The 57671-nt window shown below is 45.0% G+C and carries 49 protein-coding genes and 1 pseudogene (2 of these 50 running past the window's edge); 38 read left to right on the forward strand and 12 right to left on the reverse strand.

The annotated features are described in order from the left end of the window. Window positions 1–163, reverse strand: the 5' portion of a protein-coding gene (locus tag WFJ73_RS00515; RefSeq protein ID WP_336770984.1) for a hypothetical protein. 26 nt of this gene lie to the left of the window's left edge; the window shows 163 of its 189 coding nt (coding positions 1–163); it begins with the start codon at window positions 161–163; the stop codon falls past the left edge of the window. Between the two features lie 252 nt (window positions 164–415). Between WFJ73_RS00515 and WFJ73_RS00520 the strand changes: the two genes are divergently transcribed. Further along, window positions 416–1315 (forward strand): putative RNA methyltransferase, encoded by a 900-nt coding sequence (locus WFJ73_RS00520; RefSeq protein ID WP_336770985.1) that lies wholly within the window; start codon window positions 416–418, stop codon window positions 1313–1315. Window positions 1316–1763: 448 nt separating this feature from the next. On the opposite strand, the gene WFJ73_RS00525 is transcribed toward WFJ73_RS00520, so the two are convergent. Then, window positions 1764–2618, reverse strand: coding sequence for a LysR family transcriptional regulator (locus tag WFJ73_RS00525; protein WP_336770986.1), 855 nt, complete (start codon window positions 2616–2618; stop codon window positions 1764–1766). Window positions 2619–2798: 180 nt separating this feature from the next. Between WFJ73_RS00525 and WFJ73_RS00530 the strand changes: the two genes are divergently transcribed. Beyond that, window positions 2799–3428, forward strand: coding sequence for an NADPH-dependent F420 reductase (locus WFJ73_RS00530; protein ID WP_336770988.1), 630 nt, complete (start codon window positions 2799–2801; stop codon window positions 3426–3428). Between the two features lie 568 nt (window positions 3429–3996). Here WFJ73_RS00530 and WFJ73_RS00535 read toward each other — a convergent pair. Further along, window positions 3997–4497 (reverse strand): annotated as a pseudogene (locus WFJ73_RS00535) (transposase); the annotation flags it as partial. 592 nt (window positions 4498–5089) lie between these two features. On the opposite strand from WFJ73_RS00535, the gene WFJ73_RS00540 reads away from it, so the two are divergent. The 3 genes from WFJ73_RS00540 (at window position 5090) to WFJ73_RS00550 (ending at window position 6710) form a co-directional block, all read left to right on the forward strand. Further along, the gene (locus WFJ73_RS00540; protein WP_336770990.1) at window positions 5090–5341 is read left to right on the forward strand and encodes a MafI family immunity protein; all 252 of its coding nucleotides are present in this window, start codon (window positions 5090–5092) and stop codon (window positions 5339–5341) included. A 187-nt stretch (window positions 5342–5528) separates the two neighbouring features. Beyond that, window positions 5529–5948: an ester cyclase gene (locus WFJ73_RS00545; RefSeq protein WP_336770991.1), complete on the forward strand. Its 420-nt coding sequence runs from the start codon at window positions 5529–5531 to the stop codon at window positions 5946–5948. Between the two features lie 237 nt (window positions 5949–6185). After that, window positions 6186–6710, forward strand: a complete 525-nt coding sequence (locus WFJ73_RS00550; protein ID WP_336770993.1) for a phosphotransferase-like protein — start codon at window positions 6186–6188, stop codon at window positions 6708–6710. A gap of 72 nt (window positions 6711–6782) precedes the next feature. Here WFJ73_RS00550 and WFJ73_RS00555 read toward each other — a convergent pair whose 3' ends face one another. Then, window positions 6783–7205, reverse strand: a complete 423-nt coding sequence (locus WFJ73_RS00555; RefSeq protein WP_336770995.1) for a DUF4275 family protein — start codon at window positions 7203–7205, stop codon at window positions 6783–6785. A gap of 147 nt (window positions 7206–7352) precedes the next feature. Between WFJ73_RS00555 and WFJ73_RS00560 the strand changes: the two genes are divergently transcribed. From WFJ73_RS00560 to WFJ73_RS00595, 8 genes are all read left to right on the forward strand, one after another. Next, window positions 7353–7691: a hypothetical protein gene (locus WFJ73_RS00560; RefSeq protein WP_336770996.1), complete on the forward strand. Its 339-nt coding sequence runs from the start codon at window positions 7353–7355 to the stop codon at window positions 7689–7691. 297 nt (window positions 7692–7988) lie between these two features. After that, window positions 7989–8264, forward strand: coding sequence for a DUF6985 domain-containing protein (locus tag WFJ73_RS00565; RefSeq protein ID WP_442955919.1), 276 nt, complete (start codon window positions 7989–7991; stop codon window positions 8262–8264). Window positions 8265–8623: 359 nt separating this feature from the next. After that, window positions 8624–8761 (forward strand): hypothetical protein, encoded by a 138-nt coding sequence (locus tag WFJ73_RS00570; RefSeq protein WP_336770999.1) that lies wholly within the window; start codon window positions 8624–8626, stop codon window positions 8759–8761. Between the two features lie 581 nt (window positions 8762–9342). Beyond that, window positions 9343–11076 carry an extracellular solute-binding protein gene (locus WFJ73_RS00575; RefSeq protein WP_336771002.1) on the forward strand — a complete coding sequence of 578 codons (1734 nt, stop codon included), beginning with the start codon at window positions 9343–9345 and terminating at the stop codon, window positions 11074–11076. Window positions 11077–11185: 109 nt separating this feature from the next. Then, window positions 11186–12046, forward strand: coding sequence for an ABC transporter permease (locus tag WFJ73_RS00580; RefSeq protein WP_336772098.1), 861 nt, complete (start codon window positions 11186–11188; stop codon window positions 12044–12046). Window positions 12047–12057: 11 nt separating this feature from the next. Beyond that, window positions 12058–12936, forward strand: a complete 879-nt coding sequence (locus WFJ73_RS00585; RefSeq protein WP_336771006.1) for a carbohydrate ABC transporter permease — start codon at window positions 12058–12060, stop codon at window positions 12934–12936. Between the two features lie 95 nt (window positions 12937–13031). Then, window positions 13032–14741: a sensor histidine kinase gene (locus tag WFJ73_RS00590; RefSeq protein WP_336771008.1), complete on the forward strand. Its 1710-nt coding sequence runs from the start codon at window positions 13032–13034 to the stop codon at window positions 14739–14741. Between the two features lie 2 nt (window positions 14742–14743). Further along, window positions 14744–16441 carry a response regulator gene (locus WFJ73_RS00595; RefSeq protein WP_336771010.1) on the forward strand — a complete coding sequence of 566 codons (1698 nt, stop codon included), beginning with the start codon at window positions 14744–14746 and terminating at the stop codon, window positions 16439–16441. A 75-nt stretch (window positions 16442–16516) separates the two neighbouring features. Here the strand turns inward: WFJ73_RS00595 and WFJ73_RS00600 are convergent, their stop codons facing one another. Continuing rightward, window positions 16517–17305 carry an SDR family NAD(P)-dependent oxidoreductase gene (locus WFJ73_RS00600; RefSeq protein WP_336771012.1) on the reverse strand — a complete coding sequence of 263 codons (789 nt, stop codon included), beginning with the start codon at window positions 17303–17305 and terminating at the stop codon, window positions 16517–16519. A gap of 189 nt (window positions 17306–17494) precedes the next feature. Between WFJ73_RS00600 and WFJ73_RS00605 the strand changes: the two genes are divergently transcribed. The 4 genes from WFJ73_RS00605 to WFJ73_RS00620 all read left to right on the forward strand — a co-directional run bounded on the left by WFJ73_RS00605 (window position 17495) and on the right by WFJ73_RS00620 (window position 20685). After that, a complete protein-coding gene (locus WFJ73_RS00605; RefSeq protein WP_336771014.1) occupies window positions 17495–17920 on the forward strand; it encodes a hypothetical protein in 426 nt (141 codons plus the stop codon). 224 nt (window positions 17921–18144) lie between these two features. Then, window positions 18145–18396 carry a hypothetical protein gene (locus tag WFJ73_RS00610; protein ID WP_336771016.1) on the forward strand — a complete coding sequence of 84 codons (252 nt, stop codon included), beginning with the start codon at window positions 18145–18147 and terminating at the stop codon, window positions 18394–18396. A gap of 376 nt (window positions 18397–18772) precedes the next feature. Continuing rightward, entirely contained in the window at window positions 18773–19591 is an 819-nt protein-coding gene (locus WFJ73_RS00615) for an AraC family transcriptional regulator (protein WP_336771018.1), read from the forward strand. A gap of 104 nt (window positions 19592–19695) precedes the next feature. Further along, complete coding sequence (locus WFJ73_RS00620) at window positions 19696–20685, forward strand: aldo/keto reductase (RefSeq protein WP_336771019.1); 990 nt, start codon at window positions 19696–19698, stop codon at window positions 20683–20685. Window positions 20686–21064: 379 nt separating this feature from the next. On the opposite strand, the gene WFJ73_RS00625 is transcribed toward WFJ73_RS00620, so the two are convergent. After that, window positions 21065–22396, reverse strand: coding sequence for an LLM class flavin-dependent oxidoreductase (locus WFJ73_RS00625; RefSeq protein WP_336771021.1), 1332 nt, complete (start codon window positions 22394–22396; stop codon window positions 21065–21067). A gap of 233 nt (window positions 22397–22629) precedes the next feature. Between WFJ73_RS00625 and WFJ73_RS00630 the strand changes: the two genes are divergently transcribed. The 5 genes from WFJ73_RS00630 (at window position 22630) to WFJ73_RS00650 (ending at window position 26471) form a co-directional block, all read left to right on the forward strand. Next, the gene (locus WFJ73_RS00630) at window positions 22630–23415 is read left to right on the forward strand and encodes a methionine ABC transporter ATP-binding protein (protein ID WP_336771023.1); all 786 of its coding nucleotides are present in this window, start codon (window positions 22630–22632) and stop codon (window positions 23413–23415) included. After that, complete coding sequence (locus WFJ73_RS00635; protein WP_336771025.1) at window positions 23412–24080, forward strand: methionine ABC transporter permease; 669 nt, start codon at window positions 23412–23414, stop codon at window positions 24078–24080. Before WFJ73_RS00630 ends, WFJ73_RS00635 begins: the two co-directional genes overlap by 4 nt. Window positions 24081–24155: 75 nt before the next feature. Next, a complete protein-coding gene (locus WFJ73_RS00640) occupies window positions 24156–25046 on the forward strand; it encodes a MetQ/NlpA family ABC transporter substrate-binding protein (RefSeq protein ID WP_336771026.1) in 891 nt (296 codons plus the stop codon). Window positions 25047–25403: 357 nt separating this feature from the next. Beyond that, window positions 25404–25949 carry an OsmC family protein gene (locus WFJ73_RS00645; RefSeq protein ID WP_336771027.1) on the forward strand — a complete coding sequence of 182 codons (546 nt, stop codon included), beginning with the start codon at window positions 25404–25406 and terminating at the stop codon, window positions 25947–25949. A gap of 33 nt (window positions 25950–25982) precedes the next feature. Then, window positions 25983–26471 carry an LLM class flavin-dependent oxidoreductase gene (locus tag WFJ73_RS00650; protein ID WP_336771029.1) on the forward strand — a complete coding sequence of 163 codons (489 nt, stop codon included), beginning with the start codon at window positions 25983–25985 and terminating at the stop codon, window positions 26469–26471. A 205-nt stretch (window positions 26472–26676) separates the two neighbouring features. On the opposite strand, the gene WFJ73_RS00655 is transcribed toward WFJ73_RS00650, so the two are convergent. Continuing rightward, the gene (locus WFJ73_RS00655) at window positions 26677–27537 is read right to left on the reverse strand and encodes a helix-turn-helix transcriptional regulator (RefSeq protein ID WP_336771031.1); all 861 of its coding nucleotides are present in this window, start codon (window positions 27535–27537) and stop codon (window positions 26677–26679) included. Window positions 27538–27653: 116 nt separating this feature from the next. Between WFJ73_RS00655 and WFJ73_RS00660 the strand changes: the two genes are divergently transcribed. Next, the gene (locus tag WFJ73_RS00660; protein WP_336771032.1) at window positions 27654–29633 is read left to right on the forward strand and encodes a beta-galactosidase; all 1980 of its coding nucleotides are present in this window, start codon (window positions 27654–27656) and stop codon (window positions 29631–29633) included. Window positions 29634–29745: 112 nt separating this feature from the next. Here WFJ73_RS00660 and WFJ73_RS00665 read toward each other — a convergent pair whose 3' ends face one another. After that, entirely contained in the window at window positions 29746–30456 is a 711-nt protein-coding gene (locus WFJ73_RS00665; protein ID WP_442955909.1) for a response regulator, read from the reverse strand. Continuing rightward, window positions 30453–32069, reverse strand: a complete 1617-nt coding sequence (locus WFJ73_RS00670) for a sensor histidine kinase (RefSeq protein ID WP_336771033.1) — start codon at window positions 32067–32069, stop codon at window positions 30453–30455. The genes WFJ73_RS00665 and WFJ73_RS00670 overlap by 4 nt, the downstream gene beginning before the upstream one ends. Before the next feature lie 213 nt (window positions 32070–32282). On the opposite strand from WFJ73_RS00670, the gene WFJ73_RS00675 reads away from it, so the two are divergent. The 6 genes from WFJ73_RS00675 to WFJ73_RS00700 all read left to right on the forward strand — a co-directional run bounded on the left by WFJ73_RS00675 (window position 32283) and on the right by WFJ73_RS00700 (window position 37816). Further along, a complete protein-coding gene (locus WFJ73_RS00675) occupies window positions 32283–33308 on the forward strand; it encodes a tripartite tricarboxylate transporter substrate binding protein (protein ID WP_442955910.1) in 1026 nt (341 codons plus the stop codon). Between the two features lie 67 nt (window positions 33309–33375). Continuing rightward, a complete protein-coding gene (locus WFJ73_RS00680) occupies window positions 33376–33837 on the forward strand; it encodes a tripartite tricarboxylate transporter TctB family protein (RefSeq protein ID WP_336771034.1) in 462 nt (153 codons plus the stop codon). An 11-nt stretch (window positions 33838–33848) separates the two neighbouring features. Next, window positions 33849–35375: a tripartite tricarboxylate transporter permease gene (locus WFJ73_RS00685; RefSeq protein WP_336771035.1), complete on the forward strand. Its 1527-nt coding sequence runs from the start codon at window positions 33849–33851 to the stop codon at window positions 35373–35375. Between the two features lie 60 nt (window positions 35376–35435). Then, on the forward strand, window positions 35436–36086 hold the full coding sequence (locus tag WFJ73_RS00690) for a TerC family protein (RefSeq protein WP_442955920.1): 651 nt from the start codon (window positions 35436–35438) through the stop codon (window positions 36084–36086). A 21-nt stretch (window positions 36087–36107) separates the two neighbouring features. Continuing rightward, entirely contained in the window at window positions 36108–36353 is a 246-nt protein-coding gene (locus WFJ73_RS00695; protein WP_336771036.1) for an HPr family phosphocarrier protein, read from the forward strand. A 38-nt stretch (window positions 36354–36391) separates the two neighbouring features. Beyond that, on the forward strand, window positions 36392–37816 hold the full coding sequence (locus WFJ73_RS00700; RefSeq protein ID WP_336771038.1) for an NAD-dependent malic enzyme: 1425 nt from the start codon (window positions 36392–36394) through the stop codon (window positions 37814–37816). 111 nt (window positions 37817–37927) lie between these two features. On the opposite strand, the gene WFJ73_RS00705 is transcribed toward WFJ73_RS00700, so the two are convergent. Together WFJ73_RS00705 and WFJ73_RS00710 are read right to left on the reverse strand one after the other, a co-directional pair. Next, a complete protein-coding gene (locus tag WFJ73_RS00705) occupies window positions 37928–38383 on the reverse strand; it encodes a hypothetical protein (RefSeq protein WP_336771039.1) in 456 nt (151 codons plus the stop codon). A gap of 108 nt (window positions 38384–38491) precedes the next feature. Further along, a complete protein-coding gene (locus WFJ73_RS00710; protein ID WP_336771041.1) occupies window positions 38492–40222 on the reverse strand; it encodes a GMC family oxidoreductase in 1731 nt (576 codons plus the stop codon). 183 nt (window positions 40223–40405) lie between these two features. Here WFJ73_RS00710 and WFJ73_RS00715 point away from each other — a divergent pair, with 183 nt between their 5' ends. From WFJ73_RS00715 to WFJ73_RS00735, 5 genes are all read left to right on the forward strand, one after another. Beyond that, the gene (locus tag WFJ73_RS00715; protein ID WP_336771042.1) at window positions 40406–40888 is read left to right on the forward strand and encodes a DUF2975 domain-containing protein; all 483 of its coding nucleotides are present in this window, start codon (window positions 40406–40408) and stop codon (window positions 40886–40888) included. A gap of 125 nt (window positions 40889–41013) precedes the next feature. Continuing rightward, window positions 41014–41547, forward strand: a complete 534-nt coding sequence (locus WFJ73_RS00720) for a hypothetical protein (protein WP_336771043.1) — start codon at window positions 41014–41016, stop codon at window positions 41545–41547. A gap of 163 nt (window positions 41548–41710) precedes the next feature. Then, window positions 41711–42589, forward strand: a complete 879-nt coding sequence (rarD, locus tag WFJ73_RS00725) for an EamA family transporter RarD (protein ID WP_336771045.1) — start codon at window positions 41711–41713, stop codon at window positions 42587–42589. 267 nt (window positions 42590–42856) lie between these two features. Beyond that, on the forward strand, window positions 42857–43903 hold the full coding sequence (locus WFJ73_RS00730) for a LacI family DNA-binding transcriptional regulator (protein WP_336771046.1): 1047 nt from the start codon (window positions 42857–42859) through the stop codon (window positions 43901–43903). A gap of 263 nt (window positions 43904–44166) precedes the next feature. Beyond that, window positions 44167–46596 carry a hypothetical protein gene (locus WFJ73_RS00735; RefSeq protein WP_336771047.1) on the forward strand — a complete coding sequence of 810 codons (2430 nt, stop codon included), beginning with the start codon at window positions 44167–44169 and terminating at the stop codon, window positions 46594–46596. Window positions 46597–46657: 61 nt separating this feature from the next. On the opposite strand, the gene WFJ73_RS00740 is transcribed toward WFJ73_RS00735, so the two are convergent. Then, window positions 46658–47557, reverse strand: a complete 900-nt coding sequence (locus tag WFJ73_RS00740; protein ID WP_336771048.1) for an AraC family transcriptional regulator — start codon at window positions 47555–47557, stop codon at window positions 46658–46660. Between the two features lie 452 nt (window positions 47558–48009). Here WFJ73_RS00740 and WFJ73_RS00745 point away from each other — a divergent pair, with 452 nt between their 5' ends. The 4 genes from WFJ73_RS00745 to WFJ73_RS00760 form a co-directional block, all read left to right on the forward strand. Continuing rightward, window positions 48010–54657 carry a DUF5695 domain-containing protein gene (locus WFJ73_RS00745; protein WP_336771049.1) on the forward strand — a complete coding sequence of 2216 codons (6648 nt, stop codon included), beginning with the start codon at window positions 48010–48012 and terminating at the stop codon, window positions 54655–54657. A 74-nt stretch (window positions 54658–54731) separates the two neighbouring features. Continuing rightward, the gene (locus WFJ73_RS00750) at window positions 54732–55742 is read left to right on the forward strand and encodes an S-layer homology domain-containing protein (protein ID WP_336771050.1); all 1011 of its coding nucleotides are present in this window, start codon (window positions 54732–54734) and stop codon (window positions 55740–55742) included. 412 nt (window positions 55743–56154) lie between these two features. Continuing rightward, entirely contained in the window at window positions 56155–57576 is a 1422-nt protein-coding gene (locus tag WFJ73_RS00755; RefSeq protein ID WP_336771051.1) for an ABC transporter substrate-binding protein, read from the forward strand. A 72-nt stretch (window positions 57577–57648) separates the two neighbouring features. Beyond that, window positions 57649–57671: the start of a carbohydrate ABC transporter permease gene (locus tag WFJ73_RS00760; protein ID WP_336771052.1), read on the forward strand. 901 nt of this gene lie beyond the right edge of the window; 23 of the gene's 924 nt are visible here — the first part of the coding sequence; its start codon is at window positions 57649–57651; its stop codon lies off the right edge, out of view.

Consider the following 57671-nt stretch of genomic DNA (forward strand, 5'->3'; position numbering starts at 1 on the left):
CTTCTGGGTTAGATTCAATCATTTTCCAAGTAGAACTCGCCCATGAGTCGCCTTCAGGCAGCTTTTTGTTACCGATGTGGGTGGGTAGCGCCATAAAAAAAAGCCGATGTTTTTTCACTAACGGATAACGATAGTTCAGCCAATCAGGAGCAGTTTGCCACAACGGCAGCTGCTCCTTTTTTAATAAGCTAAGAGCAGATTAGAGCAAGTCTTTTTCATACAAGCGAAACATGTTAGACTAAAAGGGTTCTAAATGTAATTCATGAAGGAGAGTTTGACAATGATCATCCAATTCATTCGTTATAGGTAATGTAAGGTGCAGATCACATAACCCGGCAATTTTGACAAAATGGCTAGGGTTTATTTGACTGTGCCTTTTTTCATTCACCTATTATGAATAAGAGGGTGCTTCTTTGTGTACCAAAAAAGTAAAAAGTTAATTAATGCTGCGATATTTGAAAAGCATCAAGAAATATTTAGATGTCCGTTGTGTAAAAAATCAATGCAAGTCATTCGTTTACAGAATTTAGTATGTAGCAATCAACACTGTTTTGATATAGCAAAGCAAGGATATGTAAACTTATTATCCCGAGGTATTAGTACGAAGTATGATAAAAAAATTTTTGAGTACAGAAGATTAATCAGCAAAGATGGTTTATTTGATCCCTTGTATGGCGCGGTAAGTCGGATTATAATGAATCACCATTCAAGCAATGAACCGGTAAGGATATTAGATGCAGGTTGTGGAGAAGGGTCACACTTAGATAACATACAAACCGAAATTAATCGAATAAAACCTATGGATCTATTGGCTATAGGAATTGATATTTCAAAAGAGGGAATTAGGTTTGCAGCAACAGGAAATCCAAGTTCTATCTGGTGTGTCGCGGATATTGCAAACTGCCCATTTTCAAGTCAAAAGTTCAAATTCATTTTGAACATCCTTTCGCCTGCCAATTATTCAGAATTTCAGAGATTATTAAGTGATCATGGTTTAGTGATTAAAGTCGTTCCTGATCAGGACTATCTAAAAGAATTAAGAGAAATCCTTTATTTGGGGTCTGATAAGCAGACTTATTCAAATTCACTTACAATCAACCACTTCAATAAACAATTCAATTTAATTGATGCTGGAAGCGTCCGATATCAAGTGAACTTGAGTGAACAATTAATCGAACCGTTGCTGGGTATGACACCATTATCATGGGGGACTTCTGAAGAGCGCATAGAAAAAATTCTTCAGTTGAATCTGAAACAAGTCACTATGGACTTTAAAGTTCTCATCGGATCAGTGAAAAATAAGCCACATGATTAAATCGTTAAGCTCTAACGGGGAACGATAGTTGAATATTTAAACTGATTAAGCTGCCGGCACATGATCGGCAGCTTTGTTACGTTAACGGGCAGGTTAGTTTAAGATTAATCGCGCTGAACCGTATCTTGCATGCTGGTAAAGCGGAGATTCAAGATACGAGTAGAATCTGCGGCATTAAAATATAAGATTAGATCATATATCCAGTCTCCTCACATGTGGAGTGCTGTGTGTTGTTAATTAACAAATAAAATTTGATGTAGCGAATTACCATTCGATTTGCAGCCGTTTTTCAAATGAAAGCTGCATGACAAATAAAAAATTGGATTATCCACTTTTCCTTTTGCAAACAAGTGAGGCAGCCTTCCGGAGAATCAGTTAGTGAATCGAACGGATCTTCTGCGACAGAAGGTTAATGGACTCTTTCAGACTTATTTCTGCCAGTGTTAAATTATGCTTTTCTGAGATAGGGTCTTAAAAACTTCCCGATATCCTCAGACTGAGATAGAAGGGAAATTGTTCGTCTAGCTCGGGCATCGTTAAGGGGAATGCTAACTAAAGAATGATTTACTATATGTTCAGATACTATTTTCGGTACGAAAGTGATGCCTGCACCTGCCGCTACATAACCAAGGATGAAATCATTGAAGCAGACCTCGGTTTCTATCTGAGGATGAAGACCCTCTTCTAGCATTAATGATGTTAATAGCCTACGTATGCTGCAATCTGGCGGGTTCAATATTAGCGGTTCATTTGCTATATCGTGTAAAGTGACAGATGGATACTTGGACAAACGATGTGTTGGATAAACGACTGCATAATAAGGCTCAATGAATAGATCTGCATTCCAGATTGAAGAATGGACGGCATCTTTCTGAAGAACGGCACCGTCGAGTTCACCGCATTTCAGCATTTGATACAATTCCATAGACGTGTTGCGAATCGTAACTTTGACCTCTATATTTTTGTTTTTCAATTCGAAAATGACTTCCGGTAAATAATTTGCTGCCAAACTAGGCAGCGTGCCTAAATTGATCATTTGAATATTGTTCACATTTACCATATCGGTCTTGATTGAACTTATTTCAGTGAACACTGGAACAATTCTGTTGTAGAACGTTTTACCTACTTCCGTTAATTCTACGCCTGTGGAAGAACGTTTAAACAATGTAACTCCAAAGTAAGCTTCAATGGAGCGAATCTGTTTGCTCAGTGCGGGATGTGAGATTTGAAGCTTTTGACTAGCTTTCGCGATACTCTTTTGATTGACCGTTTCTAAAAATCCTTCTATAAACTCTATATTCATTCTTATCACCCTTGAGAAAAGTAATTTTTGTATTTCATCGTATCAGAAATAATGGAGTGCGAATAGAAGATTCGACAAGTGGCTGAAACTTTTGGTTTCAATATTAAAAGATAATTGAAATTCCCATCCTTTTTAAAAAGCATTAAGATGTCCTTAAAACTGATGAAGAGGATGATTAGCATGACAGTAAGTGTAATAGGGACAGGACGCATGGGCAAAGGTTTAGTCAAAACTTTAAGCCCGATTATATCGGGGCTTAACTGGGGTTCACGTTCTATTGACCATGTACAGCAGTTGATAAATGAAAGAGAGCTTAAGGGAGTAAAAGGAGTCAGTCTGGATGATGCACTTCGGGCAGATATTATTATTCATGCCTTTTGGTTTCGTGATCTGATTCCATTTGTTCAAAAACATGCCGAGCAGTTGTCGGGAAAGATCTTAGTGGATATAGTGAACCCATTTACCGAAGATTTTAGCGATTTTACTACGGAGTGGGGTACATCAGCTGCTGAGGAAATACAAAAGATTATTCCTTCAACAAAAGTGGTAGGCGCGTTCAAAAACACATTCGCTAAAGTATTTGAGAATCCGGAAAATCAAGGGTTGACGAGTGATGTCTATGTGACGTCCGACCATGATGAAGCAAAACACTCGGTCATTGAACTATTACAAGGCGTTCCATTTCGTATAATGGACGCGGGCAAATTGATGAACAACAGGACGATCGAGAGGATGACACTGTTTGAACGCGAGATAGCAATTAGATATGGACATTATCCATACGTTTCTTTCCGTCTTTTTGGTCAGTAAATATTGGGATTTTAGGGATGCATGATGAAAAATGGCTCGTCAAGTAGTGAGTGGGAACCGTATCACAAATAGTGATAAAGCGGAGAATTGAGTTTAATGGTAAGCCTAACTGAACTTCGACGCCTCGCTTAGTTAATAAGAAAAATGACCGGGATAGCTAGTGCTCATCCGGTCACTTTTTTTATCTGATGATCACGCTGAACGCGTTATTAAACATCTATATAACTAGCTTAAAGTTTTTTTGCCTTGATGACAAAAGTTAAAGGAAGCATCTTTGCATTTTTTGCAAAATCGCCGCTGTTAGGGTTCTATAAGCAATCGTATTATCTGAACCCCCCCCTTAATGGAAAATGAGCTATCCATTCATCCAGCTAGGAGGGGAGTTTCTTTGTGTTCAATGCAATTAGAGCTGTAGACTGGCTGGGCGTTAAGCTATTCCAGCTAATAGCTTGTCAATATTTAATTATTAATGGCATATTCACGGGGTGGTATACTGAAAAAAGGATATAGCAAATAACCGTCCCTTCAGGCACAGGAAGATATTTCATATGTTTCTATAGCCTGCTACTTAATCTAAACGGAACGATTCTTTCATGGCAAAGATCCATTGGATGAGTTTATTTACACAAGCGATTACGGCTACCCTGAACAGCTTTCCCTCAGCACGTTTTTTATCGTAGAAAGCTCTTAATTTTTTGTTTCGGTTACTACGAATGCCACATCGCACTGCTTGAAATAGAGCTGAGCGAAGCCTCCTTGAGCCGTGTTTCGTGATTCTATTCTGGGTTGATACAAATTTGCCTGAAGAGAAAACACATGGATCGACACCAGCGAAAGCTACCAACTTCTTAGCGTGTTCGAACCGATCGATCTCTCCGATCTCTGCTAAGATTGTTGCAGCAATCTTAGTACCAATGCCGGGTATTGATTGGATTAATTCATATTCGAGCAATTCTTCAGCCAGGGCATCGACCGATTTTACGAGGTCAGCTAGATGCTCCTGGTACTGAAGAAGCAATTTAATGAGCAACTGAATGGAAACTAAATGGCTTGGGAAAACCGTTTCTTTGCACGCTAACAGCGCATTAGACGATATTCAATTTTTCTTGAAATAAAGGATTTGGCTTTACCGCATTCATTACTCTAACGGGGAACGTTGCCGGCGCATTACGTCCGGTTGCTTTTTTCTTCAGAAAACTATGGTCATCAGTGGAAAAATTTCAGACACATGTTGATGATGATTCTTGGCATAGACATCTCGATTTCTGGGGCTTAGGAAATGACAGTTTAAAAATAAGAAGGGCACACATTAAAGCGCATATCTTACTATATGTATTCATGACGAAGATGCGGGAGCAGATGCAGTCTACATACACACACCAAACCCTAATGCAGACGGTTTTCCAGCGAACTTTGATTTTCTCGTTAAGGGCATGAGGTCAACAAAATGGAGGTGAACTTTTTGAAGAAGTTTCGTGGTAAAAAAAGATACTAAATTGGATTGTAAGCTTCCAAATACATTTTCTGAAATTATAGATACAGTTCAATTCAATATCGGATATTATGAATCTGAAATTGAACGTGTTTATTACATACAATCAAAAAACTTTAAATTTCATTAAAACCGTTGTTGTGTACAACAAAATAGGTAGGTGTCCTAAATGAGCATGGTAATTCAAATATCAAACATTTTAGAACAGATAACTATACCCGACAAAGACAGAGATGAGATATTGGAATATCTTGATCACAATGAGTGGGGAATAGCCCTTGAGCATCTTTGTGCAACCATAATTGAAGAAGACATTTTAATCACAGAGTCTTTGTTTGATTTGATTAAGAAAATTGGTGAGGAAATGAAACTCGATACAATGACTTGGTGGGAAGATTCCCGAAATCGAGTAATTGAGTAACATGATTTGCATAGACTTTGAAGATTAAGCTAACGGGAGACGATAGCTCAAGACAATACGAAGGCAGCTGGCATGATGGTCAGTTGCCGTTTTATTAAAGTAACGGGCAGTTATGTGCGTGTAACGCCTGACTAACTGACTGTGTTACAATAATAAGATATTATTTTTTTAACAAGGAGAACTCATTATGTCAGTAGAAGAAGTAGTGCGAATTTTTTTTGAGAAGGTTCGTTCTGGCAAAGAACCGGATGCTGCACACCAGTTAATGGCTGAACGAGTTTTGGCGCATCAGATTACTTCGGAAAATGAGGTGACCGTTGAAAGGTCACCAGCCAATTATGCAGATCATATTCGCGATATGATAGAGATTTACGGAGCATTCAGCTTGACTATAAAAGAGTTTTTAGTGCAAGATGATCGAGTTTATGTACGTTGGAAACAATCTGGAATCCACATTGGAAAAGTAGACGGATATACTCCGACTAACAAACCCGTCGTAGAGATCGCAAGTGCAGTCTATCGTGTAGAAAATGAGAAAATCGTAGAATATTGGATACAGATTGACCGCGAAGGAATTCGTATTCAACTGGAGCGCAACAAGGAATAACAGTTGAATCATTCAACTAACGGCAGACGTTAGTTCAGAACAACAAAATGGCAGCTGATCTAGATGATCAGTTGCCATTTTTATTTGAAGTAAAGGGCAGTATAGCATGATTATAAAAGTTCTCTACAACACCAAATTTTGGGTGCAGATGTTATACTAAAAATCAGATCAGGGAGCCGTCGCCGTGGTGATGAATATAGTTTTTTTGAAGACCATGAATAAGGGAGGAATAATGAGATGAACAAAGGTAAAATCGTATTTTTAAATGGTGTAACCAGCGCTGGAAAAACTTCTATTGTAGATGCTATTCAGTTAAAATCAGATGAATTTTTTTATGTTGTTGCAAATGACCTTTTTGAAAATACAATTGGCGATAATTATCTTCGTGAAGACTACTGGAAATATTTAAGTGATGCAATAATTATGATGTATCATACCGCTAAACTATTTTCTGATCATGGGAAGAATGTGCTTATCGATGGCATTTTGGTAGAAAGACCTGAGTTAAAACCGCATTATGAAAAAGTTAAGGACATATTTGCGGGGTATCCTTTCTATATAGTTGAAGTTTTTTGTCCTTTGGAAGTTTGTCGCCAAAGAAATATTGAACGCGGAGATAGAACCGAAGATCAATCTGAGTGGCAAAATGAAATAATGGCCAAAGATATACAGTACAACTGCTCTGTCAATACTCACATAAATTCTTCAGAAGAATGTGCAGATTCAATTCTCAGAAGTTTGTTTGGCAGTTCCGAGAATTAAAACACATTACGGGAGACATTAGCTCAATGAAAACTCAGTTGCTCGTAATGATCTGCTGCTGAGTTACTCACGCTAAATGATGCGGCGACTAAAGTAGGGACCATGCCAGTCTTTTTCATGCGTCAAAACATATGTCCAACTAAAATCCACCGATACGATATAAATATCGGATTCATCATGTAAATCTTGAATGGTCAAATTATCTGCGTTCTCAAGTTTTAAAGCATAATTCGAATGCTGATAAAATAGAAAACAAGGTCCTTTAGTTTGTTGGATGAATGCAGTCGTAGCCTCATCCCTTTCGAGGTGATCTTTCCTTTTATAGCTGAATAGATGCCATAGATAACCACCCTCATCATTAAGAAAGATATTCTCCTTATCTTGTTCACTAAGATGTGAAGCGAAATGCGTTTCCCATTGGGAGCGTAAATAACCGCCCCAGATAGGGATCTCCAACACACTCATTTTTTTCATAAGCCGTTCAGATATTTTCATTAGTTCTGATCCTCCAAAAATTAGCTCTCACGGAATTATATCATGAGCGGCACTGATGCTTTAGAAGTTAAACTACGAAGGTGAACGTTAGTTCAAAGTTAAACGTGGCAGTTCATGTAGGCTATTAAAATATAAGGTGGTTGGAACATGGACACACCAGATGCATTTAAAGATGAGCTTAATCGAATGAAGGAAGAATTCGAAACTGAACTTGAAAATCTTTCTGCAGGTGAAATAGAACTTGAAGAAGAACTAATGAGATTATTAGCCTGGAGGAATGCATATTTTGATTCTATTTCAATTCTCACAGAAAAAGATGATCCTTTAAACAACGGTGCTATTCAAAAATTATCAACTCGTAGAAATGATCTTGAAATAAAGATTGAAGAAAAAGTTATAACTTTGGATAATCTGAAAAGAGAAAATGAAGATAATTACAGAGTATACTCTCAACTACTTGAATCGACTAAGCGTTTGATGGAATAATTACTTACTGAACACATATGCCATTGTACTAACTGGGAACGATAGCTCAATTAGAACAGTGCAGCAGCCGGTCATTTTTGACCGGCTGCTGACGTTTCTCAACTCTAGGCAGGATTGTTGAATAACATCGCGAATACTTCGTGTGAAATTGTTTTGTTACGTTCTTAAAAATATTGAAAAAGCTTGAGGTGCAATTTATGGAGTATTCAATCCCAAATCTAACTCTCGGGGAATTTGGTTATGAAGGAAATATTCCTATATCCTCTTGGAGTGAACGAGCAGTTACTTTAGAGATTGGTGGCGACATGGTTTACACTTGAACATGTAAATGGTTATAACTTCACGATTGAGAAGCAAGAACGTATTAAAGAGATAATTCTGGAAGCTATATTTAAGGAATACCCAATCTTAAGGGAAAGTTATGGTTTTGATGTAGAAGAGGCCAATGAAATAATGCCTGAAATAAATACGACTTATGATTTAGAGAAATTTATTGAATTAACAGGAGTTCATATTTTGAATGTTAATTATGATGAGATTGCATATATTGGATATGAATTTAGATGTTCTTGAGATGAAGAACATGGACTTGGTGTTTTAACTCATAAAGATAGAATCGTGGAAGTCGGAGGGGCAGATACATCAATTTTGACTTGGAAAGCTGAAGTTGATTTTGAAAACGCTTCGGGGCATTAGGCATATTTCATTAAGCTAAACGGGAGACGATAGTTCAAATTAACACGACTGCAGCCGGCACGTCATCGGTTGCTTTTTTTGTTGCAGTAAAAGGGCAGGATAGGTACGCCTGGGCAGAGGTAAGGGGGATTCCCCCTTACCTCTTTGTGTTTATTCGATAGGAGAAAAGGCAAATGAACAAAATTCAATACGCTTTGTTTGAAAATCCTTAACCCGGAAGAACGCTTATTGTAGGTATGACTCCTTCAGGATCGCATTATGTACAGGTGTATTGGATTATGGGAAGAAGTGCGAACAGTAGAAATCGAGTATTTGAAAGAGAAGGTTTTAGTATAAGAAACAAAGCCATTAAAGAAATACAGATCTTTTTATGAATCATTAATAATTAGAGAGTTTGAACCAGATGCTCCCCACTAATAACTCTATGCCCTGCAATGTGCAGGAAGCTGTTAAGCAACTTATGTATTTGCTAGAACCATACACCAAGCACCTTGTATCACACCAACCTTAAGATAAATGCCTCAACCTAAACAGACAATGATCTTTGGCATATGGTAGTACAACGACATAATAATCCCGATTTAGAACCTTGATAAATCAAGGTTTTTTTTTATTTGTGCGTGTATTTCTTGACGTTTGTTTATAGACGTGAAAATCCCTTTATACGGGGATAACGACTAGAAAAGCACCCTATTAAGGGTTGTGACGAGTACACGCGTCAATCACATTATTTGTTCTATTTACCTGTGTATGAATGTGGAACTTGAAAAGGGCATGCGTGCCTTAGACGAAATGGTAAAAAAATGATAATGATCTAAAAAAGTGAAAGCATAGGGAAATGGCATGGAGTAAAGAGATGATAATGAAGTAACAAATTGAAGATATACGCTTAGTAAAAAATAACATAGAATTTTAAATGTGTTTAGTATTCACATTATATGAGAGGGGTTTTAAGGTGAAGAAAAATCAATCATCTTCAAAAGCAATACTTCTTCTGATATCGCTGATGCTTACAACGGGCTTTATTTCAGCATGCAGCTCCAATTCACCCGAGAAACAAACGAATACTGGAGCTCAAAGTCCAGCAAACAACAGTAGTACGGGCAACAATGAAACGAAGGAAGCGGTTTCCGGAGATGCTGATCCGTTCGGCAAGTATGAAACGCCGCTTACGATTCGCTTTACTCGTGATGTTGACAATGACACCCAAGATAATATCATTCCTAAAACTCCCGGGGAAACGATTGAAAACAACAGATGGTTGAAAGCGTTCTCTGAGAAGCTGGGCATTAATGTTAAGTATGACTGGACAGTTAGCTCCGGCGATGCTTATACCCAAAAAATGAATGTTACGCTAACATCCGGTGACTTGCCAGATATGCTTCGAGTAACGCCAGCGCAAATGAAGCAGCTAGCCGAAGCGGATTTAATCGAGGATTTAACGCCATATTGGGAGCAGTACGCATCGGATGATCTAAAGGAACTTTACGCTGAACAAGGACCGGCTGTGCTTAATTCTGCTGCAGTTAACGGAAAGATTGTGGGGCTTGGTAAGGCTGACGTTTACGGTGATGGTGTTTATTTATGGATCCGCAAGGATTGGTTAGACAAATTACAGCTTCCTGAGCCAACCTCCCTGCAGGATGTGCTGAAAATATCCGAAGCGTTTACAACACAGGATCCAGACGGGAACAAGTTAAATGATACGTATGGCTTAGCATTAACAAAAGATTTATACGGCGGCGCAATGGGCTTGGAAGGATTTTTTGCAGGCTACCATGCGTATCCGAATATGTGGATTGATGACGGCTCAGGAAATTTAGTTTGGGGCAGCACGCTACCTGAAGTAAAGGAATCATTGAAAGCGCTTTCCGATATGTATAAGGCAGGTCAGCTTGATAAAGAGTTCGGGGTTAAAGACGGTGGCAAAGTAGCCGAAAGTATTGCAGCCGGTAAAATCGGCATTGATTTTGGCGCTCAATGGAATCCCATGTATCCGCTCATCAGCAATTATCAAAATGATCCAAATGCCAACTGGGTAGGTTATGCTCTTGTTTCTGTAGACGGTAAACCGGCCCTTTCTCCGCAAAGATTTCAAGCGGACAGCTATTGGGTAGTAAGAAAGGGATTCTCTAACCCTGAGGCGCTTATCAAAATGTTCAATTTACACGTGGAGCTTAACTGGGGCAAAACAGGAGATTTTGACTACTATTACATGCCGGCAGCCAATGATAGTGTAGGGGTGTGGAAGTATTCCCCAGTTCAGCCGGCGTCAGCATTTAAAAACATTCGAGCTTTCCAAGAAATCGAAAAGGCTAGAAAAAATAATAGCTTTGACAGCTTAACGGGTGAAGCATTAGCTATTTATCGCAATATTAAAGCTTTCGAAGATGGGGATGTTTCGCAATGGGGTTGGCCTAAGATCTACGGAGCAGAAGGCGTTTACAGGCATGGGGTTAATTATATGGATAATGAACGATTCAAGTATGAAGCGTTTGCCGGTCCACCGACAGAAACGATGGCTGAAAGAAAATCTACATTAGAGGCATTGGAGAAAGAAACATTCGTCAAAATTATTATGGGTGCGGTGCCTTTGGATGATTTCGATAAATTCGTAGACAACTGGTATAAAGTTGGCGGAACAGACATCACGAAAGAAGTCAATGAGTGGTACGCATCAAACAAATAACACGATATGGAAAGCAAGGAGCATCCTTGCTTTCCATTTTCTTAATCCATAGGAGAAGGTGATTGAGCTGAATTTAAAAAAGTTGAAAAGAGAATTACCGTTAAATCTCATGATCTTGCCAGGGTTTCTATTCGTCATCCTATTTAGCTATGTTCCTATGGCTGGCATTATTATAGCGTTTCAACGCTTTATTCCGGCTAAAAGGCTCTTTGGCGATCAACAATGGGTAGGTTTAAAAAATTTTAAATATGTGATGAGCCTGCCCAATTTCGACAATATTTTGTGGAATACCTTTTATATTGCGTCTTTGAAGGTCATATTGGGCTTAATTGTTCCCATCGTGATTGCGTTGCTGTTAAACGAAATGAAGCATGTCCTATTGAAACGCAGCATTCAAACGGCGATATACCTCCCGCACTTCCTCTCCTGGGTTGTATTGGGCGGCATCTTTATCGATATCCTGTCCCCTACAAATGGACTTATTAATACGTTGATTAATAAGCTTGGCTTTGATTCCATATTCTTTTTGGGTGACAATAAGTGGTTCCCGTATACGATGATATTAACGGATACGTGGAAAGATTTCGGTTACGGAACGATTATTTATCTTGCTGCGTTAACCGGAATTAATCCGAATTTGTACGAGGCTGCTCAAATGGATGGGGCGAATCGTTGGAAGCAGACGATACACATAAGCTTACCCGGCATTCAGATGGTTATCGTATTATTGATGGTCTTGAGCTTAGGGAATCTTCTGAATGCAGGCTTTGATCAAATCTTTAATATGTACAGCCCGATGGTCTATGAGAGTGGAGACATACTCGACACTTTCGTCTATCGGATCGGTTTGTTGGATGCGCAGTTTGGCGTAGCTACAGCAGTCGGTTTGTTTAAATCCGTCATTGCATTGATCCTTGTCTCAACCTCTTATTTTTTTGCTTATAAATTTGCTGATTATCGAATCTTTTAGGAGGTATAGGAATGCGAATCAAAAAAAAACTAGACTGGTTTATAGTCATTAACAATATCTTTCTCCTTTTGGTCGCTGCGGCTTGTGTGCTTCCGATGATTCATATTTTAGCGATATCCTTATCATCAAGTGCGATTGCATCTACCGGTACGGTAACCTTTTGGCCAAAAGAGTTTTCATTAATCTCCTATGAATTTGTTGCTCAGCGTAAAGCATTTTGGGACTCCATGCTTGTATCCCTACAGCGCATCGCCCTTGGCGGCGCAATTAATGTGTTGTTAGCGACAACGATTGCCTATCCGTTATCCAAGGAAAAGAAAGACTTTAGTTTTCGAGCCTTTTATGCATGGACCTTTTTCATTACGATGATTTTTGGTGCCGGTTTAATCCCAACCTACATGCTGGTGAAGGAATTAGGACTCATCGATACGGTTTGGGCATTAATATTGCCTGGTGCCGTACCTGTATTTAGTGTGATTGTCCTTCTGAATTTCTTTAGGCTAACCCCAAAGGAATTAAGTGAATCCGCATTTATAGACGGAGCAGGCCATTGGAGAACGTTATGGAGCATTTATGTTCCGGTATCCATGCCGGCTATAGCAACGATTTTATTGTTTTCATTGGTTGGTCATTGGAATAGCTGGTTTGATGGGCTTATTTATATGAATAATCCAAGCAATTATCCGCTGCAAAGCTATATGCAAACGGTTGTTGTGCAAAAATCATTTACGACATTAACACCTGAGGAAGCAAAAGTAATGGCTAAAATTTCCGATAAAACGTTAAAGTCCGCACAGATCTTTTTAGGTGCTCTTCCGATCATTTGCGCATATCCATTTTTACAGAAGTATTTCGTAAAGGGCATGGTTTTAGGCAGTGTTAAAGGCTAATAGCGATCAGCCGAGGCCGCTGGCGATGAAACAAATAGTCATGTTTTATGCCAAGATTTTTTGATAATATGTAGGAAAAGAAATAAAAGGAGGGGGTGGCAATTAAATCTAGCATTTTTGTTAGATTAATGGCTACATTTTTAGCCGCAATCTTAGTCATTGTCGCTTTAGGTATTTATATGTACAACTGGAGCTTAAAGACGGTTAAAGATGAAATTTACAAATCAACGACGGCTCAGGTTACCTTTTATTTAGAGGGGCTGGAGGCAGAAATTGATCGAATAAAAATATTGCAATATGATGTTTTAAATGATGAGGATTTAAATAAGCTTGCGATACGATATACGATTATGGACGATTACGAAAAGATGGAGAGTATGAGAAAGCTGCATCATCGCCTGGTATCCATACAAAATAGTAATGCTTATATTTCAAATGTTAGTGCGCATATTTACCCTATACAAAAGACCATTTCCTCCAAGAAATCAGTGGGCGCTTTGAATAGGGATAAATTTGAAGCATTAAGAATTCCGGAAGGGATGAAGGGCGCTCAATTATTAATGTATAATGGGAACCTTCATCTCAGTACATTTCTATCGGGCAACATGGGGTTAAGCCCTTTGTTTATGATCGAAATCGAATTAAATACGGAAGTATTCCGAGAAGCATTAAAGCAGTTCGATACCTATCCCGACAGTCGGTCGATCTTGCTGGATCTAACAAATGGGTTAACGATTTATAGCGACGAGGATCGCATGTTCGACGATGTCGTTCACTCTTTTGCAAGAAATGAAAGCGAATTCAAAATTGGTGAAGTCATTAGTTATGGAGACACGTTCATCATCGCGGAGAAATCCGAATACTTAAATATGGTGCTGTTTCGATTCATACCTAAAGATGCTGTACTGGTTCCGACAAAAGGATTTTACGTGTGGCTATGGGTGTTTACGGGTGTAGTACTCATCCTTGTCACGTTTATCTATGCTTACACCTACCAGTTAATTCAACGTCCGATGAAGGAGCTTGTGAAATCGTTCCGCAGTGTTGAAAAGGGGAATTTCAATGTCAAAGTGGAAGTGAATCACAACAATGAATTTGATTACTTAAACAAAGGCTTTAATTCCATGGTTCAAAACGTCTCGAATCTCATTGATCAAGTGTATAAACACAAAATTCTTGAACAGAAAGCCGAGTTAAAGCATCTTCAATCTCAAATCAGCCCCCACTTCTTATACAATAGCTTTTTCTTAATGAACATGATGGCGAAAGTAAAGGATGAGAATTTGATTCCTTTCACCAAGCTATTAGGGGAGTATTTTCAGTTTATTACGAAAAATGATTCCGACTTTATTTCTTTGTATGAGGAAATTGAGCATGCAAGAACCTATGCTGATATTCAATTAATGCGTTATCCAAGCAAGCTGACGATTGAATTTGAAGACTGTCCGCCTTCCTTTAAGGAAATCAGCGTCCCTAGATTAATCGTGCAGCCAATTATCGAAAATGCTTTTAAATATGCGGTAGAGCATTCAAAAGGTCCCGTCACCATTCGGGTTTATTTTCAAACGACGGATGATAAGCTATCGATTTTTGTCGAGGATAACGGAAAGCAATTAACCGATGAAAAATTGCTAGATCTAGAAAAACAATTCATGGAAGCACACAGCAGCGAATCGTCTGGGCTAAACAATATTCATCGAAGATTGCAACTAATCTATGGTGAGGAGCATGGGCTTCAGGTAGCAAGAAGTGAGCTGGGCGGATTATTAGTCAGATTGCAAATTAATGCTAAGCTGAGGGAGTAGCCATGTTAAGACTTTTGATTGTAGATAACGAGGAAATTATAGTTAATCATTTATTTGAGGTATTTAGAGGGATGGACCACTTATCGCTTGATGTGTATAAGGCATATAGCGGTGAAGAAGCGATAGAGTGGCTGCATCGCACCCGTATGGATATTGTGTTAACGGATATCGATATGCCGAATATTAACGGGCTGCAACTGATGGATGAAATATTTAAGCAGTGGCCGCAATGCAAAATCATCTTTCTAACGGGTCACAGCGAGTTTAGCTATATCTATAAAGCGATCCAGCATCCCGATGTAAGCTATATTTTGAAGCTGGAAGATATTGATAAGATCATACAAGTTGTTGAGGAAACGGTGTTCAAAATCCGTAAGGAAATTAAAACCGGTGATCTCATCAGAGAAGCCAAAGAAAAAATTCACATAGCATTGGAACTGTTTCAGGAAGGTTATCTGCTTAACTTATTAAAGGGGAGCTCCATGGTAAAGGCAACGAAGGAGCAATTTGACCAGCTTTCTCTGCCCATTACGGATGAAGCCCCGGTTATCCTTGTTGTAGGTAAATTAGATGATCTATCATTCCAAGACAATAACTATTTAGAGAAAATACAGCAAATTTACTCTGTTCGACAAATGATAAAGCGATATCTTACCTCTAATTTGAAAAGCGTCATCATTTTAGACGATCATTTTAGATTTACGATCCTTATACAACCGAAGGAAAACGTAAACCCAGCTACGGAGGATTATGTCCATACTTTACAATACATAAAGGGAATGCTTGAGTCTGTCCAGCAAAGCTGCCAGGATAAGCTCAATCATTCTATTAGCTTTACCGTTGGCAGTAAACCGACGACATGGAATGATATCTCGCAACAATATAATGCCTTGCATTCCCTTTTGAATTACCGAATTGGAACAGAGAATACGGTATTATTAGTCGATAATGAAGTGCCCTCTACTGCTGCAGCGGAGAATAAAGCGGAATGCCCTAACGATGAGGAATTTGAAGCAGAGCAAAAATTACTGTCACTTACAACTACAAATTTGTTTGCTTTCATAGAGCAATATTTAGAATCGGGGCTAAAGGATAAGTATTTTGAAGAGCTGGAGCAAATTTTGCTGCCTCTAAGCTTGATAAAAAATAAAAATAATCTGGTTGCCCAGCAAGTGTATTGCTCTATTTCAATGTGCTTATTGTCTTATATGAATCGTTGGGGATTGCGTGATAAGGTTATTAGCAAAATAGGTGAAATCCGGTTTGTTAATACGGTTAATTTTTATAGTTGGGGCGATGCAGTCACTTATATAAGAAGGCTTTCCGTATGTGTTTTTGAACTTCAAAAGCTAGAGCAAAAAAGAAGGGCTGATAATGTAATTTCGTTTATTCAAAATTTTATAGTTTCACATCTCGGTGAGGATTTGTCTCTTGTTAGATTATCCGAGCAAGTGTACTTAAACCCATCTTATTTATCAAGAATATTTAAACAAGAAACGAAAAAAAAATTAACGGAATTCATAGATGCAGCCAGAATTCAAAGAGCCAAAGAATTGTTAGTGAATGAAAACATTAAAATACATGAGATTGCCAGACAAGTAGGTTATGAATCAGCGACCTCCTTTACAAGGTTCTTCAAAAGCTCAACAGGCTACTCACCGCAAGAATATAGAGATTCATACGTGATGAGGGTTAAGTGAGCGAATCCGTGCAAGCATTTATAGACTCCCATGAAAAGATAACAATGATGAAGTATCGTACTTCTCCATTGTTGGTTATCCTTTATTGTCCCGGTTGGACAACCATTGCTCAAATTCGACCGCCACGATCCGTTCTCCCGTCACTCCCACAGCGTCCGATGAAGCGAGGTAGATAATTGGTTCTGCCATAATTTCCGGCGTGAGCAGACGCGTCTGCGGGCCAAGTTCCTTTCGCAGTCCGTCCGGAATCATTCCGGTCACCGTCGCCCCGCCGGGAAGCAGCATATTGACCGCCACGCCGTGTTCCCTTAAGTCTTCTGCCATGATATAAGAGAGCGATTCGGTTGCCGCGCGTGACGGACCGTAAGGTACGAAGCCTTTTCTTTTCATGGTTTCATAGTTCATTGAAATGTTGATAATGCGCCCCTTGCCTTGCTCGATCATAAGAGGCGCAAAAGCGCGGGCGACGAGGAAATAGCCCGTCACGTTGGTGTCGATCAAATTCCGAAAACCTTCGGGCGTTACCTGGTAAAAAGGCTGAGGCTCGGTGAGAAAGCGCGGATTTACTGTCTTCATTCCGATCCCGGCGTTGTTCACCAGCACATCGAGTCCGCCCCATTCGCGGCGGACCCAACGGGCAGCTTCCTCTGCTGACTGCTCGGATCGCACGTCAAGCGGCAGGGCGTGCGCATCGTATCCTCTTTTTATAAAGCCGGCAACCGCTTGATCTAACTTATCTCCCGCTCTAGAGGATATCGCTACCTCTGCCCCTTCCGCCAGCAGCGCTTCCGCCATCGCATAGCCCAAACCGCCTGACGCTCCCGTCACGAGCGCCCGAATGCCTTCCAATCTTTTGTTCGTCATGTTACGTCACCACCCTTTCGTTAATGCGTCTTGTATTTTTGTACTTCCTATTTTACCCAAAGTTTAAAAAAACTTGCTCGAAAGTCGATATCATTACCAGTCGGGTTAACGGTGTACCGAACAATTCCCGGAATCGGTGGTACTTCAGTTATTAAGCGTCTTACTATGAAGAAAAGGAGTGGGTAAAACTTGCAGCGTACTATATATCTATTTGCATTAGTTATTATGTTTACGTCCGTTACAATTATTGCGGGCTGCCAAGGAGAAAGCAAAAAGGATACTTTTTCTGAAGTCGGGCAAAGGCTGTCCGAAAGTATAAAACAAATTGATAAACAACCTGGTATAGTTTTAACTGGGTTCGCTGCCGACCCCAAAGAGAAATTGTTTAAAGTTGGAATTGAATTTGACCAGAGTCAAATAAGCAGTGAGCAATTGAAAAAAATTGTTACTGATTATCTCAGCTATGCTGCTTCAAACTCATCGACTTCCACCAATTGGGGAGAGATGCTTAAACCATATCAATTGCGGATTGAAAAGTTAGGCGATGCTCAAAAAACACCAGTGATTGCTGTAAAAGATATCGGCTCAACAGAAATAAAATGGCTATTAAAATAAATAGCTCTGAAAGGCGGATTGAACTACCATGAAAGAACGAACTAACTTTAATGCTCTGTGGTGCAAATATTAGATGCATGGATGGCTAACGAGGAACGTGTGTTCACCAACCGGAAGGAGTGTATAAAGATTAAAAATAGATTCGAATTTACTGCGGTTGTTTTAAACGTAATGCAGGAACACTGCTTCCGCAAGCTTCATTACCTAAAGGATTCTCATTCGAAATGATCCAGGCTGGGGATGAAGAATCGTGGGCGGAAATTGTAACATCCGTCTTGGAATTTAACCCTAAAGAAGTTGCTTTGGAGTATTTTACTAAGAACTATCTTCTTTACCTAAATGAAGTTAAATTAAGAACTATATTTATTAAAGCTGATGACGGCGAAAAAATTGGTACTTTTACTGCTTGGTGGAGATATACAAGGATTCATCGTCATCCGTTTGTTCAGTGGGTTGATGATAGATCTGGAAGGTGATCAAATAATGTATATCCCCACATCAACCTGGGCCTATAAAGCAATAAAGCTTTATAAGTGGGCTGGATTTGAGTTGGAGCTTTATGAAAATGCACCGGGAGGATATGAGAATCAAACTGTGCAGGCATTGGAACTTATAAGAGACCGTATATAAGTCATACATTGTTAACCGGGAACTTTAGTTGAACAACAAGACGGCAGCAATAAATTCAACCTGCTTCATGCGAAGTAGGTTTTTTATTGTTTGCGAAGCTCATATTAGGGGGTGAACCCGGCAGTTGCTCGAGCTTGGAAGAATCGGCAACTCTGAATATTGTATAATGTCCGATATAAGACTCTCTGCTGGACATCTGCAGCAAGGGAAGGAGACAACTCGTTGAAGGCTTTTCATTATAATTCGTATCGTTCATCCCGAGATAACCCGGATTTTTATTTATCTTATTGGGGGAAAGAAGACTGTTCTCCTAACCATGCATTTGGTCCTGGCATACGTGACCATTATAAGGTGCATTTTGTACACCGGGGAACTGGTACTGTCCAGATTGGCAGTTCTACGTTTAAGTTGACGTCTGGCCAGGCTTTTCTGGCTTACCCCGGTAAAGTCATTTACTATGAGGCTGATGCTTTCGATCCATGGAGTTATTCTTGGATCGGCTTTCGCGGCGAACAGGTGGGCGAGGTTCTGGAGCGGACCAATCTGTCACCAGAGGAGCCGGTTTTCCCAATGGACAAGCAGATAATGCCCAATTTGTATGAACTGCTTTTGGAATCGGCGAATCATCCGAGAAATCATGACTTGCGATTAACTTCGCTCCTGATTGAGTTTCTAACAGTGTTGATTGATTGGCTGCCCTCGTCGGCAGATGCGGGTGTACAGCCTCGTAAGCAAGATACATACATCCATCGCAGCTTGGATTTCATCCATAGTCATTTCAGCGAGCCGATTACGGTTCAGCAGATGGCTGCCTCGCTTGGGTTGGAACGCAAGTACTTGTCATCCCTCTTTAAGGAGGCAATGGGACTGCCGCCGCAGCAATACTTGCTTAATTACCGGATGGATCGGGCGGGGGAGCTGCTACGGAAAGGTGAGTATTCGATTGGCGAAGTTGCCCGTTCGGTAGGCTACCAGGATGCACTGTTGTTCTCCAAAATGTTTAAAAAGCTAAAAGGAGTCCCTCCAAAGCTGTATCGATAGCAGATAAATTCAGACATTATGCCATATTTACCTTCCATGCGGACATAGGCGGTCCCAATCACTCGTACTATAATGAGCCTATACGTGAAGAGGAGGTTGTAAGAATGTTATATACGGCAAGACAAGAAAGATACGAATCCATGACATATAACCGCTGCGGAAAGAGCGGATTGAAGCTCTCTGCGATCTCGCTTGGACTATGGCACAATTTTGGCGGAATTGATAAGTATGAGAATGGCAGGGCGATGGTTAGAAGGGCGTTTGATCTGGGTATCACGCATTTTGACCTGGCGAACAATTACGGGCCGCCGCCGGGATCCGCAGAAGAATCATTCGGTAGTATGTTGAAGGATGATTTGAGTCCTTACCGGGACGAGTTGATCATCTCGACGAAAGCGGGATATTACATGTGGCCTGGGCCTTATGGGGAATGGGGTTCCAAGAAAAGCCTCGTATCCAGTCTGGATCAAAGTTTGAAGCGGATGGGGGTTGATTATGTTGATATTTTCTATCACCACCGTCCTGACCCGGATACACCTCTAGAGGAAACGATGGCTGCGCTGGATATGATCGTCCGTCAAGGTAAGGCGCTGTATGTCGGTATCTCCAACTATAGACCGGAACAAACTCGTGAAGCGTCTCGCATCTTGAAGCAATTGGGCACTCCCTGCGTGATCCATCAGCCGAATTACTCGATGATGTCAAGGTGGATAGAGGATGGCCTGCAGGAAGTTCTCGAGGAGGAGGGAATCGGATCGATCGTATTCTCGCCGCTTGAGAAAGGAATTCTTACTGACCGGTATTTGAATGGCATTGCTTCTGACTCTCGTGCAGCGGGACCAAGCGTATTCCTACGTCCCGAGGATATCAACGAGATGCGACTGGCAAAAGTCAAAGAATTGAACAAATTAGCATTGGAAAGAGGGCAGAAACTGTCCCAGATGGCTTTAGCTTGGGTTCTCCGAGGCGGCCGGGTCACTTCTGCGCTAATTGGCGCCAGCAAGGTAGAACAGATCGAAGATGCCGTTGGCGCGCTCGCGAATGCATCATTTTCGCAAGAAGAGTTGGATCGGATCGAGCACATTTTAACATAAGCGAAAGACACTTAAGCAGCGAATAAGCTGCTTTTTTTATTTGGGCACTTAGATAAATAATTTCCTATTGGAGACTTGGAAAGGAGTATTATCTATATGAAAGCTATGGCTATAATAAGAGATTCTAGCTTTGAAAGCACTGAAGAACAAAGACTTAGCATTACTTCTTTTGCTCAATCCGATGTTCAGTTAAATTAAACGAGACTTCCATAATAAGCTATGGAGGAACTTTAGCTTAATTAGGCGGAAACCTGCCAATTACCGGTTGCTTTTTTCGTTACGGAGAACGTTAATTCAGAAAAGCAAGACGGTAGCTAATCAACATATCAGCCGCCGTCTTGCTTTAAGAATAGGGAGGAACAGCGCATATAATCAGAGATCAAGTATAACGGTTTGCCGGAAACGGTAGGCCAAGATGCTCCCTCAAGGTAGAGCCGGTGTATTCTACTCGGAACAAGCCTCGCTTCTGCAAAATGGGGACGACCTGCTCGACGAAATCCTCCAATCCGTCAGGTAACGAAGGCGCCATCAGCATAAAGCCGTCAGCAGCGCGGTTTCGGAACCAATACTCTAAAGTGTCGGCAATCTTCTCCGGAGTACCGACCAGATGGTCGCTGCTGAACGATCCGGTGAGCAGGGAATAAACCTCGCGAAGTGTCGGATTTATCCGGGAAATAATCGGCTGATGCTTCAGGTAGTCGGTTTTGGTCAACGGGAGGCGATCTAGTCCGGCATCCTTGGCCCGGTCGTCTAGTGCAAAGCCGGTGAAATCGACGAAGCCTTGGAAATAATCGGATAGAAAACCGATGCCGGTCTCTTCGGGAATGAGAGACTCTAGCCGGCTCCTCTTCTCTCTCGCTTCTTCTTCTGTAGAGCCGATAATAGGGGATATGCCTTGCAGAATATAAACTTGATCCGGATTCCGTCCGGCGGCAGCTACTTTGTTCTTGAAGGTATCATAGTAAGCCTTCGCATCATCGAAATCGTACTTGATCGAGAAGATGACTTCGCCTACCCGGGAAGAGAGCTCTTGCCCGGAATCGGAGACACCTGCTTGAACGAGTACGGGTCGTCCTTGGGGGGAACGGCCGATATTCAGAGGACCTTCTACCGAAAAGAACTCTCCCTTGTGCTGGAGCCGATGAAGCTTGTTGCGATCAAAGAACACTCCGCTCTCCTTGTCGTGAATAAAAGCATTGTCCTCCCAGCTATCCCACAGACCCAGCACCACTTCCAGGAACTCGTTGGCCTTTCGATAGCGGAATCCATGCTCAAGATGATCTTCAGCACCGAAATTTCTAGCAGTGTTGCCAGATAAATCGCGAGTCGTGACGATGTTCCAGCCAGCCCGACCCTTGCTAATATGATCGACGGACATCAACAGACGAGCGAGGTTGAACGGCTCGATGTAGGAGGTAGACGCTGTGGCGACAATTCCGATTTGCTCCGAGCTTCCCGCCAACGCGGCGATAAGTGTGATCGGTTCGTAACGGTTTAGAATGTTGGGATGAGAAACTTCATTGATCGCTAGGCTGTCTGCAAGAAATGCGATATCGAATTTACCTTTTTCGGCTGTTCTTACAAGCTTCTTGTAGTAGTCGATGTCAATGCTGGCACCGGCGAGTGCCTGCGGTAGTCTCCACGAGGCGACATGCATTCCGGTGCCGACCAGATAAGCCGATAGTTTCATTTGGCGTGTTGCAGTACTCATGATAAGCCTCCCAAATATAAGTATTTTTATGTGAATAGTATAATTATAAGTTCCCTTTTTGGGAAGATATTGACACCTTATGAAAAATGGATTAAATTAATAAAAGCATATCGGAATAATGTGAATTTAATACGGGATCATTAAGTTGACCAGATGTCTGGAAACTAAGTACTCGCCCTTCGATGAAGGGGGAAGGGCTTAGTTTTTTTTTATTTGTATGAGGAGGTGACGATTTGATTCTCGTGGAGCAACTGAGCAAGACCTATCTGACGACAAAAGGAAGTGTCTCAGCGCTGGACCGCATCGATTTACAGATAGCCACAGGGGAAATCTTCGGCGTTATCGGAGTTAGCGGAGCTGGCAAATCCACGTTGATCCGGTGTATGAACCGACTGGAGGAACCGGATTCGGGGCGTATCTGGATCGGAGGCGACGATATCACGCAATTGAGAGGCCGTAGACTTCGCAAGGCACGGCAGAAGATCGGCATGATCTTTCAACATTTTAATCTGTTAGACGGCAAAACCGTGTATCAGAATGTTGCGTTTCCGCTCGTGGTAGCGGGTCATCCAAGGGAGCGAATTCGTCAGCGTGTCCGGGAGATTCTTGACTTGGTAAAGCTGTCCGACAAGGAAGAGACATACCCGGCCCAACTTAGCGGGGGGCAGAAGCAGAGGGTTGGTATTGCCCGCGCGCTCGCGAATGATCCAGATGTACTTTTAAGCGATGAAGCGACTTCGGCTCTTGATCCAGAGACGACCTATTCCATTTTGGAACTGCTAAAGGACATTAACCGCCAGTTGAAGCTGACGATCGTGCTTATTACTCACGAATTGGAAGTCCTCCAGCATATATGCCATAGCATGGCCGTCATCGAGAATGGGAGAATCGTGGAGACCGGTCCGGTCGCCAAATTGTTCTTGAATCCGGAGAGCGATACCGCACGAAAATTCGTAGGCGTTCTGGAGCAGTATCGTACTAGAAGAGGGTTAATTGAAGGATTGGGGGAGGGAATATGAAAAACGATTTATTCGAACTCCTCTGGCAAGCTCTTCGAGAGACTCTCTATATGGTGGCTTGGTCATCCTTCTTCGCCCTTCTATTAGGGTTGGCCCTGGGTATTCTGCTTGTTGTAACAGACAAGGGACATGTCCTACAGTCCGTGCATATCAACAAGGTGATTAGCTTCCTCATCAACGGCATCCGATCGATTCCGTTTATTATCCTGATCGTGCTGTTACTTCCCTTAGCTCGCTTGATCGTAGGAACGTCGCTTGGTCCAACCGCGGCTATCGTTGCGTTATCGATCGGCGCTGCTCCTTTTCTGGGACGAATTGTGGAAAATTCGTTGAAGGAAGTGGGCGCAGGGAAGATTGAAGCGGCGATCGCAGTTGGCGCTTCGCCGGTTACGATCATCTTCCGGGTTCTCATTCCCGAAGCGCTGCCTGCGCTTGTGCGAGGCGTAACGATTGCCATCATCGGGATAACCGAATTAACGGCGGTTGCCGGAGCTATTGGGGCTGGCGGACTCGGGAGTCTAGCGATTCGCTTCGGCTACCAACGATTCCGGGAGGATATCATGTTCGCCACCGTCTTGGTCATCATACTTCTGATTCAAGCGATTCAGTGGACCGGCGATGGGATTGCAAAGTCTATTCACAACAGGCGTTATAAGCTCGAATAATCCTGGTTTGCCGGGGAAGAGCGAGTCGAGGTTTCAGTACTATCACAAATTTAAAAATAGAAAGTAGGAGAGAAAATGTCTAAGAAAAGAATGGTCGTCCTAGTTGCCTTCCTGTTTGTTGTGAGCTTGATCGCCGCTGCTTGCGGTTCGAATAATAACGGTTCCTCCGGCAATAGTACTCCGCAAGCTTCTGCTAATCAAAGCCCAAGCGACAGCCCGTCTTCATCCGCCTCCGAGCCGGTTAAAGAAGTCACGTTAAAAGTCGGAGCGGCAGCCGTGCCTCATGCCGAAATTTTGGAGTTCATCAAGCCTAAGCTTAAAGAAGAAGGCATTAATCTGGAGATCGAAGTACTCGACGATGAAGGGCAATTGAATCCGGCTTTGCAGGAAAAGCAGATCGATGCCAACTACTTCCAACACGTTCCTTATCTGAATTCTGTCAAAGACGAGAAGGGCTATGACTTTGTCGTAACGACGAAAGTGCATGTGGAGCCGATCGGCTTCTACTCGAGCAAGCTCAAATCCAAGGACGAAATCAAAGAAGGAGCCAAAATCGGCATTCCGAACAATCCATCCAATGAATATCGTGCTCTCGTTCTTCTGCAGCAGCAGGGTTTGATCAAGCTCAAAGACGGGCTGACGACTTACGAAGCAACTCCGAAGGATATCATCGATAATCCGAAGAAACTCAAATTCGTAGAAGCTGATTCCGCTACATTGCCAAGATCTCTGCCGGATCTAGACGGAGCGATCATTAATACAAACTTGGTTCTGGAGGCCAAAATTGATCCTCAGAGCGCACTATTTAGGGAAGACGCAAATTCGCCGTACGCGAATGTCATCGTTGTAAGAAACGGTGACGAAAACCGAGATGAGATTAAGAAGTTAGACGCCGCGTTAACAACACCGGAAGTGAAGAAGTTTATTGAAGAGAAATACGGAGTAGCGGTTGTTCCTGCGTTCTAAGCTTATAATAAGAATATCGTAGGGATAAAGACGACTGTCGAGACTTTTCTCGAGAGTCTGTAACGCAACCTGATAAGGGTTGCGTTTTTTGTGTCTGTTTCAAGTAGGGTACGGCGTTTGAATCCAAAGAAGGATAGGTGAGCTTCTATTTGATCAATTATAGAAATGTAAAATGAGCGTATTGATCTTTTATATTAGACGTGGCTGTTTGAATTGTTCTATATTATTAAAAACCAACTATTTTTAGGTGAATCATATGTTTTAGTTTGCTTTCAGTACATGAGCCGGACTGAAACTTCATCAGTCTAAGCTTCTATTCAAAGTGGATCGTTATATAGGAAAGGGGATAGTAGAAGCATGGGAACCTTAAATGAATACTTAAAACAGAAAAGGGAAGCACTTCTAGCGCGTAGAGTTCAAGCCGAAAAACAGCCGGATCAAGTTAATTCTATCAGTGCTAAGGTAAGAGCGTCAGGAAGAAGCGGTGTTCGGGAAATCCGAATTCGTGATTTCCAAGTCATAAGCGACAGTCCACCGGATTTCGCGGGCTATAATCTTGGTCCCTCTTCGCCTGAGCTTCAGCTTGGGGTGCTGGGAAGCTGCTTGACGCACATCGCATTAATCCAAGCTGCTGAAAGACAAGTCTCCCTTCACTCGCTTGAAGTTGAAGTAACAGGGGAGATGCACCCGCTAGCGGGTCGTCCGGGCTACGAGCATATCCCGATTTACCCTCATAACATTCACTACAAATTGATAATAGGATCCGAAGAGTCAGAGGAAACATTGCTGGCGCTCCATCATGCGATCGAACAGGTTTGCCCGATCTTCAACCTGCTTCGCAACCCCCAGCAAATTGAAGGACAATTGGTTGTCAGTCGATTAAGCTCAGAAACCGTATTGTAGAGGTCATTTCCAGGGAAAAATGGGGAGATAACCATGTCTCAAAGGCAATTAAAGCTAGGGGCGGAATTAAACGGAGTGGGCAACAGCATCGCCTTTTGGCGTCATCCGGAGATCCCGATAAATGGAACATCAAACATAGGACTTGTCGCGACGGTTTCCACTTCTTATAGCGAACCGTTTACGGTTGCCCGGCAATTCGCATCGATAGATCAATTGAGCGGTGGAAGGGCGGGGTGGAACGTAGTCACTTCGTCATTGGAAGGTTCGGCACTCAATTTCGGAAAAGGGGAACACCCGAAGGTGGCCGATCGGATACAAGAATGGTTTGAAGGTGGAGCGGCGGACGGTTTTAATATCTATACAGTCGTTCCGAATGGCTTGATCGATTTTGTTGATTTGGTCGTGCCAGTCCTGCAACAGCGAGGCTTGTTCCGTACAGAGTACGAAAGCGATACTCTTCGCGGAAACCTAGGACTTTCGGTTCCGCGTAATCATAATACAGTTTCTCATACCATTTCATAGACCTGCAACGATATATGTCTACCGCTAATCCCCCTTGGCTACACCATAATAAAAACACTCAAAAACCCTTGTGTATCAAGGGTTTTTTTCAATATGGTAAACGCGTTGCTGCTTCGGGTTCACCAAAGTGGAAACGACTGGACATGAAGCAACCAAAACAAGACCGAGGAGATCAGTGCGCTACTCGGTCTTTTCAGTTAAGTTGTTAGTTGTTTCCTACACCTCGTAGTATTCTGAATTGTTCCGGAGTCATCCCCTCTGACTTTCGGAACCGCTGAATGAAGTATGTACTGTTTGCAAAACCGACAAGCTCAGCAATATTCTTTATGGTCATGCTGGTCGATACCAGTAGGTTTTTGGATTGGAGAATACGGCATTCCGTTAAATACTCAATCGGAGTCTTCCCAATTAAGCTGTGAAACTGCCTGCTGAAATGCGAAGGACTACAGCTAGCTTGCGATGACATCTGCTCGAGCGTGAGCGGCTCACGGCAGTGTGAGCGTATCCACTCCGCTGCCTCAGTTAGCCTGTCCCGCATTCCAGGTTTAGGGATGCCTTCAATAGTCTCAGCATGCTGGACGATTAAAGCGATCATTTCATAAGTAATGGCAGATAATCTAGCTGTTCCTTCCTGCATTGGAGGCATGCGGGAATCTAACAATTCTGACCACAACTGGTCAAGCCGTTCTACTCCTTCCCACGAGAAGAGCCAAGGCTCTCGATCCCCCCGTCCTTGCAGTAGTGTACCTAAACCGCGAGCCGTAAAATGAACCCACCTGATATCCCATGGCTCAATGCTGTCAGCGTAGTATTGCTGTGGCACACCTGGACCGAAAAGAAAACCGGTACCACTGTTCAGTTCCACGGTTTTCTCACCGATCCGAACATATCCCTTGCCAGCCCGAACGATATGCCAGTTGTATGTGGTGAGTCCATTAGGTCGGTTCTCGTAGTGCTCTATCTCGTTTGCGTAGTGGCCAAATGATTCTGGGTAACAGAGAAAGCGTTCGAATCGTGGGTCAGGAACAAAGTGATTTATGCGCAATGATCTCACCTCAAATAGCATAATTGTGATATGTATAACAAAAAAATGTGATTTAATGCTCTTTATATAAATAATATAATTAGCCTATTGAATGAATTGCAAGCAAAATAATGATATTAGAAATGGAGAATTATCAGATGAGAATGGGAATGGATTACTATCCGGAGCATTGGGATCGCTCCATGTGGGAGAAAGATGCGAAGCTCATGCAAGATACGGGCGTCAACCTGATTCGTGTTGCTGAATTCGCTTGGTCTAGATTAGAGCCCACGGAAGGCTGTTACGATTTTACGTGGCTTGATGATGCAATCGATACATTTGCAAAACATGGTATTCAGGTTGTCATCGGAACACCGACCTGTACACCTCCGAATTGGCTTGTCAATGAGTATCCAGATGTACTGCCGCGTGATGCACAACTGCATCCGCACTATCCCGGAGTTCGGGGACACCGATGTTATAATAGCCTTTCAATGAGACATTACTCGACCTTAATCGTGGAAAAACTTGCGCTTCACTATGCGGCTAACCCAGCTGTCGTAGGATGGCAGATTGATAATGAGTTCGGTCTGCACGAGTGCAACTGCGATCATTGCAATTCGCGTTTCCGGTATTGGTTGCAAAATAAGTATGGTTCCATAGAGGCCGTCAACTCAGAGTGGGGGACTGTCGTTTGGAGCGGGGAATACAGCAATTGGTCACAAATCACTACCCCACTAGGAGGCACCAAGCATAAAAATCCATCGTATTTACTGGATTACAAACGATTTGAAACCGATTCGGTAGTCGAGTTCCAACAACTGCAATTGAACATCTTGAAGAAGCATTGTCCGAATCATTTCGTTACACACAACATCTGGAGCTATCCGATGAGCCTGGATTACTACAAACTTTGTGAGAATCTGGACTTTGTCTCCCTTGATTATTATCCGAGCACGAGTCCGGAAAAGGATGTTTCAAGTGGATATAGCGGAGCATTGACCTTGGATTTGACGCGCGGAATCAAACGGCAGAATTTCTGGATCATGGAGACAATTAGCGGTCCCCCAGGCTGCTGGATGCCGATGTGGCGTACACCACATCCTGGATTTATACGAGCTTTTGCTTGGCAATGCATTGCACGTGGAGCGGATACGCTTGTGCATTTCCGGTGGCGGAGCGCTCCGTCGGGAGCAGAACAATTCTGGCACGGGCTGATTGACCATAGTAATGTACCCGGCAGGCGGTTTGAAGAGTACCGTGGACTCTGCCAAGAAGTACAGAAACTTGCTCCTCTCTTAGAAAGGACGAAAGTACAGAGCGAAGCGGTCATCCTTCATTCGCACGATCAATTTAACGCCTTTCAGATGCAGCCGCAAGTAGAAGGAATGGATTATTTCGATAATATAAAAACAATTCATCGCGCCTTCACTAAACTAGGCATTATGACAGATGTACTGAGCGAGAATGAAGACCTGAGCGGATATAAGCTCATTGTAGCTCCTTCGCTATTCTTGCTCGACCCAGAGCTAGCGTCACGTTTGGAGGAATGCGTCAAGAATGGGGCGACGCTTGTATTGATGCCTCGTACAGGCGTGAAGAATCAAAATAACATATGTTGGATTCGACCTTTGCCCGGACCGCTTTCCGATGCTGCGGGGGTCACTGTAGCGGAGTACGATCCAATCGGCAGAGATGTTCACACTATTCGTTGGCAAAACAAGTCTTACTCCTGCAGTCAATGGTGCGACATTTTATCACCTCAAAGCGCGGAACCGGTAGCATGGTACGAAGATGATTTCTTCGCCGGCCAGACCGCTGCAACCGTTCACGCTTTGGGTGAAGGCAAAGTGTACTACTTGGGAACGTTTCCTGAGGAAGCTTTTTATGTAGATTTCTTTAAAGAGGCTGCAGACGAATCAGGCCTGCACTTATTCCCTGGATTACCAGAAGGTGTTCAAATCTCATTGCGTGCAAATGAGTCAACACGATATTTGTTCCTATTGAACCTTACGCGTAAGCCACAGACCGTACAGCTTGATGGGATGTATAGAAGTATCTTCAACGATACTGATATTGACCAAACCTTAACAATGGAGCCATATGCGGTCGAAATCGTGGAGCTTCCACAGAGCTAGTTGTTATTGCCAAGTAATTAGAATTCTCAAGTGCTCAGGTTCAAGGAGACATCTCCCCAAGTCATTGCGGCAATGACTTGGGGAATTGTCTCCTTTTTTTGTTGCAACACTTCTATTTCTTCGTTCGGTAGACACGTTCCGGCCGGCCGACGACACCGTAGGACAGATCGGCATAAACGTTGCCTAGTCCGACCAGGTGCTCCAAATACCGCCTGCTGGTCGAGCGGCTCGTGCCGATCAGCTTAGCAACCTGCTCAGCGGACAAGCCCTTGCTCTCGGAGGCGAGCGCTTGCACGACCTTCTCCAGCGTGAGCCTGTCGATTCCTTTGGGCAGCAGCGTTGAATCGGCCGCAATCTCGATCTTGCTCGAACCGGCAAGCACTCGGTCGATATCGTTCTGGTTTACGGTATGCGAATGCGCTAAACGGCGCAGCTCAGCCTGGAATGCAACATAACGAAGGAGTGTTTCCCTGAGCCGGTTAAAGACGAGCGGTTTCATAATATAATCGAACGCACCGCCGCGGATCGCTTCACGCACCGCTTCGCTTTCTCTTGCGGCGGTAATCATAATGACGTCCGTATCCCGATAATGCTGACGGATGTAGTGCAGCATGCTTAATCCGTTCGTATCGGGAAAGTAGATGTCGAGCAGCACGAGCTGGGGATTTAACACTTCCAGTTGCGTCCGGGCTTGTGTTTCGTCGGTAGCAATGCCGACGACATGAAAACCTTCGATTTGTTCCACAAAGCGTCGGTTGATTTCAGCGATTTTGACATCGTCTTCCACAATCAACACTTCTATAGCTGTCGCCTCCGTCATCATTTCGATTGCTCCTTCTGGCTTAAATCCGCATATTTTGGTATGGCTACCGTAAAAATCGTACCTCCCTGAGAGCTGCGGCTGAAGGTCAAGTAGCCGTTCAGTTTATGAATGGCATGCTCAACTAGAGATAGCCCGATGCCTCGATGTTCACCTTGTTTGGTGGAGAAGCCCTTCTTGAATATGGCCTCGCTGAAATCCTCAGGTATGCCAACACCGTTATCCTCGCATTCAATAATTAAATCATCGCCTAGATCGGTCAGAAACAAGGAGGTAAGCTTATTGTCCTCGTCGAGCTCTCTGCGGGCAAGTACGGCTTCCATCGCATTATCAACCAGATTGCCGATAATAGTGACGAGCAGACTTCGGTCTATATGAGGCGGTATGTCGCGGAAGGAGCTTTCCTCGTCAACACGGAAGGTGATCTTCAGCTCCTTGGCGTGATTGTATTTGCCAATGAGCAGCCCGGCGATTACCGGGTCGGGAACTTCGCGCATGATGAATTGGACGAGATTTTGATGAACGCTAGCTTCTCTTGAAATAAGCTCGATCGCTTCCTGATAAGACTCGAGCTGGATAAGTCCCGAGATCACATACAGCTTGTTGGAAAACTCATGGGTCTGGGCGCGAAGCGAATCCGCGAACCGCTTGACCTGTGATAGTTCCTCGGCAAGCCGGTACAGTTCGGATTTGCTGCGGAAGCTGGATACGGCGCCGCTCACCCGATTCTGGAAATCTTTGATCGGTACGCGATTCACAATGACCTCTTCCTCGCCAATCAGCATCTCCCGATCCGATTGGGCAAGTCCGGAACGAACAACATCCATCAGACCTGTATTCGGAATGATCTCCTCCACCTGCTTGCCGATAATGCTCTCATGCTCGGGTATGGCAAGAAGCTGGTGCGCATAGCGGTTGGCCAGTGTTATGCGTCCGGCTCGGTTAATCGCGATGATGCCTTCGCGGATCGATTCCAGAATAGCCTGTTTCTCCATATAAAGCTCGCCTATTTCCTTCGGTTCAAGGCCGTGGATGGACCGCCTTACGCTGCGGGCAATGAGGATGGAGCCAATCGTGCCTACCACAAGGACGACGAAAGAAACGAGCATGACTTCAATTTGATACGCATCGGTGATGGAATTGACATTGCCGGTCAAAAATCCGACTGAAACGATGCCGATAACGCGGCCGCTTTTGTCAAAGATCGGAGCTTTACCGCGCAGGGAAGGGCCCATTGAGCCGGTAGCCTCAGAAATAATGGGTTTTCCTTCAAGCACAGGACCGTTGTCCCCACCGACCATGAGCCCGCCAATTCGTTCCGGAATCGGATGGGAGTACCGTACGCCTTCTCGATTCCCGACGACGATGTATTGCGCGCCGGTTTCGAGCCGAACCGATTCGGCCAGAGGCTGGATGACAAGCGCGGGGTTCTGGTCGTCGAAGGCGTTGCGGATTTCGGGCATGACGGCAAGCGTCTCCGCAACCTTGAGCGCTTGCTCTCCGATTTGCTTTTCGAGAAGGGTAGTGATGACAACGTAGAAAATGCCGCCCAAACTAATAATGACGAAAGCGAGCAGGGAACAGATGATAAGAATGAGCTTTGTTTGCAGCCGCATGCAGGTCTCGCCTCCGATTTTTCCTCCTATTGTAGCACAACTTGTAACCGCTATCTTAAATGGCGTCCGTGGACAAAATGAACAAAATGACCACAATCGCTTTATTATCGTTTATGTCCTTAACATTTTCATTTGATAAATCGGATGTTATTCTGAAAGCGCTTCAAAGAAAGCGCATACAAATAACGAATATCATGCGGGAGGTCTTCATACATGAAAAAAATACTTATGAAATCCTGGAAAGCCGCTCCAATCGCCTTGCTCGCCCTCAGCCTTGCTGCATGCGGCAGCGCATCAAACAAATCGGGTTCCGGCTCCTCGAACTATCCGAGCAAATCGCTGACGCTCGTAGCGCCATCGGGCGCAGGCGGCGGCTGGGACATGACGGCGCGCGCTATTACGAAGGTGCTGACGGAAACAAAAGCGACCGATAAGGCCATCACCGTCGAGAACAAACCGGGCGGCGGCGGCTCGGTATTCATGGCCGAGTATGCTACGAAAGACGTCAAGGACAACCATAAGCTGTTCGTCAGCTCTCCTCCGATTCTGATCAACCATTTGAAGAAAGAAGGAAACTCGCCTTACGGCTACAACGATACGACGCCGCTGGCGCAATTGACGAAAGATTACGGCGCTATCGCCGTTGCTGCGGATTCCAAATACAACGACCTGAAATCGCTTTTGGACGACATGAAGGCAGAACCGACGAAGTTTACGGTAGCCGGCGGGTCCGCGCCAGGCTCGATGGATCATCTGGTCTCGATCCTGCCAGCATTCAAATACGGAATTGATCCGAAGAGCGTCAAGTACGTTTCCTATGACGGAGGCGGCGAAGCGATTACCGCCCTGCTTGGCGGCAACGCTGATGTGCTGGGCACGGATGCGTCCTCGCTCGACCAATACTTAAAGGCCGGTAAGATTAAGGTTCTCGCGGTTGAGTCCCCGGAGCGACTGACCGGCGGCAGTCTGGCGGATGTGCCAACGCTGAAGGAGCAGGGCATTGACGCAGAGTTTCTCATCTGGCGCGGCATCTTCGGTCCGAAGGAGATGAGTGCGGATGCTAAGTCCTTCTGGGATGCAAAGCTGAAGGCGATGGTTGAATCCGAGCAGTGGAAATCCGAAATGACGGCCAACAACTGGCAGACCGATTACAAAAACGCGGACGACTTCAAAGCATTCCTGGGACAGCAGGAAACGCAGCTTAACGAAATGCTGACGGCGCTTGGCATGCAAAAATAGAGAAACCATGCAGCAATAGGGGAGAAGAATCTTTCTCCCCTATTACTTACAGAGGAGAGTGACCTAGATGAACCTTTCTTTCGACCGCTATGCAGGCATCGTTTTCTGTGCGATCGGAATCGCATTTATGATCGGCAGCAGATCCATTACGGCAAGCTCCTACGGCAGCAATGTAGGCGCGAACATTTTCCCAATGTTTCTGGGCGGTTTTCTGTCCTTGATGAGCGCAAGGCTGATCTACGAGACATTCCGCAAACAGCAGCAGCAAAAACGCAAATCCAACCTTGACTACAAACGGTTCGGCATTATTTTCGCCGCAGCCGTCTTATATGCCTTCTTCCTGGAGGACATTGGCTTTGTCATCTCGACGTTTCTGTTCCTAATGATCGGCTTTCAGACGATGGAAAGAGGCAAGCTGTGGAAGTCGGTTCTTATTGCCGCTTGCTTCTCGTACGGCGTTTATTATCTTTTTGTCAACGTGCTGGACGGCTCTCTACCAGGTTTCCCAGCTTGGCTTGGCATCTCCTAGGAGGTTACTCGATGAGCACAATTGATTATTTGGCGCATGGGCTGGCTACGGCCATGCAGTGGCATAACCTTGTATTTGTCTTCCTGGGTGTGTTGATCGGCACCGTCGTTGGCGTGCTGCCCGGCATCGGCCCGATGAGCGGTGTTGCACTCCTTATCCCAATTACGGCTACTATGACCGGAGGACTCGGACCCGAGGAAGCGGCCACCAGCTCGATCATTTTGCTTGCAGGGGTTTATTACGGGGCGATGTATGGCGGCTCTACCACCTCGATCCTGCTAAATACGCCAGGCGAATCCTCATCGGTCGTCACTACGCTCGACGGTTATCAAATGGCGAAGCAGGGCAGGGCTGGCGCTGCACTCGCGATTTCGGCAATCGGCTCGTTCGCTGCAGGCATTATTTCGCTCATCGGCCTCATTTTTCTTGCTCAGCCGCTATCGGCTGTCGCAATCAAGTTCGGCCCTGCCGAATATTTCTCCCTGATGGTGCTCGGCTTGTTGGCGATCAGCGGCCTGGCGGGCAAATCGATGGTGAAGGCGCTGATGATGACGGCGTTTGGCCTGTTGCTGGCAACGATAGGCATCGACAGCGTATCGGGCGTCGAGCGTTTTACTTTCGGCATGCCGGAGCTTTATCAAGGACTTGAGTTTTTGACCATCGCAGTTGGCATGTTCGCCGTCGGCGAAGTGTTTAAGACGATTCTGGAGCGTGAGAGCAACGATGGCGAGATTGCCAAGATCAATCGTATCCTCCCGACCAAGCAGGATATGAAAGACAGCGCAGGGCCGATCGCCCGCGGCTCCGTGCTTGGCTTCTTCATCGGCCTGCTTCCTGGCGCCGGCGCGATTCTGGCCTCCTTCTTTTCCTATGTTATGGAGAAGAAGATAAGCAAAAATCCTGAAAAGTTCGGTAAAGGCGCTATCGCAGGCGTAGCCGCACCGGAATCAGCGAACAACGCGGCTTCCGGCGGCGCAATGATTCCGCTGCTTACAATGGGTATTCCTTCGTCGGGCACGACGGCTATTCTTATGGGCGCGTTCATTATGTACAACGTTCAGCCGGGTCCTTTGCTATTCCAGGATCACCCGCAGCTCGCGTGGGGCGTTATCGCCAGCATGTTCGTCGGCAACCTGATGCTCCTTATTCTGAACATGCCGCTCGTCAAGCTGTTCGCCAAGGTCATCGAGACGCCGTCTAAATATTTAATTCCGCTAATTATTGTTTTTTCTGTATTCGGGGTATACGCGGTGCAGTATTCAACCTTCGATTTGCTGCTCATTATGGCTTGCGGGATCATCGGCTATGTCTTGTCCAAGAATGATTTTCCGCTCGCTCCGCTCGTCCTTGGCCTTATTCTTGGGCCGATGATGGAGAACAATATGCGGCGGGCTTTAACGATTTCGAACGGCGACTTCATGATCTTCCTGCAAAAGCCGGTATCCCTCGCATTTCTTATTATCGGGGTGTTGTGGATTAGTATTCCGCTTCTGCTGAAGATGCGCGGCAAGAAGGTCATCATTAACGAAGAAGGCTAAACGGATAGGAGGTTTTTTTAGGTGGATCTGCAGTGGCTTCTGCTTGGCCTGCTCAAAATTATGCTGATCAATATCGTGCTCAGCGGCGATAATGCAGTCGTTATTGCACTGGCATGCCGCAATTTACCCGAGGAGCAGCAGAAGAAAGCGATCTTCTTAGGAAGCCTTGGCGCTATTGCGCTGCGAATCGTGTTAACGTTTGCCGCTGTTTGGCTGCTGCATATCCCTTTCGTCCAGTTAGCCGGAGGGCTGCTGCTCGTATGGATCGCTTTGAAGCTGATGAAGGGAGAGGACGAAGAGGGGGAGCTGACAACCAGCAGCGAACTCGGCGTGGCTATTAAAACGATTCTAATCGCCGACCTGGTTATGAGTCTGGATAATGTGCTGGCCGTTGCCGGCGCGGCGGATGGCAACTATGCGCTCATTGGCCTTGCACTTGCGATAAGTATTCCACTCATTATTTGGGGAAGCACGCTAATTATGCGATTAATGAAGAAATTTCCGATCATTATCGTGCTTGGCGTCGCCTTGCTTGGATATACCGCTGGCGAAATGATCATTGGCGATGAGAGGGTCGCGCATGCATTGGATACATTGCCGCCAATCGTTCACAGCTTGCTTCCGGTGCTGCTTGCCGTTGCCATCGTGACAGCTGGCAAGCTGATGCAGCGCAAACAGCACACGGTAATAAGGCAGGATGTGCAATCTTAGAAAACAATTGGAGGTGCTCTTATGGATGGCTTAGGCACTAGAACGATTGTCGAAATCAATCAAACGGCCAACACGTTTCAATCGAGCATTGTGATGAAGGTAGACAACCGGGTGATCGATGTGAAGAGCATTCTTGGACTCAGTCTGTCTCTGCTGCATGATTCGCAATATGAACTGGAAATTCACGGTCCGGACGAGCTGGAAGCGAAGGCGGTCATGGTCAAGTTGTTTGAAAAGCACGGCCTGCCGGTTACGTTGACCCGTTAGCGGATACGAAAGTTGAACTGGAAGGGAAGCTGAGAAGAATGGCTATGCCGAAAACAGGGAGCAGCAACATCGTCATCCGGCTGGAGATGGACAAGGAGGCGGCAACATTTGGCTTGATTGCTACGGCAATCGGCAAAGCGGGCGGCGATATTGTCGCCATCGACGTTAGCGGAAACGGCAGAACGTCGACCGTTCGGGATTTGACGATTAATATTGTGGATGCGGCGAGCAAGGATGTCATCGTCCGTATGCTGGACCATCTGCCAGGAGTAACGGTGCTGCAAGTGTCCGATCAGACCTTCCTGATGCATCTGGGCGGTAAGATCGAGGTAACACCCAAAATGACCATTAAAACAAGGGACGATCTCTCCCGTGTCTATACCCCCGGTGTCGCCAACATCTGCATGGCTATTCACGACAATCCGAACAGTGCCCACAAGCTGACCATTAAACGCAATACGGTTGCTGTCGTATCGGACGGAAGTGCCGTTCTGGGTCTTGGTAACATCGGCCCGCTCGCTGCGATGCCGGTCATGGAAGGCAAGGCAATGCTGTTCAAGCAGCTGGCTGGCGTTGACGCTTTCCCAATCTGCCTGGATACGCAGGATACGGAAGAAATCATCGCTACGATCAAACGGATCGCTCCGGCCTTTGGCGGCATCAATTTGGAGGATATTTCGTCCCCGCGCTGCTTCGAGATCGAACAACGGCTGATTGAGGAACTGGATATTCCGGTTTTTCATGACGATCAGCACGGAACTGCCGTTGTTCTGCTGGCTGGATTGTATAATGCCGTGAAGCTAGTCGGCAAGCAGCTCTCAGATTGCAAGATCGTACTGTGCGGTATCGGCGCGGCAGGCATAGCATGCACGAAAATATTGCAGGCAGCGGGAGTAACGCGAATTGTAGGCGTTGACCGGGAAGGCGCGCTTGTACGCGGTAACAGCTATGCGCACGAAGCATGGCGCTGGTATGCGGAGCATACGAATCCGGAGATGGAGAGCGGAGCGTTGTCCGATGTTATCGAAGGCGCGGATATTTTCATCGGTGTTTCGGGCCCGGGCGTACTAAAGCGCACGGATATTGAACGGATGGCTGCCGATCCGATTGTGTTCGCGATGGCTAATCCGACTCCGGAGATTTTGCCGGAGGAAGCCGAGGGCCTTGTTCGCGTTATGGCAACCGGGCGCTCGGATTATCCGAACCAGATTAACAACGTGCTGTGCTTCCCGGGTCTATTCCGGGGCGTGCTGGATTGCCGGGCTTCCCACGTTACGGAAGCGATGAAGCTGGCAGCGGCCCAGGCAATCGCAGACGTCGTGAGCGAAGATGAATTAGGTGAGCATTACATCATTCCGGGCGTATTTAATCCGCATGTTGCAGAACGGGTGAAGGAGGCAGTCATTCAAGCGGCTTATGCCTCCGGCGTAGCACGCAGGAGAGTGCGAAGCACAACCAGCTAACCTGCAGACGCCGGCAGGCATATCTGAGGATGGGGGATAACAAGTTTTAAGCCCTCGCATCACCCATCATGGTCGATGCGAGGGCTTTTCAATTACTTTCGGACTTTGCTATTATATACTGATTCTAACCAAGTCATTATTCAATACCGTACTGCCTTCCTGCGGTACAAAGGCGGCGTTGGTACCGAAGTTGTTGATAATGACGTTTGAAGTTCTTGAAGTTAAAACGACAACCTCGTAATGAAATTGGATACCGCCGACATTGGTCGAAAAGCTGCTGAACGTGTTGGCCGGAATTATACGGTTCGTGGTACTCAGCACGACAGGTGAACCGGAATCCCAGTTGATAACGATGACCCTTACGGTAATGGCTGAATTTCGGCGATTCAAGATTTCGGTATGGGCAATAGTGACAGCTGTGCTTTTGTTAATGACACCGGTACTCAATGCGGCGGCGAAGTTTTTTATGCTAGCTTGATTCTGCAGCATCGTAACCAATTGCGATTTCATTTTGCTGCTTCTGGTCACTCTCTTTGCCGTTGTTTTTTTGAATTTTTTCATTTTCAATCTTATCACTCCTTCTAGTTGTAAACTAATATATTGTATTCACGATTTAATAGATTCACCTGTGCTAATGCTTATTTAATAGATTCATAGATTCATAGAATTCGTTCACTAGAGAGATAAGGAAAATCCTAGGCGGGAAGAGCCCGTAACTATATGAAAAGAGACTGCCCTTATAGCCGTCAAAGGCATTGCGGGGCAGTCTCTTTTTTGGTTATTCTTCGCTATTTTCGAATCTTCCTCGAATCCTCCTCTTTTTCCTTTTATCATCCTTTTGATTTGTTTAGCGATCGTGTATCCGATTAGATAGGCCGCCGCCGAGGTATTTCCATCCACGGTAAATGGGATGATTGAAGCATCCGCAACAATTAAATTTTTCACCCCATGAACGTGTCCTCTCCGATCAACGACCCCGCCGTTTCTTAAAGGAGCCATACGAAGCGAGCTTTGCTGATGATGATTGTGGTCAAAATTTTCTTTAATAAATTGCTCGAGTTCGATATCATCATCTATCGTTTCCAGCGTTGGTGAAATGAGGCGGTAAGTTGGATCTATGGAATTTAGTTCAGCAGCTATATCCTTTACATAGATCTTGTAAATGTTTTTTATGGCTTCCATATCACTCGGATTATCGAGAAATCCTTCATCTGCGAGCACGATTTTAAGCGGGTCTTTGTTTTGGATTTTAATGGAGCCGCGACTCTTCGGATGCAGATAAATTAAACCTAACGTTAACGTATCGTCTTCAGAACCAATACCCAAAATTTGAACCGCTCGACGTCGCTTGCTGTCTATTTCCAATGGGGCAGGCAGGAAAGCGCCGCCGGTATAAAGGGCATTCGGATCATTTGAAGGTAAAGGTCTGTCGTGTGGATTCGATTGAAATACCGCAAAGTTCAGTGTGTGGTTTCTTAAGCTTCTACCCACGTGTGGATTATGAAAGACGCAGCGAATACCGGCTTCCTTCAGTGTTTTTGAAGATCCGATTCCGGATAGCATTAAGAGCTGGGCGCTGTTAATACCTGCAGCTATAATGACCTTTTTCCTTGCGTGTGCGATTATACGCTTACCGCTTTTTAGAAATTCCACTCCGCTAGCTCGCTTATTGGAAAAGATCACTCTTAAAGCAGTCGAATCGGAAAATAATCTTAATTGACGACCATCTATTCCCCGACCATTCGGCGTTAAGATATCGGAAGATAAAAAAGCAGTGGAAGAGCTTTCTCTTCTGCCATTCGGATTCTGATATAATTGCCATCTAGTAAAGGGGCCAATTGGGGTTTTCGGGTCATTATAATCAAGAATTTCAGGGAAGCCGGTAGCTCGCTCAATTGCAGTAACTACTTTTTTTGCCATGGACGTCGGATTTACCGGAGCCTGACGAATGTCAATTCGCCCATGATAACCGCGTGCCAAGGTATTTTTTGTTTTTCCGTTATATTTTTCCAGTCTTTTAAATCGCTGAATCGCTCGATTAGGAGACCAGAGAGGCCCGAGTAAGCTTTCCCATTCTTTAAATACTCTGCTTGTTGGGCGCACGTACTGTTCCCCGTTTATCGATGAACCGCCTCCCATGAGACGTCCTGTTGTCCATTCAAACGTTCGATCGTCCAGCCCCGTTTGCGGAACACCTTCACCTTGCCAGAAATACTGAGGAAAGAACTGCTCTTCCAGCTCGGAAGCCATCGTTGAGTCGCTAATCGGTTTATCTTTATCATTGTTTCCGCCTGCTTCCAGAACGAGGACGGATGTTCTTTTATCGTCGGATAAGGTTTTGGCAATAACCGCTCCTGCGGGTCCTGTGCCCACAATAATGTAATCATAGATGAAGTTGCTTCCCATCAGAATTCTCCTTTTATATAAGGGGCTAATGTAGAATATTAAGTTGAGTTGTCTCATGTGTCGAAAAAGTAACTTGCCCTTTCATTAACAATCGCAATATAATGAAAAACAATTCTAATTTATTGTAAAACAATAAATTATGTGTTAAGGTCATTTTGTGATTAAATTAGCGAGGTGCTTTTTATGAAACGGGGAACAACACTCTTTTTGAAGATGGCCGTTATTCTTATTGGAATCCCGGTTCTTGCTTTGTGCCTATTTTTGGTGCCCAAGATCGGGAATTTTGCTGGAGAATCTTATCCGGATATTGCTTATATGAAGTCTCTCGTTTTAATCGATATGTATGCGGCTGCGATACCTTTTTACTTTGCTTTGTATCAAGCTTTTAAACTCTTGAGCTACATTGATAAGAATCAAGCGTTCTCGGAATTATCCGTTAAGGCTTTAAAGAATATAAAATATTGTGGCATCACCATCAGTACCTTGTACCTGTTAGGTATGCCGCTCTACTATCTCATGGCGCAAAAAGTTGATCCTCCAAGCTTCATGCCAATGGGAACAGCCATTATTTTCGCCTCTATGGTGATCGCCGTTTTTGCGGCTGTTCTCCAGAGGCTTTTACAAGAAGCGATTCGTATCCAATCAGAAAATGATTTAACGATCTAAGCTTGAATCCTTATTCTTGTTCTTATAAAGCAGCCAGCGTTCATTTTTACGCTGGCTGTTTATTTGTTGAACTATTAGGCATTGCAGTGTAATAAATATAGATGAAGGAAAGGGTGATCGCGAATATGGATAAAATATTAGAAGCGCTTCTTGAAGGATTCAAGAAGCAATATTCCAAATCAAAAGCAATTATTCCGCCGAAGGTATATGATGTATCACCTCAAAGCAAGAAAGAAATATTCGACCTGAATTTCCCTGGCCTTTATATTTTTTATGGCCAGACGAGCTATTGCTCCAAAAAAAAGGTACTTTACTTAGGAACAACCGGAGCGCAAGGAGGTGTTGGAAAAAAAGTTCAAAATCAACTCAACAAACTTAAATCGGATTCCGGTTTTCAGAAAAACATGAAGGAGTTGGGGTATGACGGAGTTATTCACTATGACACGGCTAGTTTTTTGGACAGTGCGAAGGCGACAGTCCTATTAGAAGAGATACATATCGTTGAGTTTGAAGGGAGAGAAAACCTGAAGCTTGTTGAGAGGTTTCTTAGTATCGAAGAGGAGCCTCTTTTTTGTAAAGAGCATATAACAGAGTCCATGAAAGACCGGCATAAACGTTATATAGATGAGTGCGAGGATGCGGTACTCCAAACCGATTAACATGAATGGGAAAGAGGGTAGGGAATAATACGGGTATCATTAGCGAAATTGGTATATACAGGAATGAGGCTTCCCGCTATTCTTCCAGTTATTTCCTTTGTGCAAGCGCGAATCTAGGTGTATAATCCGTTCAGACATCGGAGCGAGAAGTGGGGAATTGGTTATGAACAGCGGGTTGGTTAACGCCATCATTGCGTATATTATGTGGGGAGTTCTCCCCCTATATTGGAAGTTGTTTAACGACGTGCCTGCAGGAGAGATTCTGTCCCATCGGGTCGTCTGGTCGTTCGTCTTTATGGGTATACTTGTTGCCGTCCAGCGCCGCTGGGGCGACATGAAGCGGATTATAGCTAGCCGGGCACTCCTGCTCCCACTCGCCGCCAGCGGACTACTGATCGCGGCGAATTGGCTTATCTTCATCTGGGCGGTCAACAACGGTCATGTCGTGGAGACAAGTCTCGGTTATTATTTGAACCCGTTGCTGAACGTGCTGCTGGCGGTCGTCTTCCTTCACGAGAAGCCCAACCGTGGCCAATGGCTCGCGATTGCCATCGCTGGATTGGCAGTGCTAATCATCGCCATCGACTACGGGCGGTTCCCGTGGGTCGCGATATCGCTGGCCGCGTCGTTCGGCTTGTACGGCTTCGCGAAGAAAAAGATCGTGCAAGACGCCTCTGTAGGCTTGTTGTCGGAAACGGCAGTCGTCCTGCCCGTCGCGCTTGGATACTGGATCTACTTGGCCGCCGCGGGAAAAACGACGGCATGGACGCTGCCCGCGTCCACGTTCGTCGAACTGCTTTTGTCAGGCGTGGTTACGGCTTTGCCGCTGCTCTTCTTTGCGCGGGCTGCCGCTCGCATGGCGCTGTCCGCACTTGGATTCGTCCAATACATTGGGCCGACGATTATGTTGTTGTTAAGCATATTCATATTCAAAGAATCGGTCTCTCCGGTGCTGCTCGTCGGGTTCGCGCTTATCTGGACATCGCTTATCGTATATGCCGTAGCATCCGTTCGCGGCACGAGACTTGCAAAGGCGAGTTGAGCTTAAGCTAAAAGGCTAAACAGACAATGTTAATTTAAAACAAAACCGGCAGCAGATCCTAGATCGCTGCCGGTTTTGTTTTTGAAGTAAGGGCAGGAATGTTGTTGGGAGCTGATCACAGAGTGCCTATTGATTTAATCAATAAGAGGCCACTTGCATTATTTGCATAAGCCTATAATAGTGAGCTTAAGTGAGTAGCTTGAATGTTAGCTGCGTTAATGATATAACAATAGAATAATGTGAAACGTTTAAAAAAGGGTGAAGTTCATGGAAAAAATCGGGATTAAAGATATTGCATTGCGCGCGAATGTATCCACGGCAACGGTTTCCTATGTATTGAATGGCACCCGCAATGTAAGGCCCAAGACGAAAGAGAGAGTCTTAAAGGTAATCGAAGAGCTGAATTACAGGCCAAATGATATTGCCAAAAGCTTAAAGAGTAAAAGAACAAATACAATTGGGGTTATTGCGGAGGACGTAACGGTCTTTAACGTTCCCGAGATTATTGACGGAATTAACGAATATGCCGAGAAGAATGATATGCATATCCTATTAACCAATCTAAGGTTGCAAAAAAGAGTAGGTTATGATTACGCGAACACCGATCTTTATCAAAAGAATGCGCAGGATGCCGTATCGAACCTCTTGTCCAAGCAAGTTGAGGGAATCATTTATATTGGCGTACATCCCCGCGATTTAACGGGCTTGATCAATACTTACAATAAACCCATTGTATATACCTATTGTTATGCGCAAGACGAATGCTCCATCCAATATAATGATGAACAAGCTTCTTATGATGCGATTAAATATCTGGTTGGCAAGGGACATTCGCGAATTGCGATCATCAGCGGGTTAATGGATTCGATCCCTTCCAGGCTGCGGTTTAACGGTTATTATAAAGCTTTGACCGAATTCCAGCTGCCATTTGATCCACAGTTCATAAAAGTAGGCGACTGGGGTTTGAATTCGGGTTATCATCTGGCATCCGAGCTATTGAAGTTACAGGACCCGCCTACGGCCATTCTTATTATGAACGATTTAATGGCTGCGGGCGCATTGCGGGCTGCATCTGAACAAGGGATCGTTGTTCCAAGGGATCTTTCCATTGTAGGCTTCGATAACCGGGAGTTCAGCGCTTATTTAAGTCCTGGAATTACGACAATGGATTTGCCGTTGCATGATATGGGCATATTGGCGATGAAGGCTCTTTATAATAGAATTAGCGGAACAAACGAGAAAACGGAGGAAACTCCTCTATGCAAATTAATTGAGCGGGAATCCGTAGCCGGCCCGAGGTTATCTCTTAAATAATTGTTCGGCAAGAGACTGTATCATTCTAATAAGGCGGTCTCTTTTTTGTTGCGATTTAGGTAAATCGATTAACCAATGTATGAGAACTTATTTGATAAATGGTTTTCATAAATAGCTTGTGCAACTATAGAAAAGAGAGGCTGGAAATGCACATTTAACAACGTATTTGGCAAGGCTTATAAAATGCTTGCTGGGACTTATCCTGCTATGATAATATTGATTTATTATTTAAACGTTTAGATTACGACATTAGGAGTGAGAACTTGAAGCTGCTTCATAATGATACCTTTGAATTGTACTTATCTCCGCAAGGTACGGTGGAGTCTTTATTTCTGACAAATGATCCGGATAAGATGAACTGGGTAATTGACGCACAATATGTAAAGGATACAGGCTATTCCAGTCAGGATAAACGCTTCGGACAGTGGAGCGCTATCGTTGACGATGAATGTATTGAAAGCGTTAACTTACAACCGCATATGCATGTTACGGATGATAAATCCGCCATTGTTTCTTTTTTGCATGAAAAATTCAAAGTGGAATATGAGTATCTGCTCAATAATAATGGTGAATTGCAATGGAGCATTCGTTGTTCGAATACAACCGATTATGCGATAAAAGTAAATGGATTTCATAGTTGGTTCTCACTTGCTTACATCATGTTCCGTGACCATGATGTCTTGAGAAACATGAAGCATTCTTGCGCGGTATTTCCTCATCTGGGCGGCGATTTTTCCAAGTTTGCGGCTATGCGAAGAAGCAATGAGGCTCCGCATCTTGCCATCTATAGCACGGGCGATCGCGTTACGGCTTTTGGGACGTATTGCAGTTACGTCAATCGTTTTTTGGAACAGGTATCGCCGTCATTGGACGGAATGCTTTATCACCGACTGTCGTTTGTTGAGGATGGAAGTTCGATGGGCCAGTCTGCAGTGAGTGATTGGATTTATGGCGGTGACTACACACCTATTACTCTTGAACCTTCAGAGGAAAGAACCTGGTCATTTGTTTTTACACCGTTTAAAGATCAAGAGGAATTTTATGCGAAGGCGCAAAGGTATGGACATCCGCATTGGACCTATTCGCATGTTACGACTACAGACGGAAAATTCTTTGCCGAATTGAGTCTTCCGGAAGGGGAAACATTACTCTCGGCCAAAATCGTAAGTGCAGTGGATGAAGTAGGCAGCACGAAGGAAACCGATATTACGAATGAATTTAAGTATGTTTCTAACGAAAAATCTAAACGTTTACGTGTTGTGATCTCACTGAAGTCAGCGGGAGAGATTAAGTTAGAAGCTACGCTTGGTAACGGTAAATGCGATGTATTGGTTGGAAATGTGCTTGAACCCATTCATAGCTTGCTGGAAAGAAGAGCAGCTTGGCTATGCGGCAATAGCTATAATGTTAACCAAGAATCAACGCGTCCTTATGCCTTTAAGCCATTATCGAACCAAGGGGAGTCCCTTGGTAAATTATCGTTTATTCTCATGAAAAATCTATTATCTCCCCCTGTACCGAAAGAGGTTCATAATGTGGAAACCTCTGCTTTCCTGGATTTAAAGCATCATTGGTTTGAGGATGGAGATTTTATGAATCCCAGACCCCTTTACGGTTTTTTCTACCGCATTTATGATTTCGATTATATTGGTCACGTGTATTATTTGTTGTCCAGATTCGATCAGTCCTTATTGGCTTATGCCAAGCCGGAAACGTATTTAACTTGGGCCGCTCAAGTCATGTGCATGAGACTGGATCCGGACTGCCACCGAAATAAACGCGAAAAAGAGGAGTCCCAGCTTGTTGGCGTATTTATTCTTTATATTGCTGAGTTGCTAGAAGATTTGGGAAAAAAAGAATTAATCCATTGGCGAGATAAACTGCACAAGTTATGGCAGCAATTTGTTGAGGGGTTAAAACAGGGCTCACAGGGATATCAGGGAGCTGTGACGGAGCATTTCTACGATAATGCGGGGTTTGGACCTACGTGCGAAGCCTTGTGTCTTGCGAAGCTAACGGAAGAAGCCGAATTATATGCTCCCCTGATTATTGCGAATATCGGGTTTAGCAATGATTATAGAGCAAATGCTCCGGATCGTTGGTGGGAAGCCTTATCTTTCATGACGCATTCGTTATGGGGAGGCTTGGTAGCCGGAGCTGCCCGATCCTCTTATGAAACGCTTGGAGACACGAGATTACTGGAAGCCGGTTATCGGGCAACAATGGCTGTGTTTAATTGTTATGATTGGAACGTGTATTCCACAACCCGTAAACTACAACCGGGTGAGGCAGCTTCTACGTATAGCATTGCGGCTCCCAATTTAAATATGCCCGAGCTATCCAGAAACCGCTTTGGCCAATCCATTTTCAAAAAGTCGAGCGATCCTTTATTCAGCAGCCTTTTCTCTAACATTGAAGGTGACGACTGGGATATGGGGGAAGAGCTTGTTGCTTATATGCTTGGGTTTGGTTCAACAACCTATCTATATACGGATGGCCATGGGGAACTAAGATGCGTAAACGGTTTTATGGAGCCGGCAGAGAAGGGCTGGAGAATTACTAGCTATGCCGCCTATCCAACCCGATACGTGATGCTGGAAAAAGGACTGGCGTTTGATTCGAATGCAGGAGAAATCGTTAAAAGTATATTGTTTATAGACGGTCAATTCCAAAGTACGGAAATTAAAATTTAACGTTATAACTAAAAAAACGGAAGCTGGAATGTTTGATGGCCAGCTTCCGTTTTTTATGTTCTTAAATGATCTCAGGCTTCCGGCATTCCTTCTTCCGAAAGTTGGCCGGCGAAGCACCCTGTTTATTGGTGAAGACGGAAGAGAAATAGGCGGGATTGTTAAAGCCGACTTCATCCGCAATACGAGCGATGGACCAGTCCGTTTGAATGAGCAGCTTTTTTGCCTGTTCTATCCGATAGTGCAGCAAGTAATCGATTGGGGTTAGACCATAGACCTTTAACATGCATTTGGCTAAATAGTTGGGATGGTAATTGAATTGGGCCTTTAATATGGGGTTCGTGATCTTGGAGGTATAATTCTGGCGTATAAACAATTCAATTTTTTCGGCAAGATGGATGGCCGTTGAATTGGTGGCTAGCCCGGAATCATAATTAATATTTTGCATAAACGTCTGGAAAGCCGTTTGCTTCCGCCAATTACGAAGCGAGCGCGGATCATTATCCAAGGAATAGAACTCCGTGAGAGCATTCATGGATTTACTAGACAGCTTTAATTTTTTCGGGATAAAAATTGAGCTTAATTCGCAGTGATGGAGATAAGCTCTCTGTTTATGTTTTTCGAATAACGTCATTTGGTTCTCCAGGCATTCGTCTATGCTTTTCATTTCATCCCAGGCACCAAACGTCTGAAAATGAATCCAGGTAATTTCCGTCTCCTCTTCACAGGAAGCCGTACCGTAATGATACGCATCGGGTCTTAATATAATCGCTTCATCTTTATGGATGATCCATTCCTTATTATTCTCGCCGATAAACAGCTTGCCCTTGGTAACGATAATAATATCGAACACATTAATAGAATAACGACTTACATGCCGTTCGCCTGGCAAGAAGGTATGTTTTCCGCTGTCTATAAAATAGGGAATAGGCGGAGTTACAAAGTGCAGTATGAACTCGGACATTGGATATCCCTCACTTTGATCAATTATGACGACGCTTTCATTTATATAATAAGTAATCTCCGGAACGAATTTCAAGATATTTGTATAGTGAAATATCATAAGGAAGCCAATAAATTTAAACGATTTACTTAAATGGGATCTTAAATAGTGAAATTTTGGTAATCGCAAGCAAATCAGAAACTTTTGTATTAAAATATCACACTTCCCTATACGATTCAATTCACCAATAGGAATGTTGAAATTCCATAAATATAGGTTGGAATATTGGTTTCTCAATACAAATCGGCGGTGATACAATTAAGTAAGCGCTTTCCGTTGATGAAAATAAGAGGAAGGAGTAGGGACTATGGGATGAATTACGGAAAGTCATTGCCATAAAACTAAAAATCTAAACGTTTAAGATTACCACAGTCACCAAGATAAATACTACGAAATGTAAACAGGAGGTTAAGATGAAGACGACGACTAAAAAGTTGATGTCACTCGCTACCGCATTTACGTTGTTTTTCGAAGTGCTGCCCTTGGGGATTAACGCGGTGCCTTCGGCAGCCGCAGCAACGAACAGTATCTCCAATGCTAGTCTGTCTGCCAAGGTCGGCGATTTAGGACAGATTGAGGAATTATATATTCAGAATAACCCAACTAACAAAAGCGGCAAACCTATCAATTTTGTTCTGCCCAACAATACGTCACCGCAAAACGACGTCCAGCACCAATGGATGGGGGAAATGCTTTTCTCTTACCGTACCGGCGACAGCAAGCAATTTCCTAGCGACAGAACCGGCTTTGTGGAAGTCGACACGAATAAAACATTGGCGGCCGGCGGATCAACAAAGTATACGAACATTAATCCCGCTAACCCTTATTTTACGAAAGAGGCTTCAACGGACGGCAAGAAGGTGGAAGTCAACTTCATCGGACAGAATCTCGATTCGACAACCGCCCGCGCGATGAAAGGCTTTGACGTGAAATCCGTGTTCGATATGGATACCGACGACGGTTCGATGCTATGGGAAATCACGGTGAAAAACAAAAGCAGCAAATACATTGAATTCGGCGATATCGGCTTGCCGATGCCTTGGAACAACAAATACCAATCGGTATCGGATACCTATGACAACCGAGTGACCGTACATAATTTTGCCGGTGCCGACAGCGGGTATTCCTATGCGATCCGCACGAGCGGCGAAGGCAATTTCATGATGTTCGCCCCCGTGCCGGATAGCGGCGCACGCATTGAATACGTGGATTATTGGTTGGGCGACACCGGTGAGCTGCGCAACGGAAGTCTGTACTCGAACTGGGTCGGCGACAGCGGCGGTTGGTTTCCGGGGTTAAACGTTCTATATATCCATTCAAAAGATATACAGAAAACCGGCCGCGGATATTTTACCGACGCCACCAGCTTGGTTTTGGGACCGGACGAGCAAAAAACTTACAAGTTTAAGTTTTCGGCAATACGTGCTGGCGACAATAGTCCGCAAGCAAACGCTCAAAGTCCAAATAACGCTTCTACTTCCATGGAAGACCGCGAGGCTAACCTTCGGTCCACCTTGTACAAATCCGGCATGATCGACGCGGTTGCGCTACCCGGCTTCCAAGCTGCGATCAATATGCCCATCAAGCTGGATCTGCATTACGACGACAGCCTTATCGACGTACAGTCCATAGACATTCAGTCTGTCGACGAGAATGATCCGTTTGATGCCGCGCACATCCCGACTATCAAGGCAGGCCAGACCAGAAGCGCCATGGTCAACAATACCCGCGCCGGCCGCGGACTGCCTGACGGAAATCCGGGATACAGCGAATCCGTACAGTATGTGGAAACCAAGATGATTAACGGTGAACAGCATCATATCTATTCGCTCAAGTTCGGCAGCATCGGCAATAACAGCGTACGCGTGAATTATAAGCTGAAGTCCGGTGCAGAGCAGTTAGATAAGTTTACTCAGTTTGAATTCAATATTCTTGCCGAGCTTGATCAAACATCGCAAGCCCACTCCGAATTTATGGTAGACAAAACGCAGGATAAGGATCCGAATAGTCCGACCTACGGCATCTACCGCGACTGGTATCTGACAACAGGCCTTGACACGACGACCAGCCATTGGGGAGACGACTGGAGCCACGATAACATCAATTTCATGACCATGAAGAATTATCTCGATCCGGATCCTAATGAGATTAAATCCATTGAGAAATACCTGATCGATTTTATGTGGGAAAAATATATGAAAGATACGCAGAACAGCTTTACCGTTGCGAACTATCTCAAAGATTCGGGCGCCTACACGAATTCGCAGAAGCCTTATGTACGGACGTTTTCCGAAATGATGGAGTCCACCGGCTATTTCAATATGTACCGGATTCAAAAGGCCTACCCTAATTTGTTAGAGTATCGCGAAACGCCGCAATATTATCTGGAAAAGGCCTACGGCATCTACTATAACCGCGTCTCCAGCGGAGCAACCGGATTCTATGGCGAGCAGCAGATCCCCGATATGATTGAGGCGCTTAAAGAAGAGGGAATGCTGACGGAATACGAGAATCTGAAAAAGAAATTCGCCCAAACCAAAGGCCGGAACGTGACAAACGCCGCTTATCCTTACGGATCGGAATTTGAATACGATAATACCGGCGAAGAAGGGGCTTATTCCGCGGCCAAAGCGCTGAGAACCTACTATCCTGAAGACGCGCGGGCGGACGCAGCCTTGAAAAGCATGGGAATGGCCGACTTGAAAACTCGCGCGATGCGGGGCATTCAACCTACCTGGTACTATTATTCCGTACCTGTATTCCGCGCCGGCGAAGGCTGGTGGAATTTCCAATATACCGCTTCCTTGGCGGGATCCATCATGGATGACTGGCTCCGTTATGAGAATGACGGAAGATCCGGAGAACAAGCGGCTGTCGCGCAGCAGCGCAACTACGCCGCGAAAATATCTAACTTCAATGCCGTCAATATGGGGCAGATTTCGGCGCAGTCCGTAGGCGGCATCTCTTGGAGGTACAACGCCCAGAAGGGCGGAACGGGTACCAAAAACGTAAACGATGGCGGAACCCGCGTTATGAACAACGGCTGGCAGGACTTCTCCGGCGAATCCGAGGAAGGACTCTATGGCTCGCTATTGCGCATCAGTTCCGATATCATTACCGATCCGGTATTTGGTCTTTTCGGATACGGAGCTACGGTCACTGAAGAAGACGGCACTTACCATATCACGCCAAAAGACGGCTTTGGCAAGCGCATCAACCTTATCAACGAAAAAATTTACCTGGTCTCCGAAAGCGATAAAATCGAAAGCGCGCAGATTCAAAAAGACGGCAAGGCGTTTTCATTGCAGCTCTCGAATCTTGCTAAAAGCGAGCACGCTTCGAAGATTGATTTCGATGGAGCAGGATTAGAGAACGGCTATTATACAATGAAGCTAGACGGGAAAGATGCTGGACAGTTCTATGCACTGAACAATAAAGGCACGGCTATGTTCCAATTGAGCGGTGCGCAAACGGCTGATTTGACCATTGAAAAGGCCGATACGGGTGAAAATGAAGCCCCGCAGGTTACTGCAGAGCTGGTAACGAAAGACCCGCAAGCGATGATTCCTTTTGTGATGAACGGAATGGTGACCGATGACGGCGCGCCAAATGGCGCGTTGACCTATCAATGGGAAGTTGTCAGCACTCCGGAAGGCGGCAAGCTGACTCTTACCAATCCGAAGTCGACAACTACGCGGGCAAACGGTACCAAAGAAGGTTCCTATACGGTTAAACTCACCGCAAATGACGGGCAAATGAGCGGTTCTAACGAACTGACCTTCTCGCTTTCCGCACCGCCGGAAAAACAACCTCCGGTCATTGGCGAAGTGACAGCAGTCCAGGATGCTTCGAACAGCAGTATTCTCGTGTTATCCGGCAAGGCGACACCGGATCCGGTGTACAGCGCGGTCACTGATCCCGTATGGACGTATGGATGGACGGTTAAGCAAAAGCCGGAAGGCGCAGCGGATGTTACTTTCGTTGGCGGCGACAAAGCAAACGCATATGCCCGCATAAGCAAGGCAGGCACTTATGTGTTTACCTTTACGGCGGCTGATGAAGGCAAGACCTCCAGCAAGGATGTAACGGTTAATATTGCGAAAGACGCCGATGGCTCGTACAAGGCAATCAGCGTTGTTACGTTAATAAACGCGGCTCCGACACTGCCTGGACAGATGGATGTTCTGTATGACGACGGGTATAAGCAAAGTGCGATCAAGTGGAATGAGGTCGATCCGGCCAGCTACGCGAAGGCAGGCGAGTTCGTTGTCGAGGGTAATTTCGTAGGCAGCGAATTGAAGGTTCGCGCCACGGTATACGTTGTGAAGGCACAGCCTCAAAACAACGCACTCACTGCAAGAGCTTCTGCTAGTTACTCTGGCGGCGACGGATATCCCGAGGCGATGAATAACGGTAACGAACCAAAAAGCTCGTCGGATTTCTCCCCATCCAAAGGTGCCGCTAACAGTGCATGGCACAACTGGGGTAAAGAAGGAGAGCCGGCATGGGTGATGTATCAATGGGATGAGCCATTCCTTGCCTCTTCGATGGATGTATACGTCTTCCGGGATGGGTCCGGCAATTTCCAACCTACGGATATGAAGCTTCAGCTTCGTGACGCGGATGGAAATTGGTACACGCCAAGAGGAGTAACGGGTCTTGGGAATGCCTTAAATAAATACAATACGACCACCTTTGAGCCTGCTTATATTACAGGCGCTCGTTTGGACATGAAACCTCTTACCGTTGGGATAGGCATTTTGGAATGGAAGGTAAATGGATATACGGGAGGGACAGACAAGTCGCAGCTGGTACAGATTATTAACTTTACAAATTCATTAAAGGCTGCGAACTTTATCGATCAAGGTCTTGAGCCGATTGCTGCGGCAAAGGCTGCCGCTTCCGCTGTGTTGAGCAACAAGGAAGCTACGGAAGAGGACGTTGCCCAGGCTATTGCCAAGCTGCTGGCAGATCTGCGGCTCTTGAGTCCGCGCGATAAGAATATGGCGTTCGCAGCTAGTCTCTCGGCCAGCTTCACTTCTTCTTGGGAGAGTCTTCCTGCGGTTAACGACGGGTTAAAAACCGCTGCAAGCAACCCGCATTGGGGTTCGTGGGGCAATACAAGCTCGGAGGAATGGGTGCAATACGATTGGCCGCAGGGAGCAACCATTCAAAGCTCGAATCTGATGCTGTGGACGGATAATGGCGGCATAGAGGCGCCTACAAAGTATACGTATTCGTACATTCCGGTGAACAGCACAACGAATGAATGGGTAACGGCTGGGACGATTACCACAGGAATTACAGCTCTTACTACTCCGGTAGGCTCGTCTAATCTATTTGCCTTTGACCCGGCTCTGGAGGTTAAATCCCTGCGCGTTACGATGACAAAGAAAGCCCGGAATGGCAATGGTGTCGGCTTATGGGAGTGGGAAGTACTTCAGGCGGCGACCAATCAGAATCAGCCGGCGCCAACAACGCCAACAGGGGTTAAGCCGACCGTATTCAACGGGAATGACGGAAAGATCACTGGCGTGACAACGGCAATGGAGTATAGGAAGGCTGGCGTGGACCAATATACGGCCATTACGGGAACGGAGGTTACGGGCCTCAGCGCGGGAACGTATTTTGTCCGGTATGCGAAAACCGGTTCTCTAAATGCCAGCCCGGATAAGGAAGTTGCGATTCCGGAAGGAGATAAACGAGATCCAGCTGCCAGCATTAGCGGTCCTTCATCGCCTGTGTTCTTGGGTCAACCCGTTCAACTCCCGGTTGGCGTTACGGGACTGACTCATGACTTCAATATGCTAAGCGTGGAGCTAAAGTACGATCCGGCTATGCTTGAGTTTGCTACCTCGCTGAATGATGGCGTTAACGTCTTGGCTTCGGATACCATTACTCCTTCGCGGGAGGGACTCCAAGTTCTTGAGACGGCGGTGAAGCCGGAAACGGGAGAAATCCTGATTATTATGGGAATCACCGGAACATTCTTGACAGGTGACGGCGAATTGTTTGTTCTTCACGGCAATGCCAAGACGGACGCAATGGCCGGAACGACAACGGTTGCCGTAACCAAGCAGGAAATGGTCGGCGATGAGAGCCATTATACTTTGCTCGACACATCGCTTGCTACGGTGGACATACAAGTTGTGCAGGCGGATAAGACGACATTGATTGCTTCCATTGCGGCAGCCGAAGAGCTTCTTGCTGCGGCAACCGAAGGTAATCAAGAGGGTCAATATCCAATCGGCTCCAAAGCAATCCTGCAAGCTGCAATCGATAGCGCATCAGTAGTGGTGCAAAACGGAGCGGCAACGCAAACGGACGTTGCTAATGCATTTGCTGCATTGAATGATGCGGTAACCGTGTTCAACGGTTCGATTACCCATATCGATAAAGCGGCATTAAATACGGCCATTACCGATGCTGAGCAAGCATTGAGCTCTGCCGTAGAAGGATCGGCGCCGGGCCAATATCCAACGGGAACGAAGGCTGTCCTTCAAGCTGCGGTAGAAGCAGCCGTTATCGTCCGTGACGGTACGAAGGTAACGCAAGCCGAAGTGGACCTGGCTGTGTCGACATTAACGACCGCAGTGAGCACATTCAGAGCTAGCGTGAATCCGACAACTACGCCTTCCGTTGATTTAGCAGCCTTAAATCAAGCGATTGCTGCCGCTCAAGGTAAGCTGGCGAAAGCAACCGCGGGCAACAAAATAGGTCAATATCCGGCAACCGCAATTACGACCCTTCAAACTGCCATCGTAGCAGCGAACAACGTGAAGGGTAACGGCGGAGCTTCGCAATCGATGGTAGATGCAGCGGCAGCAGCATTGAATAATGCGGTATCCGCATTCGCTTCCAACATTGTGACGCTTGTGCCTGGAGAGACATCCGTTACGATCCAGGATCTGTCGATCATTGCGAAATATTACGGCGTTAAGAAAGATCAACCTGGCTGGAGTATCGTAGAAAAGGCGGATTTGTTCGATAATCACGAGATTACGATTCTCGAGTTAGCGGCAGTAGCACGCATGATTGTAGGCAATTGGTTACAGCAATAATCAAACGGTGAAAGCGGAATAAGGAGGGAAGGTGCTGCGGCGCCTTCCCCATCGTTAATGAAGGGATGATCCGCATGTTGAAACGCAAGCTGCTAATGATGCTATTGTCGACCGTCATCCTTTTTACAGGAGTGGCGCAAGGTACTGTCATGGCTAAAGAGGCAAACGGCACGTTCGAATTAAAGCTTAGCTATTCGGGTAAGGATGTTAAGCTGTCTATTATGGGGCACGGGCTTACGGATATGTACGCTTATGATTTCGAGCTGTCGTATGATGAGAAATTGCTTTCCTTTAGCAAGGCGGAAACTTCGATTAAAGGCTTTTCGGTAGACCCTATCCTTGGCGCGAATAGTATCCGGATTGCCCATACGAAGATGGGAGAGACCGGTGGCGAAAAGGGGGACGTGGAGCTGTCTGTGCTAACCTTTAAACGTATCGGATCCGGGACAACCTCTGTTAAGCTTAATACGATAAAGCTCGTTGATTCTAAGCTGGACATGGCCACGTTAGAGCCTAAAGTAACGGCAACCGTCATCGATAATACCAATTTGTTGACTTTTAAAGATGTAAAGGGACATTGGGCGGAAGCTTCGATCTACGAAGCTGCAAGCCTAGGCTTTGTGACCGGTTATTCAGATGGCACCTTCAAGCCGAATCTTGAAGTAACTAGGGCAGAATTTGCGACGATGATCGTTCGGGCTTTGCAGATAAAGACCAGTGATGGTAAAGGTCTGACCTTTAAAGATAATAAAGACATTCCTGTCTGGGCGAGAGCGTATGTGCAAACAGCGGTTGAAGCTAAGCTGATTACCGGCTACGCGGATCATACGTTTGCTGCGAACAAGCTGATTACCCGCTCGGAAATGTCGGCCATCATTGTACGTGCGCTTGCCAAAGAAACAAGCTCCGCCACTAAATTGCAGTTTGCTGATCTGGATCAGATACCGGCATGGGCTATCCCGTCTGTGAAGGCAGCAGTCGAACTTGGTATTATGAAGGGAAATACGCATAATCAATTTGCTCCGAACGCACCTACCACCCGCGCGGAGGCCGTTACGGTTATTCTCAGAATGCTGAAAGCGTAAAATAATAAACATGGCCCGAAAGATAACACTAAAAACGTGCGCGTCTTTCGGGTTTTAATTTGCTAGATTTTATGCAAAAGGTTGAAAAAGTATAAAAATTGGCATAAGATATCCTTAATAGATTCACTTCTTCCTAGCGAGACTGGTTGTTTGCTAAACGTTTAACTTTGGGCCAACGATATTTTGACCAAGAGGCTGTGTAAAATCGCAATAATTACGCTTTACGCCCTTTCGATGGTTGAAATATTAAAAGAACAGGTTGAAATAATCGGTTTCATTCTGAGAATAAAAATGGCACAATAGTAATGGGCTCGATGTTAAACGTTTAACTCGAAAGCTTGGGAGTACGGAGCGGATGAGTCAAACGGTTAGACATATACATTAAAGCAAATATCGAAGGGAGATCGGGGTCATGAAAACAGGAAGGAAACTTGGAGTAGGTCTTGTCTCGGCTGCATTGGCAATGAGTGTCGTTGGTTGTGGGAATAACGGGAACAACGAGACAAACACAAGCACAAACACGGCATCGCCGGGCACAGATGCTACCAAAGCACCTGCAACGTCATCTTCCAAGACTGAAAAGGTTAAAATTATCTACTCGATGTGGGGAAGCGCCGAAGAAGGAAATACCACTCAATCGGTGGCGGACAAATTTAATGCCTCCCAGGACAGAATTACGGTGGAAGTGCAAGCGATTCCATGGGAAAGCTACATGACTAAATTGAATACGCTTGCAACAGCAGATCAGCTGCCTGATACAGGCATGTTAAAAGAGGATGGCGTTATCCAATGGTCCTCTCAGGGCATGCTCAATGACGTAAGTTCTATGTATGAGGGAAGCGACAGCAAGCCGCTTGATAGCCTGGCTTACAAATATCAAGGCAAAACCGTAGCTTACGCTGCTGCAAATGAAATTCTACTTCTTTATTACAATAAAGACATGTTCGACAAAGCGAATGTTCCTTATCCTCCATCCGTGCTTGATAAAGCATGGACATGGGACGAATTCGTGGAAACGGCCAAGAAGTTAACGGTTGATAAAAAAGGGAAACATCCCGGTGAGGATGGTTTCAATCCGCAAAGCATCGTTCAGTACGGGGCATCCGTGGAAAATCTCCCGTGGCAGTTGGAAACCTGGGCGCTGAGCAATGGCGGAGGTTTTTATTCCAACGACGGCTCTGAGGTTAGGGTTGGGGAAGACGCCAGCATCGATGCTATCCAAAAAGTTGCCGATCTGTATTTGAAGGATCATGTTGCTCCTTTGTCCGTCGGACAGACGGATGACGGCATTCAACGCACCATTATCGCAGGTACGGTTGCTATGGCAACAAACGGTGCATGGAATGTAGGAACAAGCTTAAATACGGCGAAGGAAGCCGGCTTGAACTATGGCGTAGCTGTACTGCCTTACATGAAGGATAAAGTTACTCTTAATACAGGCGGCGCCAATGTCGTATTCTCCCAAACTAAGCATCCGGAAGAAGCAATGGAATGGCTGAAATGGTACAACTCTGAGGAAAATAACTGGGCACTCATCTCATCGGGTATTTGGATGCCAACCCTGGAGAAATGGTATACGGATGAATCTCTGACTCACAAATGGGTTGAAAATCCAAACTTCCCAGCGTACGACGAATACAAGTCTGCCGTAGTCGATTACGCGCAATCTTCCGCAGCAAGACCTGCTTCGTGGTTCTATACGAATAATACAACCGAATTCAACACCTTGCTAGGATCCGTTCTAGGGGATGTATGGACGGGTAAAACGACTGCTAAGGACGCCATCTCCAAAAATCTCGATGCATTGAAGGCCGCTCATACAGGCAATCAATAATAAAGATAGGAGGGATGACCGCCACGAACACGCATGCGGCGGTCATCCTTTTAACATGAGGGGGAGCGAGAAATGGAAGCCATTAATAAACCTCA

The sequence above is a fragment of the Paenibacillus sp. MMO-58 genome, assembly GCF_037146255.1.
Classification (GTDB): domain Bacteria; phylum Bacillota; class Bacilli; order Paenibacillales; family Paenibacillaceae; genus Pristimantibacillus.

Coding starts and splice junctions, on each gene's coding strand:
- WFJ73_RS00675 (WP_442955910.1), top strand. CDS start 32,283: ATGAAAAAAATACTTATGAAATCCTGGAAAGCCGCTCCAATCGCCTTG.
- WFJ73_RS00600 (WP_336771012.1), bottom strand. CDS start 17,305: ATGACGAACAAAAGATTGGAAGGCATTCGGGCGCTCGTGACGGGAGCG.
- WFJ73_RS00660 (WP_336771032.1), top strand. CDS start 27,654: ATGAGAATGGGAATGGATTACTATCCGGAGCATTGGGATCGCTCCATG.
- WFJ73_RS00755 (WP_336771051.1), top strand. CDS start 56,155: ATGAAAACAGGAAGGAAACTTGGAGTAGGTCTTGTCTCGGCTGCATTG.
- WFJ73_RS00650 (WP_336771029.1), top strand. CDS start 25,983: ATGTCTCAAAGGCAATTAAAGCTAGGGGCGGAATTAAACGGAGTGGGC.
- rarD (WP_336771045.1), top strand. CDS start 41,711: ATGAACAGCGGGTTGGTTAACGCCATCATTGCGTATATTATGTGGGGA.
- WFJ73_RS00680 (WP_336771034.1), top strand. CDS start 33,376: ATGAACCTTTCTTTCGACCGCTATGCAGGCATCGTTTTCTGTGCGATC.
- WFJ73_RS00595 (WP_336771010.1), top strand. CDS start 14,744: ATGTTAAGACTTTTGATTGTAGATAACGAGGAAATTATAGTTAATCAT.
- WFJ73_RS00700 (WP_336771038.1), top strand. CDS start 36,392: ATGGCTATGCCGAAAACAGGGAGCAGCAACATCGTCATCCGGCTGGAG.
- WFJ73_RS00695 (WP_336771036.1), top strand. CDS start 36,108: ATGGATGGCTTAGGCACTAGAACGATTGTCGAAATCAATCAAACGGCC.
- WFJ73_RS00560 (WP_336770996.1), top strand. CDS start 7,353: ATGGACACACCAGATGCATTTAAAGATGAGCTTAATCGAATGAAGGAA.
- WFJ73_RS00750 (WP_336771050.1), top strand. CDS start 54,732: ATGTTGAAACGCAAGCTGCTAATGATGCTATTGTCGACCGTCATCCTT.
- WFJ73_RS00540 (WP_336770990.1), top strand. CDS start 5,090: ATGAGCATGGTAATTCAAATATCAAACATTTTAGAACAGATAACTATA.
- WFJ73_RS00710 (WP_336771041.1), bottom strand. CDS start 40,222: ATGGGAAGCAACTTCATCTATGATTACATTATTGTGGGCACAGGACCC.
- WFJ73_RS00635 (WP_336771025.1), top strand. CDS start 23,412: ATGAAAAACGATTTATTCGAACTCCTCTGGCAAGCTCTTCGAGAGACT.
- WFJ73_RS00620 (WP_336771019.1), top strand. CDS start 19,696: ATGTTATATACGGCAAGACAAGAAAGATACGAATCCATGACATATAAC.
- WFJ73_RS00745 (WP_336771049.1), top strand. CDS start 48,010: ATGAAGACGACGACTAAAAAGTTGATGTCACTCGCTACCGCATTTACG.
- WFJ73_RS00740 (WP_336771048.1), bottom strand. CDS start 47,557: ATGTCCGAGTTCATACTGCACTTTGTAACTCCGCCTATTCCCTATTTT.
- WFJ73_RS00645 (WP_336771027.1), top strand. CDS start 25,404: ATGGGAACCTTAAATGAATACTTAAAACAGAAAAGGGAAGCACTTCTA.
- WFJ73_RS00670 (WP_336771033.1), bottom strand. CDS start 32,069: ATGCGGCTGCAAACAAAGCTCATTCTTATCATCTGTTCCCTGCTCGCT.
- WFJ73_RS00730 (WP_336771046.1), top strand. CDS start 42,857: ATGGAAAAAATCGGGATTAAAGATATTGCATTGCGCGCGAATGTATCC.
- WFJ73_RS00555 (WP_336770995.1), bottom strand. CDS start 7,205: ATGAAAATATCTGAACGGCTTATGAAAAAAATGAGTGTGTTGGAGATC.
- WFJ73_RS00610 (WP_336771016.1), top strand. CDS start 18,145: ATGATCCAGGCTGGGGATGAAGAATCGTGGGCGGAAATTGTAACATCC.
- WFJ73_RS00525 (WP_336770986.1), bottom strand. CDS start 2,618: ATGAATATAGAGTTTATAGAAGGATTTTTAGAAACGGTCAATCAAAAG.
- WFJ73_RS00640 (WP_336771026.1), top strand. CDS start 24,156: ATGTCTAAGAAAAGAATGGTCGTCCTAGTTGCCTTCCTGTTTGTTGTG.
- WFJ73_RS00585 (WP_336771006.1), top strand. CDS start 12,058: ATGCGAATCAAAAAAAAACTAGACTGGTTTATAGTCATTAACAATATC.
- WFJ73_RS00720 (WP_336771043.1), top strand. CDS start 41,014: ATGGATAAAATATTAGAAGCGCTTCTTGAAGGATTCAAGAAGCAATAT.
- WFJ73_RS00715 (WP_336771042.1), top strand. CDS start 40,406: ATGAAACGGGGAACAACACTCTTTTTGAAGATGGCCGTTATTCTTATT.
- WFJ73_RS00690 (WP_442955920.1), top strand. CDS start 35,436: ATGCTGATCAATATCGTGCTCAGCGGCGATAATGCAGTCGTTATTGCA.
- WFJ73_RS00550 (WP_336770993.1), top strand. CDS start 6,186: ATGAACAAAGGTAAAATCGTATTTTTAAATGGTGTAACCAGCGCTGGA.
- WFJ73_RS00665 (WP_442955909.1), bottom strand. CDS start 30,456: ATGATGACGGAGGCGACAGCTATAGAAGTGTTGATTGTGGAAGACGAT.
- WFJ73_RS00625 (WP_336771021.1), bottom strand. CDS start 22,396: ATGAGTACTGCAACACGCCAAATGAAACTATCGGCTTATCTGGTCGGC.
- WFJ73_RS00530 (WP_336770988.1), top strand. CDS start 2,799: ATGACAGTAAGTGTAATAGGGACAGGACGCATGGGCAAAGGTTTAGTC.
- WFJ73_RS00545 (WP_336770991.1), top strand. CDS start 5,529: ATGTCAGTAGAAGAAGTAGTGCGAATTTTTTTTGAGAAGGTTCGTTCT.
- WFJ73_RS00580 (WP_336772098.1), top strand. CDS start 11,186: ATGATCTTGCCAGGGTTTCTATTCGTCATCCTATTTAGCTATGTTCCT.
- WFJ73_RS00685 (WP_336771035.1), top strand. CDS start 33,849: ATGAGCACAATTGATTATTTGGCGCATGGGCTGGCTACGGCCATGCAG.
- WFJ73_RS00655 (WP_336771031.1), bottom strand. CDS start 27,537: ATGCTATTTGAGGTGAGATCATTGCGCATAAATCACTTTGTTCCTGAC.
- WFJ73_RS00570 (WP_336770999.1), top strand. CDS start 8,624: ATGACTCCTTCAGGATCGCATTATGTACAGGTGTATTGGATTATGGGA.